Source organism: Roseofilum sp. SBFL (assembly GCF_017746885.1).
In the GTDB taxonomy this organism is placed as follows: domain Bacteria; phylum Cyanobacteriota; class Cyanobacteriia; order Cyanobacteriales; family Desertifilaceae; genus Roseofilum.
This window is the reverse complement of the sequence record NZ_JAGHZH010000160.1, coordinates 1-57,671: the sequence shown is the minus strand read 5'-3', so window position 1 is coordinate 57,671 and position 57,671 is coordinate 1. Positions and strand designations below refer to the sequence as shown.

General features: G+C 43.9%; 45 protein-coding genes (1 of these 45 running past the window's edge). 21 read left to right on the top strand and 24 right to left on the bottom strand.

The window, feature by feature from the left end:
• From J7545_RS17175 to J7545_RS17145, 7 genes are all read left to right on the top strand, one after another.
• A protein-coding gene (locus tag J7545_RS17175; protein WP_318719912.1) for a hypothetical protein crosses the window boundary here: on the top strand, positions 1–1,077 show its 3' portion. It extends 48 nt beyond the left edge of the window; 1,077 of the gene's 1,125 nt are visible here — the last part of the coding sequence; its start codon lies beyond the left edge, outside the window; the stop codon is at positions 1,075–1,077.
• 78 nt (positions 1,078–1,155) lie between these two features.
• Positions 1,156–1,398 (top strand): hypothetical protein, encoded by a 243-nt coding sequence (locus J7545_RS17170; protein ID WP_318700250.1) that lies wholly within the window; start codon positions 1,156–1,158, stop codon positions 1,396–1,398.
• 212 nt (positions 1,399–1,610) lie between these two features.
• Positions 1,611–3,518 carry an EAL domain-containing protein gene (locus tag J7545_RS17165; protein ID WP_318700251.1) on the top strand — a complete coding sequence of 636 codons (1,908 nt, stop codon included), beginning with the start codon at positions 1,611–1,613 and terminating at the stop codon, positions 3,516–3,518.
• On the top strand, positions 3,500–5,086 hold the full coding sequence (locus tag J7545_RS17160; protein WP_318719911.1) for an AMP-binding protein: 1,587 nt from the start codon (positions 3,500–3,502) through the stop codon (positions 5,084–5,086). Before J7545_RS17165 ends, J7545_RS17160 begins: the two co-directional genes overlap by 19 nt.
• A gap of 74 nt (positions 5,087–5,160) precedes the next feature.
• A complete protein-coding gene (locus J7545_RS17155; protein WP_318700253.1) occupies positions 5,161–6,333 on the top strand; it encodes a class I SAM-dependent methyltransferase in 1,173 nt (390 codons plus the stop codon).
• Between the two features lie 302 nt (positions 6,334–6,635).
• Positions 6,636–7,163 carry a hypothetical protein gene (locus J7545_RS17150; protein ID WP_318700254.1) on the top strand — a complete coding sequence of 176 codons (528 nt, stop codon included), beginning with the start codon at positions 6,636–6,638 and terminating at the stop codon, positions 7,161–7,163.
• A gap of 9 nt (positions 7,164–7,172) precedes the next feature.
• Positions 7,173–7,724: a Uma2 family endonuclease gene (locus tag J7545_RS17145; protein WP_318700255.1), complete on the top strand. Its 552-nt coding sequence runs from the start codon at positions 7,173–7,175 to the stop codon at positions 7,722–7,724.
• A gap of 197 nt (positions 7,725–7,921) precedes the next feature.
• On the opposite strand, the gene J7545_RS17140 is transcribed toward J7545_RS17145, so the two are convergent.
• A complete protein-coding gene (locus J7545_RS17140) occupies positions 7,922–8,215 on the bottom strand; it encodes a hypothetical protein (protein ID WP_318700256.1) in 294 nt (97 codons plus the stop codon).
• A 195-nt stretch (positions 8,216–8,410) separates the two neighbouring features.
• Here J7545_RS17140 and J7545_RS17135 point away from each other — a divergent pair, with 195 nt between their 5' ends.
• A complete protein-coding gene (locus J7545_RS17135; protein WP_318700257.1) occupies positions 8,411–8,986 on the top strand; it encodes a Uma2 family endonuclease in 576 nt (191 codons plus the stop codon).
• The gene (locus J7545_RS17130) at positions 8,980–13,983 is read left to right on the top strand and encodes a tetratricopeptide repeat protein (RefSeq protein WP_318719910.1); all 5,004 of its coding nucleotides are present in this window, start codon (positions 8,980–8,982) and stop codon (positions 13,981–13,983) included. The genes J7545_RS17135 and J7545_RS17130 overlap by 7 nt, the downstream gene beginning before the upstream one ends.
• Positions 13,984–14,033: 50 nt before the next feature.
• Here the strand turns inward: J7545_RS17130 and mog are convergent, their stop codons facing one another.
• The 4 genes from mog to ychF form a co-directional block, all read right to left on the bottom strand.
• Positions 14,034–14,564 (bottom strand): molybdopterin adenylyltransferase, encoded by a 531-nt coding sequence (gene mog, locus J7545_RS17125; protein ID WP_318700259.1) that lies wholly within the window; start codon positions 14,562–14,564, stop codon positions 14,034–14,036.
• A 65-nt stretch (positions 14,565–14,629) separates the two neighbouring features.
• Positions 14,630–15,064: a SufE family protein gene (locus tag J7545_RS17120; RefSeq protein WP_318700260.1), complete on the bottom strand. Its 435-nt coding sequence runs from the start codon at positions 15,062–15,064 to the stop codon at positions 14,630–14,632.
• Positions 15,065–15,293: 229 nt separating this feature from the next.
• Entirely contained in the window at positions 15,294–15,722 is a 429-nt protein-coding gene (locus J7545_RS17115; RefSeq protein ID WP_318719909.1) for a hypothetical protein, read from the bottom strand.
• 101 nt (positions 15,723–15,823) lie between these two features.
• On the bottom strand, positions 15,824–16,915 hold the full coding sequence (gene ychF / locus J7545_RS17110; RefSeq protein WP_318700262.1) for a redox-regulated ATPase YchF: 1,092 nt from the start codon (positions 16,913–16,915) through the stop codon (positions 15,824–15,826).
• 96 nt (positions 16,916–17,011) lie between these two features.
• Here ychF and J7545_RS17105 point away from each other — a divergent pair, with 96 nt between their 5' ends.
• Positions 17,012–18,496, top strand: coding sequence for an aminotransferase class I/II-fold pyridoxal phosphate-dependent enzyme (locus tag J7545_RS17105; RefSeq protein ID WP_318700263.1), 1,485 nt, complete (start codon positions 17,012–17,014; stop codon positions 18,494–18,496).
• Positions 18,497–18,564: 68 nt separating this feature from the next.
• The gene (gene cbiT / locus J7545_RS17100) at positions 18,565–19,161 is read left to right on the top strand and encodes a precorrin-6Y C5,15-methyltransferase subunit CbiT (RefSeq protein ID WP_318700264.1); all 597 of its coding nucleotides are present in this window, start codon (positions 18,565–18,567) and stop codon (positions 19,159–19,161) included.
• Between the two features lie 92 nt (positions 19,162–19,253).
• On the opposite strand, the gene J7545_RS17095 is transcribed toward cbiT, so the two are convergent.
• The 3 genes from J7545_RS17095 to J7545_RS17085 are packed head-to-tail and all read right to left on the bottom strand — an operon-like array spanning position 19,254 to position 22,187.
• Complete coding sequence (locus J7545_RS17095) at positions 19,254–20,204, bottom strand: NAD-dependent epimerase/dehydratase family protein (RefSeq protein WP_318700265.1); 951 nt, start codon at positions 20,202–20,204, stop codon at positions 19,254–19,256.
• Between the two features lie 49 nt (positions 20,205–20,253).
• Entirely contained in the window at positions 20,254–21,171 is a 918-nt protein-coding gene (locus J7545_RS17090) for an Npun_R2821/Npun_R2822 family protein (RefSeq protein ID WP_318700266.1), read from the bottom strand.
• A 2-nt stretch (positions 21,172–21,173) separates the two neighbouring features.
• Positions 21,174–22,187 (bottom strand): Npun_R2821/Npun_R2822 family protein, encoded by a 1,014-nt coding sequence (locus J7545_RS17085; RefSeq protein ID WP_318700267.1) that lies wholly within the window; start codon positions 22,185–22,187, stop codon positions 21,174–21,176.
• Positions 22,188–22,455: 268 nt separating this feature from the next.
• On the opposite strand from J7545_RS17085, the gene J7545_RS17080 reads away from it, so the two are divergent.
• Positions 22,456–22,971, top strand: coding sequence for a hypothetical protein (locus J7545_RS17080; protein ID WP_318700268.1), 516 nt, complete (start codon positions 22,456–22,458; stop codon positions 22,969–22,971).
• Positions 22,911–23,951, top strand: coding sequence for a hypothetical protein (locus J7545_RS17075; protein ID WP_318700269.1), 1,041 nt, complete (start codon positions 22,911–22,913; stop codon positions 23,949–23,951). Before J7545_RS17080 ends, J7545_RS17075 begins: the two co-directional genes overlap by 61 nt.
• 17 nt (positions 23,952–23,968) lie before the next feature.
• Here J7545_RS17075 and J7545_RS17070 read toward each other — a convergent pair whose 3' ends face one another.
• Genes J7545_RS17070 through J7545_RS17060 form a run of 3 tightly spaced genes read right to left on the bottom strand, consistent with a single transcriptional unit; the run spans position 23,969 to position 26,999 of the window.
• Positions 23,969–24,961 (bottom strand): glycosyltransferase, encoded by a 993-nt coding sequence (locus J7545_RS17070; protein ID WP_318700270.1) that lies wholly within the window; start codon positions 24,959–24,961, stop codon positions 23,969–23,971.
• 13 nt (positions 24,962–24,974) lie between these two features.
• The gene (locus J7545_RS17065) at positions 24,975–25,886 is read right to left on the bottom strand and encodes a sulfotransferase (RefSeq protein ID WP_318700271.1); all 912 of its coding nucleotides are present in this window, start codon (positions 25,884–25,886) and stop codon (positions 24,975–24,977) included.
• Between the two features lie 18 nt (positions 25,887–25,904).
• Positions 25,905–26,999 carry a hypothetical protein gene (locus tag J7545_RS17060; protein WP_318700272.1) on the bottom strand — a complete coding sequence of 365 codons (1,095 nt, stop codon included), beginning with the start codon at positions 26,997–26,999 and terminating at the stop codon, positions 25,905–25,907.
• A 187-nt stretch (positions 27,000–27,186) separates the two neighbouring features.
• Here J7545_RS17060 and J7545_RS17055 point away from each other — a divergent pair, with 187 nt between their 5' ends.
• Both J7545_RS17055 and J7545_RS17050 read left to right on the top strand, forming a co-directional pair.
• Positions 27,187–28,305: a hypothetical protein gene (locus J7545_RS17055; protein WP_318700273.1), complete on the top strand. Its 1,119-nt coding sequence runs from the start codon at positions 27,187–27,189 to the stop codon at positions 28,303–28,305.
• 26 nt (positions 28,306–28,331) lie between these two features.
• Positions 28,332–29,612 carry a glycosyltransferase gene (locus J7545_RS17050; protein WP_318700274.1) on the top strand — a complete coding sequence of 427 codons (1,281 nt, stop codon included), beginning with the start codon at positions 28,332–28,334 and terminating at the stop codon, positions 29,610–29,612.
• A 51-nt stretch (positions 29,613–29,663) separates the two neighbouring features.
• Here the strand turns inward: J7545_RS17050 and J7545_RS17045 are convergent, their stop codons facing one another.
• The 3 genes from J7545_RS17045 to J7545_RS17035 form a co-directional block, all read right to left on the bottom strand.
• Positions 29,664–31,676 carry an ABC transporter ATP-binding protein gene (locus J7545_RS17045; protein ID WP_318700275.1) on the bottom strand — a complete coding sequence of 671 codons (2,013 nt, stop codon included), beginning with the start codon at positions 31,674–31,676 and terminating at the stop codon, positions 29,664–29,666.
• Between the two features lie 27 nt (positions 31,677–31,703).
• Complete coding sequence (locus J7545_RS17040) at positions 31,704–32,909, bottom strand: glycosyltransferase family 4 protein (RefSeq protein WP_318719914.1); 1,206 nt, start codon at positions 32,907–32,909, stop codon at positions 31,704–31,706.
• 64 nt (positions 32,910–32,973) lie between these two features.
• Positions 32,974–33,183 (bottom strand): hypothetical protein, encoded by a 210-nt coding sequence (locus J7545_RS17035; RefSeq protein WP_318700277.1) that lies wholly within the window; start codon positions 33,181–33,183, stop codon positions 32,974–32,976.
• Positions 33,184–33,352: 169 nt separating this feature from the next.
• On the opposite strand from J7545_RS17035, the gene gloB reads away from it, so the two are divergent.
• The 4 genes from gloB to J7545_RS17015 all read left to right on the top strand — a co-directional run bounded on the left by gloB (position 33,353) and on the right by J7545_RS17015 (position 39,985).
• Positions 33,353–34,126 (top strand): hydroxyacylglutathione hydrolase, encoded by a 774-nt coding sequence (gene gloB, locus J7545_RS17030; protein WP_318700278.1) that lies wholly within the window; start codon positions 33,353–33,355, stop codon positions 34,124–34,126.
• A gap of 107 nt (positions 34,127–34,233) precedes the next feature.
• Positions 34,234–34,692, top strand: a complete 459-nt coding sequence (gene rplI, locus J7545_RS17025; RefSeq protein WP_318700279.1) for a 50S ribosomal protein L9 — start codon at positions 34,234–34,236, stop codon at positions 34,690–34,692.
• A gap of 793 nt (positions 34,693–35,485) precedes the next feature.
• Positions 35,486–38,923, top strand: coding sequence for an ExeM/NucH family extracellular endonuclease (locus tag J7545_RS17020; protein WP_318719908.1), 3,438 nt, complete (start codon positions 35,486–35,488; stop codon positions 38,921–38,923).
• Positions 38,924–39,172: 249 nt separating this feature from the next.
• The gene (locus tag J7545_RS17015; RefSeq protein ID WP_318719907.1) at positions 39,173–39,985 is read left to right on the top strand and encodes a phytoene/squalene synthase family protein; all 813 of its coding nucleotides are present in this window, start codon (positions 39,173–39,175) and stop codon (positions 39,983–39,985) included.
• 72 nt (positions 39,986–40,057) lie between these two features.
• On the opposite strand, the gene J7545_RS17010 is transcribed toward J7545_RS17015, so the two are convergent.
• The 8 genes from J7545_RS17010 to J7545_RS16975 all read right to left on the bottom strand — a co-directional run bounded on the left by J7545_RS17010 (position 40,058) and on the right by J7545_RS16975 (position 50,247).
• Positions 40,058–40,693 (bottom strand): transglutaminase family protein, encoded by a 636-nt coding sequence (locus J7545_RS17010; RefSeq protein ID WP_318719906.1) that lies wholly within the window; start codon positions 40,691–40,693, stop codon positions 40,058–40,060.
• 44 nt (positions 40,694–40,737) lie between these two features.
• Positions 40,738–41,835: a hypothetical protein gene (locus tag J7545_RS17005; protein WP_318719905.1), complete on the bottom strand. Its 1,098-nt coding sequence runs from the start codon at positions 41,833–41,835 to the stop codon at positions 40,738–40,740.
• Positions 41,836–41,947: 112 nt separating this feature from the next.
• Complete coding sequence (locus J7545_RS17000; protein WP_318700369.1) at positions 41,948–42,655, bottom strand: DUF4336 domain-containing protein; 708 nt, start codon at positions 42,653–42,655, stop codon at positions 41,948–41,950.
• Positions 42,656–42,665: 10 nt separating this feature from the next.
• A complete protein-coding gene (locus tag J7545_RS16995) occupies positions 42,666–43,082 on the bottom strand; it encodes a hypothetical protein (RefSeq protein ID WP_318700370.1) in 417 nt (138 codons plus the stop codon).
• A gap of 145 nt (positions 43,083–43,227) precedes the next feature.
• Positions 43,228–46,494, bottom strand: a complete 3,267-nt coding sequence (locus J7545_RS16990) for a SpoIIE family protein phosphatase (protein WP_318719904.1) — start codon at positions 46,492–46,494, stop codon at positions 43,228–43,230.
• A 190-nt stretch (positions 46,495–46,684) separates the two neighbouring features.
• Entirely contained in the window at positions 46,685–47,254 is a 570-nt protein-coding gene (locus J7545_RS16985) for a TerD family protein (RefSeq protein WP_271941109.1), read from the bottom strand.
• 24 nt (positions 47,255–47,278) lie between these two features.
• Positions 47,279–47,983 (bottom strand): N-acetylmannosamine-6-phosphate 2-epimerase, encoded by a 705-nt coding sequence (locus J7545_RS16980; RefSeq protein ID WP_318700372.1) that lies wholly within the window; start codon positions 47,981–47,983, stop codon positions 47,279–47,281.
• Positions 47,983–50,247, bottom strand: a complete 2,265-nt coding sequence (locus J7545_RS16975; RefSeq protein WP_318700373.1) for an ATP-binding protein — start codon at positions 50,245–50,247, stop codon at positions 47,983–47,985. The genes J7545_RS16980 and J7545_RS16975 overlap by 1 nt, the downstream gene beginning before the upstream one ends.
• A gap of 224 nt (positions 50,248–50,471) precedes the next feature.
• On the opposite strand from J7545_RS16975, the gene cobN reads away from it, so the two are divergent.
• Positions 50,472–54,593, top strand: a complete 4,122-nt coding sequence (gene cobN, locus J7545_RS16970; protein WP_318719903.1) for a cobaltochelatase subunit CobN — start codon at positions 50,472–50,474, stop codon at positions 54,591–54,593.
• Between the two features lie 20 nt (positions 54,594–54,613).
• On the opposite strand, the gene J7545_RS16965 is transcribed toward cobN, so the two are convergent.
• Together J7545_RS16965 and J7545_RS16960 are read right to left on the bottom strand one after the other, a co-directional pair.
• Positions 54,614–55,489, bottom strand: a complete 876-nt coding sequence (locus J7545_RS16965) for a glycosyltransferase (RefSeq protein ID WP_318719901.1) — start codon at positions 55,487–55,489, stop codon at positions 54,614–54,616.
• A gap of 382 nt (positions 55,490–55,871) precedes the next feature.
• Positions 55,872–57,392 (bottom strand): cyclic nucleotide-binding domain-containing protein, encoded by a 1,521-nt coding sequence (locus J7545_RS16960; protein WP_318719900.1) that lies wholly within the window; start codon positions 57,390–57,392, stop codon positions 55,872–55,874.
• 199 nt (positions 57,393–57,591) lie between these two features.
• Between J7545_RS16960 and J7545_RS24160 the strand changes: the two genes are divergently transcribed.
• Positions 57,592–57,671 (top strand): IS630 transposase-related protein (locus J7545_RS24160; protein WP_413039293.1); only part of this gene is annotated, 80 nt, incomplete at its 3' end.

Sequence of the window (57,671 nt, the reverse complement as noted above, 5' to 3'; positions counted from 1 at the left end):
TTTTGTCAAAATTTAGGAGATCCGAAAGTCTATTATCCCCAAGTGGCGGCGGCTACGGGTGGGGTGGCGGCTAGTATTTTGGCTTGGCATATTCTACAGCAACAGGGCGATCGCTCCGGCAACTGGATCAGAATCAATGGCCAAGACCTCACGGCTCAAACAGGCTTAAGTGAGGCAGAACAGCAACTTGCTCGCCAACAGTTAGCCCAAAAAGGATTACTCGAAGAGCGTCTTGTACCGGGTAGAGGGGATGTAGTTGATATGCGCCTCAATCTGGAACAGCTAGAAATGGCTCTTCAGCCTGGAGAAATGCGTGCTTCTTCGCCTCCTGCTGACCCCTATTTTCCGGCAAAACGCCAGCCGATCGCAGTTAGCGTCACTCCCCATTACCAATTTACCGGCCCTTGGACTTCTCAAGAACAATTTGAAGCCTTTCAGTCCCAACTTCTGGAGTATGCCAAACAAAAAGGCTTAGATAATCCATCGGGATGGATGTTTAAGATTGTCGATGGACTCACCAAAGGCATGATTTCACCCTTTTGGGAGGAGTTTATCAGCGATCGCCCCTTGGGGTCGAGTCAGCAAGTCAAACGGGATTGGGAAATTGAGGCGGGAGTGCCTTATCCTGCCTTTGAAGAAGAACGAATTCAATATTATGTGCAGAAGGGAGAACCCCTAGAAGTCGCTGTTTCTAGAGCGCGAGCTGACTTAAGAAAACCGGTATTGGCTCAAGATTTATGGGCAGGATTTCTGCGAAAGTGCGATCGCCTCGCCGATCGAGCGCTGAAAGCCAAACAACAAGGCTTAACCACGCCCTATCTACCTCCTTCGTTTACTCAACGACCCGAAATTACCAAAGAACAGGTAATGGAGAAATTATTACAAGTTTCTGCCCCGAGCGCCTTGCCTGAATCTGAACCTTCTGGCGATCGAGACGCTCCCCCCTCCCTAGAGCAATTGCAAAAAGCCTATCAAAGTCCCCTGGGGCGCAGTTGGGTTAAACAGCAACTCCAGCAACATCCCGAATGGGGATATGAGATTATTGATAATCAAGTGCAACCCTCGTTGCCCTTTTAGAGGAATAGGAGGAGATGGGTAGATTACCCATTCCCCATTCCCCATTCCCCATTCCCTATTCCCCATTCCCCATTCCCCATGGAACCGTTACATCAAATCGATTCTCTACTTCCAGGAAGACCTCAGATCGGCCCTGAGCAGCGTCAAAAACAGGCTCAAGAGCGTCGAGAGCTGGAAAAACAAGAAGGATATCAAAAGCTGCTTGACTTGTGCGCGATCGCCGAACCAGAAGCCGCTCAACGACTGGCAGCCGCTCATCCTCAATGGGGATATAAGATTATCAATGGTTGGGTGCATAACCAGGCTGAGGACATAAAATAGTCGCTTCAGGAGAATCCAGTGTGTTTTACAATAGGGGAAACCTGAACTTAAGTTGACTTTTCTCAGATACTCCCTTCAAGAGAGATAAAATTACTCTTGGATAACTGTGGCGATCGCTGGCTCCATAATCTAGCCTTCACTCGTACAACCGCTCCTGAATGTTGTTCTCGTCTTTTTTCGTGTCTAGATCATATCCATCTGCCAATGAACGAATGGATCAGATTCAATTATCTTTGCCCCTCGGAAATATCTTACTGGTCGATCGCCAATCCCAAGGATTTGAGGATTTAGCTCACCGATTCAGTCAAGAAGGATATACGCTGCGCCATATTCCTAATCCTCTGATGGCGCTAATGATTGCCCGATCCACTCAGCCAGATTTGATTATTCTTAAAGTGAGCGAGATTCAATCGGAAGATCGCGATCTTTGTTTAAACCTGAAACAAAATATCAAAACCTGTGAAATTCCGGTCGTTTTAATTGCCGATCATCGGCTAACGATTCAATCAGAAACATTGGTCTCTATGGGGATTTTTGATTGTATTTTTAGTGGCTATAATGAACCGGAAACGATTATTCGATTAAAAACCCAGCTTAAAATCCAGAGCTTAAGCAAAAAGATTAAACAACAACAAGCTTGTTTGCAGCAAGAAATCCGCGATCGCCAAGCTGCCCAAGTCCAAGTTGAACAACTCAACCTGGAACTAGAACGACGGGTACAAGAGCGGACAGCACGACTAGAGGAAGCCAATCAAGAACTGAAAAAAGAAATTATTGAACGTCACAAAGTTCAGAAACGCCTCCATCATCAAGCCTATTATAGTAACTTGACGGGATTGCCGAATCGGACATTATTTTTAGAGCGGTTAGAAGATGCCGTCAGCCGGCAAAACCATCAACCTGATTATCGATTTGCTGTCTTGTTTATTGATGGCGATCGCTTTAAAGTCATCAATGACTCTTTAGGTCACGCGATCGGGGATCAATTGATTGTTGCCATGGCTCGTCGATTGGAAAACTTAACCCGTCTGATCGATACGTTAGCCCATTTAGGCGGTGATGAGTTTGCGATCTTACTCGAAGAAATTCGTAACTTAGAAGAAGTAACTGGAATTGCCAAACAAATTCATCAAGAATTTCTCGCTCCCTTCGATGTCGATCAACATACAGTATATTTAAATATTAGTACTGGGATTACCTTCTATATGGGAGAAGAACGCCCTCCTCAAGAGATTCTCCGAGATGCAGAAACGGCGATGTACCGGGCAAAAGCGTCAAGGCAAGGGAGCTATAAGATTTTTGACTCAGCTATGCACGCTAATGCCGTATCCTTGCTACGCCTAGAAATGGATTTACGACAAGCTCTAAAACGCAATGAATTTTATTTACAATATCAACCCATTGTTTCCTTGAAAACGGGAAAAATATCGGGGTTTGAAGCCCTGGTGCGTTGGCAACATCCGGAACGGGGATTTATTCCACCCAATGAGTTCATTCCGGCAGCAGAAGAAACGGGCTTAATTGTGCCCATCGGTCGTTGGATTTTAAAGGAGGCTTGTCAACAACTAAGGATTTGGCAAGAGCGGTATCTCAACTATTTTCCGATTGCCATCAGCATTAATTTGTCAACCAAGCAATTCTTACAGGCGGACTTAATTGAGCAACTCGATAAAGTCTTGCAAGGGGTGGAAATTGATGGAAACTTAATCAAACTGGAAATCACGGAAAGTGTGATTATGGAAAACGATCAATCAGAGATGCTAATCGAAAAGTTTCAAGACCGCCAAATTCGCGTGTGTTTAGATGATTTTGGCACGGGTTATTCTTCTCTAAGCTATCTTCAGCGCTTAAAAGTGGATACCTTGAAAATTGACCGCTCGTTTATTCGCGACTTAGATGAAAATGAAGATAATCTGAAAATTGTCGAAGCGATTATTACCCTAGCTCATCAATTAGGTATGGATGTAACGGCTGAAGGAGTGGAAACCATAGAGCAAATTAAACAGTTACAAGTTCTAGGCTGTGAAATGGCTCAAGGGTACTTTTTTGCCAAACCCTTGGATCACGATCGCGCTGCACAGCTTATTGTTAACCCTCCCCAATGGTTACAGGAGGAGTAATGGTGAATATTACCTATCGTCTTCAAGAACAGTGTAGTCAGTCTGGGAATTGTCCGGCCATTATTGCCCAGAAACAGTCGATTTCTTTTTCTGAATTGGATATAGCTTCAAGTCGTGCGGCGGCTTATTTGCAAGAGTTGGGGTTAAAAGCAGGGGAGCGCCTTCTCGTATTCTTGCCCATGTCTATCGATCTCTACATTGCTTTACTGGCGCTGTTCAAACTGGGCATGATTGCCATGTTTCTCGATCCTAGCGCTGGTCAAACTCATCTGGAACAATGTTGTGAGATAGCCCCCCCTCAAGGACTGTTGGCAACGCCAAAAGCCAGTTTGCTGCTGTTAAAATCTCCAGCTCTACGGCGGATACCTCTGAAATTGGTTCCCAATATTTTTCTTCCGGGGCTTAAAAATTGGCAGCGTTGGCGGAGTTATCCTCCTTCACCAACTGTGTATCCAGCGACGGCTGAAACGGCTGCCTTGTTAACGTTTACCAGTGGTAGCACGGGGAAACCGAAAGCGGCTTTGCGTACCCATAGTTTTCTGCTCACCCAGCATCAAGTGTTAGCGCATCATCTGCATCATCAACGCGGAGCGATCGATTTGACAACCCTGCCGATCTTTATTTTGGCGAATCTGGCTTCTGGAGTGACTAGCCTTATTCCTGCGGGAGACTTAAGAAAACCGGGATTGGTTAATCCTGCTCCCATTTTGCGGCAAATTCAAACCCATCAACCCATCAGTACGGCTGCTTCTCCAGCATTTCTGGAGCGTTTGGTGAGTTATGGCGAACAGCACGAGATTGGGTTGGAAAGCTTCCAGCGTATTTTTACAGGGGGCGCTCCGGTTTTTCCTCAATTGTGCGATCGCCTGCAAAAATGTGCCAAAAGTGCCCGAGTTATTCCCATGTATGGCTCCACGGAAGCCGAACCCATCGCCCATACTTCGACTTCGCTCAGTAACCGGACTTCGACTCCTTGCTCTCTTGGTGGACTATACGCAGGTTATCCTATACCGGAAATCAACCTAAAAATTATCCCCGACTCCTGGGGAACACCCATTGCGCCCCTGACTCCTGAAGCCTTTGCTGAGTATACCTTACCGCCCCTAACCGCCGGGGAAATTGTGGTCAGTGGAGACCATGTTTTACCCGGTTATGTCAACGGTGTTGGGGATTTAGAAACCAAATTTCGCGTTGGGGATACCCCTTGGCATCGTACTGGAGATGCGGGTTATTTGGACACTGAGGGGAATTTATGGCTGCTCGGCCGCACCCGTGCCAAGATTGAGGACGATAAAGGGATACTCTATCCTTTAAGTGTAGAGGCGATCGCCCATCAATTCCCGGCGATCCAACGCGCTGCCCTAGTTAAGTATCACAACCAACGCTGGCTAATTTTAGAATTAAATCCCCTACACCCGGCTGATGAACATCAATTCTCCCAGCTCAAATCAGCCCTGGAATTTGCCCAAATTGATGAAATCAAAATTGTATCTAAAATCCCCGTTGATGCCCGTCACAACGCCAAAATCAACTATCCTGCCTTAGAAAAAATACTCGATCAACTCTAGGCAAAACCTGGGCAATTAAGAATCTTACGCTAAAATCAAGCCACTCTGATTCACGAATGCGGAACTCAACAGCCATGATGACTTCAGAATATCAACATCCTGTTTTACCGAAAGCAACCCATGATGAAAGGGCGCGTCAAGAATTTGTCATGAGCTTCAAAGGCTATTTGCAGCACAAGATCTTTCCTAGCATCAAAACCCTGTACGAGCAAGAAATAGAGCCAGAATTAACCGCCCAGAATACCCCCAATCCTCAGCCTTGGGAAATTCGTCGCCTCATGAAAAAACAACCACGCTATCAGTGGATGGGTGCCTTAAAACGGCTGAATCAGGAAATGCTTTGGCAGTCGGTGAGTATGAGTGTTGAGCGACAACTGTCAGAATTGATTGAGCGGTCTAAACCCAAACATCCCTCCTTGGGTTCTTTGACCCTAGACCCCAACTTTACCATACCTTCCCATCAAACCCAGGTGGATATTCACTGTATGCCTGGGGGATATCATACAGAAGACCAAGACGATGATGTTACCGCAGGCGCTATTTATGACCATGGCGTTTATCTTTATGGGTTAGGATGGTTGGGTTCCTTGAATGATGACTTAGGACAGAGCCTCATTCATCACTATCTGAAAGACGAATATCCCCAGTTTCAACCCCAGAATATTCTTGATTTAGGCTGTTCGGTTGGTCACAGTACCCTACCCTATGTGGAGGCTTATCCAGAAGCAGAAGTACATGGGGTAGATCTGAGCGCTCCCTTATTGCGGTATGGTCATGGTCGAGCAGAAGCTTTAAACCGCAGGGTTCATTTCCATCAACAAAATGCGGAGTCTATGACGTTTGCGGATGGTTCCTTTGATTTAATCGTCAGTCACATTTTATTCCACGAAATCCCGGTTTCGGCCATTCGACGCGTGTTGAAAGAGTGCGATCGCCTCCTGCGTCCCGGTGGTATGATGGTTCACCTAGAATCTCCTCCCTATTCCTATCTCACTCCCTATCAAGCTTTCTTATTTGATTGGGAAACAGCGAATAACAATGAACCCTATTGGAGCGCGATGAAAATTCAGGATCTGGCAGCGTTGACTACTGAAGCTGGGTTTAAACCGGATTGCATTACCCAAAAGTTTATCCCCAGTTGGTTGAGAACTCAACACTTAACAGTCAATAAAGGAGCATTAGCCAGCCGAGGGACTTGGTTTATCTTGGCAGTAACTAAAGATAATGGAGGTATGCAAGAACTATAGCTCTATGAAATCTGAAAAGAGGCGCTGGTATAGTTGCACTAAGACGATTATAATAGACCAGTAAAAAACTTGATCGCCAGTATTTTTTTTTAAAATTTAATAAAGGATATTAAATTTTAGTGGATCGTCAAAACATGAATAAGCGCACTCAAAATAAGAGAGAAAGAGAAGCAAGAGAGGAAAGAGAAAGAAAAGAAAGAGTGGGAAGAGAAATAAGGAAAGATCCAGTTTGTCATACTTTTGTTTTTGAAATAACAGAAGGTGATGGCGAGACGAAATTATCTTGGAAAATCGATTATCTCATGCTTCTCAAATTTAATGCTACAGATATAGAAATAGACCATGCGATCGCGCAAATTAAGGGACTAATTTCCCAATACCCAGACTACCAAATATTAGATGACTTAATCATTCTTTTTGAGGATATAAATTGGCGAACTCATTTAGTCGCTTGTGTAATTCTTCTACTGCTGGATGATGTTGAACTCTATTTAGAGTTACTGTGGTCTCGAATCAAACACGGCAGTTGGGTTGCACCGCAACTTGTTGCCACAGCCCTATTAATCGATCGCGACTTCACGGCAAAAGCCGAGCGCTTGTTAGAAGATAGTAGAACTTCTGATAAATCGGCGATCTCGATCGCGGCAATTTTTGATAAACTCTACCCCCACCAAAAATTATCGCCCATCCAATTAAAAACAATTAGCCATGCTGAAGAACGTACGGCTCGGGTGGAAGGGATACCTCTTGTGAGTAATAGAATTACTACTGGTTGGCTATCTAGAGTGTGTTCTATCATGGAGATCGGCAATCCTTTGATTAAAGATTAAAGTGATTTTATGACCCTTACCACCTATAAATGGACAATCGATCGCTATCACCATGCCATCCGCGCAGGTGTATTCAACGATAAACCGCTAGAACTCATACGCGGAGAACTTATTGTTATGCCACCAGAAGGAGAAACCCACGCTTACTACAACAGCGAAGTTGGAGATTATCTGCGCAGTTTGTTAGGCAACCGTGCCAAAGTTCGCGAAGCACACCCCATCACCCTTAATAATAATTCCGAACCTATTCCAGATCTTGCGATCGTTAAACCTCTGGGACGAGTCTACTTAGAACACCATCCCTATCCGAGGGATATTTTCTGGATTATTGAATTTGCTAACACTACCCTAACTCAAGACCTAACGACGAAAAAACAAATCTACGCTGAATCGGGAATACCAGAATACTGGGTTGTGAATCTCCAAAAGAATCAACTTCACGTCTATACCGATCTTCAAAAGGGAATCTATGCCACGGAAACTATTTTAACAACAGGGACGCGATCGCCGATTGCGTGTGCGGATGTGGAGATTGAAGTACAACGGTTGATTAACACATAGCGCTCTATCTGCACTATATCCTATTGGCCCATTCCTGAGATGATCGATCGCATTAAATACTCTCCCATACCCCTGCTTTGACAAAGAGAGATAAATGCTTTACGTTACTTGTCGCAACGAGTACCTCATGGCCATAATTTTCTAACGAAAGGGCTTGAGCTGCTAGAATGCAGAATCTAAGATAATAACTTCAGCCATTAAATGGATGTTCTTTGTAGAGATTCAATGAGTTTTAAGGATTCTTTTTGTTCGCATTCGTCATCCAACTCAGACCAAGAGGCAAACATCTCTTGTAATCTTTGCTGTTTGAGTTGTTTGTCTTGACGATTGCCACTATTAAGACGAACCATCGCATCATTCCAATTCTGCACGGGATTGGTTTGAACAGTCTGTTGACGAAGGCAACGAACCAGTTCTAGCAAACCGGGGATATCTTCTTCTGGAATTTGCTCAATTTCTTGAAGTAGAGCGAGTTTTTGATGGTTGGACATCTTTGATGGGTTATTCATAGTTTTGGAGGATAGTGGCGATCGCACTCTAGCTTCACTATATCCTATTAGCCCATTCTCGAACTGGACTGCGATCGCTCTGCTGTATCGAACGACTAGCCAGCGCACGATCGAGCTAAAATTGAATTACCATGGCTTCAGACAGACGGGTGAGGATGTCAATAAGGAGATCAAACCATGACCACATTCATTTTAAACAATCCAGAAAGCGCCTCAATTACCGAGGAACAATTTTATCAACTTTGTGCTGCCAACCGCGACTTAAAATTAGAACGAACGGCTCGAGGAGACTTAGTTATTATGCCACCGACAGGAGGAGAAACAGGAAGACGGAATTCCGATATTAATGTTGAACTCAATTTATGGAACCGACAAAGCCAATTAGGAATAGTCTTTGATTCTTCCACTTGCTTTCACCTTGCAGACGGTAGCGATCGCTCTCCCGATGCCTCTTGGATACCTTTAGCTCAATGGGAAGCCTTAAGCGCAGAGCAGAAAGACAAGTTCCCGCCCTTGTGTCCCGATTTTGTCATCGAGCTGCGATCGCCTAGCGATTCCTTAACACTGCTACAAAATAAAATGCTCGAATATATGGATAATGGTACTCGGTTAGGTTGGCTGATTAACCCGAAAAACTGTCAAGTTGAAATTTATCGTCAGGGACAAGAAAAAGAAACATTAGACAATCCAACGACCTTATCCGGAGAAGATGTTTTGCCCGGTTTCAGTTTAAATTTTAACTTGATTTGGTAAATTCTTATTTTCTGCCCATTTATGCAAGAGATCTATGGTTTGCGGACAAACGGGTAACTACCATGAATCGTCTTTGCTTTGCCTTCTGGTTAACAGTGCTGGTGACAACTGAATCGGTGGCGATCGCCCCGAAACCTAACCCAGAATCTATTCTCACCCAGAATTGTTGTCTCGTTTTGGCTCAAGACTTGGTGGAGAAAGGCGATCGCTTAAGAGGGCAGCAAACCTTGACGGCTCAATTGCCGGCGATCGCCCAGTGGGAAGAACTCCGTTACCGATGGCACAGGGCGGGGAATTCCGAGCAGGAAGCGGCAGCTTTAATTAAACTTGGCTTGATTTACCAATATTGGGGAGCCACTACCCCAGCGCGGGAGCGTTACCGTGATGCTTTAGCTTTGGCTCAACAGCTTGGCGATAGGCGAAGCCCCGCCAGAGGCGAACGCCTCCAAGAAGCCTTTATTTTAGGTCAACTAGGGAGACTTCACCACACGGATGCCGATCGATGGCAGAAAGAATGGCAATTTGCGAGCGATCGCGGTTTTACATCAGTTACCTCTCGTCACTCGGAAACTTTAAACCAACACCGTGCCAGGGACTCGGATCAAGCTACCCAATTCTTTCATCAAGCCTTAGCCATTTATGAAGCGTTCAATCAATCGCCTCAAACCGCAACCTTTGCCTCGCGACAGGGGGAAGCACAGTTGCTCAACTGGCTGGCAGAATCGAAAACCGATACCAGCGAACGATACGAATTGTTCCAGCAAGCGTTGACTATTTATGAAGAGATTGGCGATCGCCAAGGCGAAGCGGTTGTTCTGAGCAATTTAACTCAATTGCGCTTATTTGAATGGTTTGACGAGCAAGCTGGATTGGACGTATTCGATCGCTCTCGAGCCATTTATCAAGACATTGGTGCATTGTCTTCAGAAGATAGCCATTGGGCAAAACAACAGGACGTTCGGCTCTTAAATATAATGGTTCGCTATTGGTGGGAGGAGAATCAAGCCAGAGCGTTAGAGTTTCACCAGCAAGCTTTGAGTCTGGCTCGTGAGATAGACGATTTCGATGGCGAAGCCTTAACCTTGGAAATTTTAGGCGATCGCTATCTTGCCTCCGATAATCTGCAACAGGGATTAGCGTTTTATCAACAAGCCTTAGCCATTTACGAAAATCTGGGAAATGGGGTTAAGCAAGGGGAAATGTTGAATCATGTAGGGAATATCTATAGCGATCTGGGAGAACCTGCTAAAGCACTAGAATACTATTCCCAAGAACTCGATCTATTAGCAGGAATGAGTCATTTTTATACTCAACTTGGGGATACAAAGAGAGCATTAGATTTCCAATATCGCCAACCCATTGTTTTGGGTAAGTTAGGTCAAATTTACGATCGCTTAGAAGAACCAGCCGCCGCCTTGGAGCAGTATAACAAAGCACGAGAAGTGTATCAAGCGGTCAATGACTTGCAAGGGGAAGCAACCTTTCTGTTAGCGATCGCCGAACGCTACGGCGATCGAGAACATCAGGACAAAATACTAACCTTCTTAAATCAAGCCGTTCAAGTGTATCAGCAAGCTGGTAATGGAGAAGGAGAAGCCCAGATTTTAGATAAAATTGCCACCATCCATTTATATCGATTTGGAGAGTTGGAGCGGGGATTAGAAATCCTCGATCGCGTGTTAAACATTTATCAAACTATCGGCGATCGCTCCGGGGAAGCTAGAACCCGTTACCGCATTACATCGGTCTACAAAAAAGATTTACAAGACCCCGAAAAAGCCTTAGAGTTTTATCATCAAAGAGTCTCGATAGACCGTGAATTGGGGGATAGTATCAGTGAAGTATTTCATTGGAGAACGATCGCCAAAATTGACTACGAACTCGGTAATCATGACACAGCACGAGAGGGGTTCGATCGAGCGGCAACAGTTTATAAAGAAGAAGGAAATTTAGAGCGAGAAGCGAGAACATTAATTGAGATTGGGGACGACTATAGCCAATTAGGAGAACAGGAACTCGCGTTAGAGTTTTACCAGCAAGCAACCCCCGTTTATCAACAATTTGGAGACTATAAAAAAGAAGCTGCCAATCTGAGGCAAATTGCTGAACTCTATTACGGATTAGACAATATAGACCAAGCTATCCTTTTATTTTCCCAAGCCAGGCAAGTTTATCAAGACAATCGCGATCGTTCTGGAGAAGCATGGGCGCTGTACCGAACGGGAATAACATACACGACTCTGGGGGATTTGGAAAATGCTTTAGCCTCTTATAACCAAGCCTTGAAACTTTACGAACAAGAACCCGATGCATCTTTCCGAGAAGAACGAACCCTGGATATATTCCTGCGAATGAGTCGAATTTATGCGTATTCGGAACAACCAGAGAAAGCAATAAAGTTTTGTTCTCGATCCGTCAGTTCTGCTCAAGAATTTCTTGGTTCTAAACAGATGAAACAGGCCGAAACTCTTCGAGAGATTGGGAAAACTTGCTATCAGATTGGGAATCCACAGAAGGCATTAGAAGCATTTAATGCATATCGACAACACTATCAAAAAATCGGCAAAGATGAAGCAGTAACTGGCTTAATGCGCGTGGGACAAGATTATGCAGAACTCGGAGATATTGAACAGGCGTTATATTTTTTTAAGCAAGCTAGAAAAGTCTATCAAGATCGTAATCTTTCGGAAGGAGAAGTCAACACCTTAACTTGGATCGCTAACATCTATTTTCGTTCGGGAGACTATCCGGAAGCCTTTGAGTTTTACAGCGAAGCCTTACGTTTGACTCAAACCATTAACAATCGTCAAAAAGAAGCCGAGATTCTATCAAAACTCGGAGACATTTATGTAGAGTTAGGAGAACGAGAAAAAGCGCTCGCCTCCTATGAGCAAGCGTTGCAAATTTACCGCAACCTGGGAAATGGCAGGAGAGAAGGAGAAACCTTGGAGGATTTAGGGACAGTTTACGAGCAATTGAAAGAGAGAGAAAAAGCGCTGGAGTTTTATGAAGACTCTCTAACTCTTTTTGACGAAAGGGGTTTGCGATGGAAACTAGGTGCGAGTCTGCGAAAAATCGGTCAACTTCACTTTGAATTGGGGAATTTAGAACCAGCTTTGAGGTTCTTTAACCAGTCATTAATTGTTGCTGATAGACGATATGATTTCCTTTATGTTGAATTAGGCAAGGTTCATGCTCAGTTAGGCAATTTAGAGCAAGCCTGGGATGCGTTCAACACTGCTCTGAAATTAGATCCCGTTCCGGAAACTAAGGCAGATAGCCTCTTGGGAATGGCACGAATAGAACGCCAGCGCGGAAACCTTAACATGGCTTTGAATCGCATTGAAGCGGCGATCGCCCTCATCGAAGAAGTACGCGCTCGAAAAAATTCCCCGGAAGAACGACAAACCTTTTTTGCTGCTAAACAGCTCTATTACGAGTTCTACATCGACCTATTAATGGAGTTGCATCAACAACATCCAACTAAAGGTTATGATGCGCAAGCGCTGAATATTAACGAACGCTCTCGCGCTAGAAGCCTCCTAGAACTCCTTGCGGAAGCAAATACCGATATTCGCAAAGGAGTCGATCCGGATTTAGTGCTTCAGGAACGCCGCTTACAGCAACAATTAGATGCCCTCGATCGCCGGGAAGTTGCCCTGTATCAGGCAGAATTTACTCAAGAACAAGTCGTTAACCTCAAACAAGAACGGCAATATCTCTTGAATCAATACAAGGCTCTACAAAGGAAAATCCGAGAAGTAAGTCCGAGCTATGCCGCCCTGACTCAACCTGAACCTGTGACTTTAGAAGAGATTCAGCAAAATATTCTCGATCGCGATACCTTAGTCCTACAATATGCTTTAGGTGAAGAACGTAGTTTTCTCTGGGCAATTACCCAAGAGAGTTTAACCTCTTATATTCTTCCGTCTCGCCAAGACATTGAGCAAAAAGCTAGAGAGTTTCGTAACGATATCGTCCATCCTCGCTCTCGCCATCAACCCCAAAGGGCGATCGCCTCTGGTGAAGCATTAAATTCCCTCATTCTCCAACCTCTCAGAGAACACAGCGATAAAAAACGTCTGGCGATCGTTGCTGATGGAGCCTTACACTACATTCCCTTTAGCGCTCTCCCCAATCCCCATGCTAGAGAAAACAGCTTGAGTTCGTTAGTCGAAGCTTATGAACTCGTCCATCTTCCTTCCCTATCTACCCTAGCCATTTTGCGTCAAGATTTTTCCCAACGCCAAAGCGCACCTCAAGCATTGGCGATCATTGCCGATCCAGTGTTTAGTCGAGATGACGAACGGTTAGAGAATCATCCTTCTTCCTCAACATCTAATTCTGTGTCCTTACTTCCCCGTGCCACCACAGATATAGGCGTTCAACTCCAACGACTGCCCGGTACTCGGCAAGAAGCTGAGGCGATCGCCTCCCTTATCCCGGAATCCCAACGGATTCAAGCCTTTGACTTTGAAGCCAACTACGCTTTTGCCACCCATACTCCATTAAACCAGTATCGTGCCGTCCATTTCGCCACCCACGGCATTCTCAACAGCGTCAATCCCGAACTGTCGGGGTTAGTGCTATCCTTAATCGACGAACAAGGCAATCCCAGCAATGGATTTCTGCGCCTCCACGACATTTACAACTTAGATTTATCTGCTGATTTGGTGGTTCTCAGTGCTTGCCAAACGGGACTAGGGAAAGAAATTCAAGGAGAAGGCTTAATCGGATTAACCCGAGGGTTTATGTATGCGGGTACACCTAGGGTACTCGTCAGTTTATGGAATGTTGATGATGCCGCCACCGCAGAAATGATGGCTCGTTTTTATCGCCTGATGTGGCAAGAACAATTATCGCCCACAAAAGCCTTGCAAGAGGCACAACTGGAGATGCAAACCGAGACTCAATGGAGAGCGCCGTTTTATTGGGCAGGGTTTACTCTGCAAGGAGAATGGGAGGAAATTAATGACCAGCTTCATAATTTGAATTAATCCCCATTTATCCGCGTATATATAGTGAATTCGATTAACAATGAGACAGTTTACTTTTTCTTGGGTCGAAAGACTTGAATCACGTCCGAATTACACTCTAGATAGGGTGCGCCAATTAAGTCTAAACAGTAGGGAATGGCGGGAAATACAGCATCTAAACATTCGCGAATGGATTTCGGTTTACCGGGAAGATTAACAATTAAAGCGCTGCCGCGAATGCCTGCGGTTTGTCGCGATAAAATAGCTGTGGGAACATATTGCAGGGATACGGAACGCATGAGTTCCCCAAAGCCTGGTAGCATTTTGTTGCAGACTTCTTCCGTGGCTTCCGGGGTTACGTCCCTGGGAGCGGGTCCGGTGCCTCCAGTGGTGACAACGAGGGAGCAGTGGCGATCGTCAATGAGGGAAATAAGGGTGGTTTTAATGGTGTCATAGTCGTCTGGGATGACCTCATAGACGGATTCCCAGGGACTGGTGAGATATGCTTCGAGTCGGTCGATAATGGCTTTTCCAGAGAGGTCTTCATAGACTCCTGCGCTGGCTCGGTCTGAGGCGGTTACAATTCCAATACGGGTATTCATAGGGCATAAGGAATAGGGAAACGAGGGTAGAGCGTGCTACCCAAACTAACAGTGTTGTGGAGGGTTTAGTTGTTCATAGAAGCGACGATCGCCTTTTTTTTCATCGTCTCAAAGATATTGTAAAACCCATTAGCCCGAGACGGCGTTAAGTTTACACATAATCCCGTCTCTTGGATGAAGTCTCCAGAGAGAGTGGCGACTTCTTCAGGGCTTAATCCATCTAATCCTCTGACGAGTAATGCCACTAAGCCTTTGGTCAACTGGGCATCAGAATCGGCTTGATAGTGTAGTTTCCCGTCTTCTAGGGTCGCCGTGACATAGACTTGGGAGACACAACCCGGGACTTTATTTTCTTCGACTTTATCTGTGTCTGGAAAGGGAGGTAATTTCTTGGCGTAGTCAATGAGTTGCTCGATGCGACGCTTTGGATCTTGAGAGCGTTGGAAGCGTTTGACAATTTTATCTAAGTTAGGGGGTAGGGTTTGAGTTGTTTCGGTCATAGTGCGATCGCCACCAATATCATTAATCCATTGTCGTCACCCTGGATTTTAATGGATCGATCTGCTTAACCTACCCAGACTTAAGATATTTTTCCTGTTAGTTAAATTCTTCAAGAAAAAGGAAAAGCGCCTGGGAGTCTGGCCATGTTTCGACCCCAAGCGCGTTTTCCTTTCACTTTACTCCTCACCACCAACCACAGTCTATCACATTTCGATCATCTGTCAAGGGTTAAGAAGATTTTTCTAATAAATCAGCCCGAACACAGCCCACTTCAAAGGCCGCATACCAGTGGCCGGCGGTTTCATAAAAGTGGCTAATCTCCACACTTTTACCGCTATAGGGCAGAACAATCCGATCGCCTGCTTTGCGTCCTCCATATTCGGGTACGGGTTCTGGTTGTTCCATTTTTGGCAATCGGGGAGCATCCTGAACTTTACGGGGTTTAGGGACTTTAGAGGCTCGTTCGGGTTTCGCCTCGGGTTTCACCTCAGGTGTCGCCTCGGGTTTCGCTGAGGGCGTAGTTTGAGGTCTTCGAGGTCTTTGAACAATTTCCGGGGGTTTGGGCCGTTGAACTTTAGGGGGAGTTAAGGAGAGTTCTGGCTTGGGTTCCGGTTTAGACTCGGGGGGCTGGCGATCGCTAGAATTGGATTTTGTCATCTTTAAAAACAGGGAACATGCAAAACAAGCATACATTCGATCTATCTTAGAAGATTTGTTCAACCCCCCTGAGCTAATTTCCGCACGCCTCACTCCCCACTTTAAACATTAAACCGGAATAACATCACATCCCCTTCTTGCACCACATACTCTTTACCCTCGCTGCGTACCAGCCCTTTTTCCTTGGCTGCATTCATAGAACCATTACTGACTAAATCCTGGTACGCAATAGTTTCAGCCCGAATAAATCCCCGCTCAAAATCGGAATGAATTACGCCCGCAGCTTGGGGAGCACTCATCCCTGCTTGAATAGTCCAAGCGCGGGTTTCCTTGGGCCCAGTGGTTAAATAGGTACGTAATCCCAACAGGGTATAGGTGGCACGAATCAACGATTGTAGACCCCCCTCCTCTACGCCCAAACTGGCCAGAAAATCGTCCCGGTCTTCTGGAGGCAGTTCAATTAACTCTGACTCCACCTGGGCGGAAATGGTCACTACTTGGGCCGTTTCTTGGGCCGCCATTTGTTTGACCACCTCTACCCATTCATTACCTTCGGCTAAATCATCTTCAGATACATTCGCTGCATAAATAATCGGTTTAGCCGTTAACAGACCCAAACCTTGAATGCTGTCGAGTTCTTCCTCATTCAAAGACGCTAAACGGGCAGATTTTCCTTCATTCAAGACAGGAAGTAGTTTTTCCAGGGCACTCACTTCGACCAGACCGTCCTTATTACCTCTGGCTTGCTTACGAGCACGGTCTAATCGCCGTTCAACTTGACTCAAGTCAGCTAGGGCCAACTCTAGATTAATCACCTCAATATCCCGACTCGGATCGACAGAACCGGAAACATGAATGATATCATCATTTTCAAAGCATCGAACCACATGCACAATGGCATCTACTTCTCGAATATTGGCTAAAAACTGGTTACCCAGGCCTTCACCTTGACTGGCTCCTTGGACTAAACCAGCAATATCAACAAATTCAATCCGCGTGGGAACGATTTGTTCCGATTGGGAAATTTTAGCCAATACGGACAGGCGTTCGTCAGGGACGGCAACCACCCCAACATTGGGTTCAATTGTACAAAATGGAAAATTAGCCGCTTGTGCTTTAGCATTGGCGACTAAGGCGTTAAATAACGTTGATTTGCCCACATTGGGCAGTCCAACAATTCCAGCTCTGAGCATTAGTGGAGTTTGTTAATGAAGTTTCAGGTTGTTAAGTTGATTTAAGTGTGTACCGATCGCCAACTGGGTTGATTGAAAGTTATAGGATTTACCAAAGTGTCTCAAGCCAAAACCCCCATTTTAGATGCGCTTCGCCACTATGTGACCCACCCTCACGCTCCGTTTTATACTCCTGGCCATAAGCGGGGAGTTGGTATTTCTCGCCCTTTGGCTGATTTATTTGGGAGTTTGGTCTTTCAAGCGGATTTATCGGAATTGCCGGATCTGGATAATTTATATGCTCCAGATGGGGCAATCCGAGAAGCCCAAGATTTGGCAGCTCAAGCGTTTGGTGCCGATCGAACCTGGTTTTTGGTCAATGGTTCGACAGTCGGTGTAATGGCTGCGATTTTGGCAACTTGCACCAGTGGCGAGAAGATCATTTTACCCCGAAATATTCATAGTTCGGCAATTTCTGGATTAATTCTCTCTGGAGCGATGCCGATTTTTGTTAATCCGGAGTACGATCCGGATTGGGATATGGTCAATAGTGTTACGCCGATGTCGATCCAGAAGGCATTGACCCAACATCCCGATGCGAAGGCAGTGATGATGGTTTATCCAACGTATCAGGGGGTTTGTGGAGATGTGGAGGCGATCGCTCAGTTATGCCATGACTCTCATATTCCCTTGATTGTAGATGAAGCCCATGGCCCCCATTTTCACTTCCATCCAGATTTACCTCCTTCGGCCCTATCTTGTGGCGCGGATGTAGCGATTCAATCGAGTCATAAGGTTTTAGGAGCGATGACACAAGCCTCAATGCTTCATCTGAAAGGGGCGCGGATTGAGCCGGAAGCCATTCGGCGATCGCTCCAACTGCTCCAATCAACCAGCCCCAGTTATTTACTGCTCGCCTCTTTAGATGCTGCTCGTCAGCAGATGGCTCTCCAAGGAGAGAGCTTGATTTCCCAAACCTTACAGTTAGCAGAACGGGCACAACAAAGCCTAAAAACCATTCCTCAATTAAAAGTTTTAGAGACCAAAATCAGCAAGGGGTTTCTTGCTTTAGATCCCACTCGCTTAAGTATTAAAGTCACTTCTTGCGGCTTAACCGGCTATCAAGCCGATCGACTTTTACACGATCGCCACGGGGTTATTGCTGAATTACCCTCTGCCCAGTCTTTAACCTTTATTATTAGTCTGGGCAACACTCAGGCTGATATCGATCAATTAGTCCAAGGATTAGCTCAAATCTGCCCAACCCAAGGGACTCATGAGTGTTCCTCCGATCCCACCGTACTACAACGATGGCAAGAAGAATGTTTATTTGTCCATCCATCTTCATTTTTAATTAGTCCTGCCCTTTCTCCTCGTCAAGCCTTTTTCTCTCAAACAGAAACCTTACCTTTAGAACAAACAGATGAGCGTATTTGTGCAGAAATCATTTGTCCCTATCCTCCCGGCATTCCCGCAATCATGCCGGGTGAAATGATTAATATGTCAGCCTTGGATTATCTACAACAAGTCCTATCCCTAGGAGGGACGATCTCCGGGTGTAGCGATCCCACCCTGAAAACTTTAAAAGTTGTTAGGCAATAGTAAAGAGGGGAGAATCCAGTACGATAAAATTTGCTCTAGCTTTCTCTCTGATGGTAGGATCACCCTTTATGTCCCTTTGGCCCTTTGTTTCTCCTGGTATCCCCGACGATCTATTTGAGAGGTTACCTGGTATTCCCTTGAGTAAACGGGAGATCCGATTATTATTGATTTCTGCTCTGCGATTGCGTAAGGATTCAATTTTGTGGGACATTGGTGCAGGAACCGGTACAATTCCCGTGGAAACGGGGCTATTGTGCCCTGAAGGACAGATTTTTGCCGTCGAGCGAGATGACGAGGTAGCCAGCTTAATTCGTCGAAACTGCGATCGCTTTGATGTTAATAATGTAGAAATTATTGAAGGGAATGCCCCCGAATGTTTAGAAAATATTCCTCTGCGCCCCCATCGAGTTTGTATGGAAGGCGGACGCTCAGTTAAACAGATTTTAGAAGCCGTCTGGAATTTGTTACTCCCAGAAGGACGGATTGTGGCAACCGCCGGATCGTTAGAAAGTTTATACGCTTTATCCGAAGGGTTTGCCCAGCTACAAGTGAGACATATAGAAGTCGTTCAATCTGGGGTTAATCGTTTGGAAAAACGGGGCATGTATCAAGTTTTTGCCGCCGTCGATCCCGTATTTATTATTAGTGGAGAAAAACTTGGTTAATGGATATCAGAAAAATGCCAACCAACAGGATTTCCTAAATTCATAAACCTCATTTTATGAGAAGACAAGGGGCTAGGGGCCCCTTACCTCGATCAACTATAAAGTTCCTTCACCCATTCCCACTCCTGAGTTAAGCCTTCTTCTAAAGATACTTGGGGCTGGTATTCCAGCAATGTCTTGGCTTTGGAAACATCAGCGCTGGTATGACGAGCATCGCCCATGGCGCGATCGATGTGGTTTCTACGGATAGGTTGACCAACAATTTTTTCCATCGTATCCAGGACATCCATCAATACGACCCGACTCCCTCCACCAATATTAAAAATCTCTCCAACTGCATCAGGAGCGGTTGCAGCCCCTATATTCGCAGCTACAGCATCTTGAATAAAGGTGAAATCCCTCGTTTGTTGACCATCCCCATAGACATCAATCGCCCGGTCTTCCAACACCGCTTTGTAAAATTTATGGAACGCCATATCCGGCCGTTGACGGGGACCATATACCGTAAAATACCGTAGAGCCGTAAACGGAACCTGAAAATTTTGGTGATATAAGACACATAATCGTTCCGCCGCCAATTTTGTGATCCCATAGGGAGAAACCGGTTGGGGAGGAATGAGTTCTGAAGTCGGAAAGGTTTCCGCGTTTCCATACACTGATGAGGTCGAAGCATAAACAAACCGCTTCAACGTCGTGGAATTTTTCGCTGCTTCCAGCATAATCTGAGTCGCATTGATATTCCGTTCCGTATAGGAGCGAAACCCTTGCCCCCAACTCGCACGCACTCCTGCTTGCGCTGCTTGGTGATAAACTACTTCTACATCAGTGAATAAGGAATTCCAATCTAAGGTTTGAATATCTCCTTCTATAAGGGTAAACTGAGGATGGTTTTGAAAACGACTAACATTCCGGCGTTTCAGTGTTGGGTCATAATAATCGTTAAATTGATCGACACCAATGACTTCTTGAGCTTGATTGAGTAAGGTTTCGGCTAAGGTGGAACCAATAAAACCGGCTACGCCAGTTACAATTACTTTAGTCATTACCCAGATAATTTCTCGTTTTTATTCCTGCACAATTATAGGAGATGAACTAACCGAGGATAGTTTTCTTAATATTTCTCAGTTTCTGTTTCCATTGCAGTTCAGTTTTAGGGGCTGGAGGGTCAGCCGGAGGATTGGGATCTCCGAGGTAGCGGTAATGTTTCCAAATATTCCAATAGGGACAACCGGGTTCAATTCGTATACCTGCCCAGTGGATATATTGTAAGGATTGGTTCGTTTTCGGGTCAATTAAGGTATTCCCCTGTTGCTGAAAATGGGGACTTCCTGCCCAACTTCCTGGAGCTTTTCCGGGTCTGCGAACGACATTGAACCGACGGTTAATTTGCTTCAGGATAGTGTAGTTAATAATGGGTTGATCGGAGGTTTTTTGACTAAAGTCGAAGTATTCTGGATGTTGGGCGCATTCTGTAAAGGCTTCATAGAGATCGGTTTCGGTTAGCAGGTTCTTTTTAGAAGCCCAAAATCCACAGTTAAAGATGTCTTGTAAATCGTTTGGGGTAAACACTCCGTCTTCAATTACTTTGTTGGTAAATACATTGGCGATTCCCCCTGCATGTTGATAGTCGCAGCACAGAAAGTCGTATTCGTCAAGATAGTTGAGGTTGTCAATAATCTTTTCAAAAACGACGATATCGGTATCAATATAGAGAAATTGATCGAATTCCCCAAACCAACAGGCTTGTTTGCGAAATTGGTTTGGACGGGAGAAAAAGCCTTCACCAAAGGTATCATAGAGCTTTTGAGAGAGCCGTTCAATGAAGTCTAAATCTCCGTACAGAGATACTCCATAGTCGCTTTTGAGTCTTTCGGCAAGGGTCTGATGGTTGTCGTCGTAGGGTATCAAGACGATGGGGGTATCTTTGTCGTAATATCGGATACTATTGAGGAGGGCGATCGCCTGCTCGGTAAATTTATCGTTCGCTGTAATATAAATTCCGCGATTCATGATTATTTCCTAGATGTCTTAATCCCTAATTTACGAAAGACTTTATCCATAAATGCCGGAGGTGGGTTATAAGGTTGAGGTTTCCCGACAAATTCAGGTCGATTTTCGGGTTCGTGCAGATAGCGATAGTGTAAGAATAGTTCTCGATAGGGAAAGTCGAAGTTTTCCCCAGCACACAGACGAGTAAATACCTTGGAAGAAAGTCCAATATAGTGGAGGTACGTTAACTGCATCCCTTTATCATAGAGCAAATGATCTCGTTCCTCAAAGTGAGGAGAAGTTACGGAACATCCCGTAGTCTGTTCTTTCGGGAGGTGTAGGGAAAAGTTGTAAATGTCCAAACCCGATCGCATGGTCATATAATTCAGAACAGATTGATTAGGGGCTGATGGGTATAAAATTTCAGCTTCTCCAGCTTGCAGGTGAGCAACCAGCTCATTTCTTTGCTCAACGGATAACAATCCTCGTTTAGACCCATAAAATCCAGCACAGAAAATCTCTTGACGAATTCGTTCTTGGGGGAAGATTTCAAATAGTTTGGAACTCTCTAAATTATAAATATGAGAGGGGTCTTTATACTGGAAATCATAGACAACGAAATCATGATGATTAAGTTCCTCAAAGACGAAATCTAGGGAGTTGAGAACCAATACATCCGCATCAAAGTAGATAAATTTTTCAAACGGACTATTTGGGTCAAACGCACAGTACCGACGGTTCATTCCGATACGACGAACTCCCTGAATTCCCTGATCTTTCCACTGTTGCAGTACATTAGGATGTGCTTTCCAGACCTCGTAGGAAAATTCTTCCCAAGGAGCAAAGATCTCTGGATCGTTGAGTAATTCTACATTTTTTCTTCGACTAATTTCTGCTTTGACGCGATCCAGGCGATCGTCATAAGCAATCACACAGACGGGTGTATCAGCACCAACATTGACTTCTATACTGTTCAGCAGTGCAACCAGTTGATCGTAAACCACATCATTAGCAGATGTATAGATTCCATGAGTCATAGGATTGAATACACAAGGACATACTAGAGATCGGGCTACCAAAACATTAAGTCTGTCTGGTTTCTTTTGTTTATTGTTACTCATCGAAGATAGTTTTGACAACTATTAACTAGAGTCATTTTGAAAGATCTTAATGAGGGGTCACTTCTTGACAATGCTCTGAGTTTATGACACCATTTAATATGGGAATGTCATAGACCAATTCATGAAGAAGAAAGTTATCTTCATAATGGGCATTGGTTGCTCCTGAGCAACCCTAGTAGAACTAATGCTTGGCAGCCATCCTAAAGCTTTCTTATTAGGTGAAATTAGTAAATTGCCTGAAATTGTAGGAAAAACGCAACAAAACTGGGCTTGGACTCCACCAGGTAGCACATTTTGGCAAGATAAATTCACCGAGACCGAATTAAGGCAGTTAGCATCTGGATTGTCGGATCACCGGTTACACAAGTATATTCCTTTGAAAATTGAGAGATCGGTTAGAGAATGGCTAGGTAACGATAGCATATTAAATCCCTACACAATACTCTTTTCCAAAATAGAAGCTGAAATTCTCACGGATTCTAGTAAAACAGTTCATTGGATATCGAATAAACTTAAAGCGAGAGAGTTTAGACAGGGGGAAATTGACGCTTATTTACTGTATAATGTTCGTGATGGTCGAGCCGTTGTTAATTCTTATTTACGACTTAAAAGAAATACCCTAGAAGAAATAAGTCACAGATGGGTGAACCTATTAAAGGAATACCACGAGTTCTACAATCAATTTCCAGAGGAGAGGTAGCTGGATATATGATTAAAGTTCTATTAGTTCGAGACTATAAGTCCTCCTGTAATGTGCCCTATTTAGTGTATTGTACATACTGGCTAAAAAGGCTATTCCTGATTGATTTTACAGAAATCAGTCTTCATGATTATGTGACTTTTAATCAAGATTCATATGATATTGTCATATACTCGCCTCCTCCTGGTGAAAATGCAAGAAAATTTTTGCGAAACCTTTCAGTTATTAATAGAACAGATGAAAAGTTTTTAAATTCTAAAAAAAGCAAAGTATTATTTGACACCCACGATCATGGCAATTATGATGGTTTTCCTAGATTTGAATCTCTTGCTCCAGAAATTGTTACCTCATTACCCAGAATTAAGAATGCTCCCCATAAAGAGTATTTACAAAAATACAATGTGGTTTGGACTACTACTTATCCCATAGGACTGAATCCTCGTTCTCCAGCCTATAATTATTTTGGTAGCTTTGCCATATCTCAGAAAAAAGTTGAGCGCAGTATTGATATCTCCTGTAGAGTAAGGATTACCCCCAATAAAAAATCTTATCGACAACAAATGAGAGAGGCAACTCTCAATATTATTAAGACCTATCAGGGAAGTAATTCAATAGATACAGAATACAAAGAAAAAGATCCCAACTATAAAAACTATCTGTCTCGTGTTTTGGTTTCTGTTTGTCCACCAGGACATGGACCCGGAACATTTAGACATCTAGAGAGTTTAAATGCTCAAACTTTAATGCTATCTCATGATTCGATTGATGCGATCAAACTATTACCTAATTCTGATTTAGTTGAAGGAGAGGATTATATTTCATTTAATTTTGATAATTTGACCAATAAGCTAGATATGCTTCTAGCAAATCGAGAGAAGGTCGCTTGGATAGCCAAAAATGGGCAGAAAAAATTTACTCAGGGGTATTCTGTATGGACTTCTACTTGGAAACTGTATCAACTTTTGTCTCAGCTTGCTTAAAAAAAATTCGATTGGGACTAGGAGGTAAGAGATTTTAACCGTCTCTTAATCGCTTCTGCTTTAATCAACCAATAGTGTTGTTGCATGTACATCCATTTCAATAGATCGGCTGATTCTAGCCAACGTTGATAGGCAGGAGTCGCAATATCTGTGAGGAAGGTTTTCCAAGAGGAGAGGATGGTTTCAATGCTGGTTGCTTGAGCGCGATCTCGCCCATTGGCGATCATCTCCTGCCGCAACTTTGGATTGTCTTTCAAAGTTTGAATGGCGGCGATCGCCTCCTCTAGAGATTTAACCTCAATATAGTCCAGATCGCTGCGTCGTTCTGCTTGAAACGCTGATTCAGCTCCCAAAATAACGGGAACCTCTGCACGCCAAGAGTTGTAGAGTTTAGTTGCCGGTTTCCACAGATAGCTTTCGGTTGCTTCAAAGGTACGGACTGCAATTACAGCATCTACATCACTGTAATCATGCCATCGCTCTTTGGGTACAATAGTCCATTCTAACCCCATCTCTGCAAGGGTTTGAGACCAGGAGGGATCTTTTAATTCTGGAGCCAGGTTATAACTGATGCCAAAATAAGCGATGTTTTCAAAGCGATCGCCGCGATCGCGATCGCGAGCAATCATTCCAGGTTGAGACCAAAGCGGAATATAATGGCTATTCTTAACAACTTGAGTTTCCCTTGGATTTTGGACAATATGCATGTGAGCATAAGGATGAACTGCTTGATCGGCTTTCATACAGACCATCAAGACTTTGGGGATTGGTCTCAATTCATACTTAAACGAATCCCGATGAGCTAACACAATACCTTCATCTGGAATCGATCCTACTAAGCTACAAGGAAAGCCATCGGACTTAAGATGTAAATAAGTTTGCAAAGTCCAACAGTAAATTCCACGACCAAACCCTTCCCAATAACTCTTAGCATTATTTGGCATATCTTCTAGCCAGTCTGCTTGAGGAAGGTAAAAATAGATGGGAGGTAAGTTATCATAATTGCTCATGTTCGCTAACTCCTCAACCCTCCAACCACTTCGATAAATCTCGTCCAATCAAATCTTGAAGCTTCAGAATATCCTCCCGATACTCTTCTGTCAGTTCCTTGCGTAGCTTGGGAGATAATTTAGGCTTCCCTAAGTTTTGCTGTTTCAGTCTATCAGCAATACTTTTACGAAACTTCATCGGTAACAGGGTTTTTACCACGGCTTTAACAGGATTTGGTCGATTCAGCAGAGTATTCACTGTCTGATTTTTGGGAACACGAGTAGGGTTATGTTTCTTGCTCACATTAGGGGAAAAGTTATCCTCTACTTCTAAAAATTGAAAAACCTCTTTCATCAGTCCAGTTGGATTTTCAATCAAATCGTCATAGAGATACACTCGAATCTGCTTCGCATCGAAAGTATCAAAGTATTGCTTTAACTGAACATAGTAAAATCCCCGGCGTTTATGATGCCATTGAAAGCTCCAATTTTTGGCAATCCTATCCTCTTCTTCTTTCAGAGTTTTAGCAAAATCTGGAACCGGTTCTCTTCCATTACTCAAAGAAAATAAAAAATGTGAAAACGCCCGTTCTGCTGGCTGTCGGAGAATTGCAATCAACTTGGCATCAGGAATATAATGATGAATTCTTTGAGCTGCTTTTTCACTGTAAATATATGACGTAGATGCTTCTCCTATCGCTTTCTCATTAGTTACCTCTGCAAACAATTCCTGATAGCTTTGCAAATCAGTAATGGCATTCGTCATCACATGAGTGCCATTGGGGCCAATACGATTAACCTCTTCTCCTTCTAGAGTAAAAAAATCAGGTTCTTTTTGATCTCTAGACGCTGGCATATAGACTTGTGGATGCTGCTTAAGGTAGTAATATAAAGAAGATGTTCCTGATTTAGCCGCGCCAATCAATAAAAAGTTAGGTAGGGTCATAGTTTTATCTCTAAATTTCTATTGTTCATTTAACCAGAGTTGGGCCACCTGTTCCCAAGTCTCATTTTTAACGAGATGGGAAAACCGTTCGCGGATCTCTTGCAATTTTGAGGGATTTCGCATCAGCTCTATAATTTTCCAAGCTACTGCTTCTTGGGTTTCTTTCGTATAAGGATTACCTGATACTTTAACACAATATTCTTTATCTTTCAGTCCAGCATAATCCGTCGTTACGGGGACAGCACCCACTAGGGCAGATTCTCGCACTGTATTACAATCAAGCTCTTCAAAAGTACATCCATAATAATTAATATTAGAAGTAGCTTTCTCGGCCATAAGCTGTTCGCGACCTATCTTTCCCTGTTCAATTACGCCCGGTTGTTGCATCAAGGTTTCCATTTTCTGTTTCCAATCTTCTTTGATTTGTCTCGGCCAACCGTAGTAAATATGAAGTTTGGCTTCAGGAATTTCTTGGTGAATCAAGGGCCAGCCGAATTCTAACATTCTTTCTAGACCTCGGATATAATTGGATGCGTAGATAATTTTATAGGGATCTTTAGTCTGTCCACAAAATTTAAGGAAGGAGGGATCGAATCCATTGGGGATAATCGCAATTTGGCGATCTGGAATTTCTGGTAATAAGGATCGATGGAAGAAATTTTTACAGAACACCTTATCATAGCCTTTTAGTTTTTCATAGGTCACTTCTTCTGGCAATAGAACAGAACCTAAATCGAGCCAAACCCTTTTTGCTTTGATCGGAAATTTAATTCGCCAGGCAAACTGCCACATGATTAACGTATCAAAAGAATCGCAAGGATTAAACTGGGTGTGGTGATAATACTGGACTCCATCATACAATCCTTGTTGAGATCCACAATTATTATAGACAGTAACAGAATAACCTAATTTAATCCATTCACGAGATAAATAGACAATGCGGGCATCTGCACCTCCTAATCCAGTTTTTAGACTTTCTGGAGACCATTCATAATCAGTATCTCCCGTATAGTATACAATAGACTTATCTGGCCATATTTTAGATTTTAAGCCCTGGTTTATAAGTTTTATTTGTGACTTTACCTTCCCAAGTGTTTTTTGATAGATGTTCATGAAACCCATACTTGAATACATCCGTTATGATATAGTTGTAACATTACCAAGTTTTGGTTAGACTCTCCGAAATGATTGACTGTTTTACTCGTTCCTTAATTATCCATGATCATCATAGACCACCTGTTTAGACTAGAGACAGAAAATAAAGAAATCTTCACTATCTCCATGACATAAAGTACGGCCAATGAAAAAAATCAAAGCATGGGTTAAGCAAAAACTCCCTAATCTTCAGACTCTTTATAAGAAGATAACGGCTAAAACATGGTCTCCTCATTCAATCGTTTATTATACCGGGAACCACCATGAAGGATTAACTCCAAATAGCTTGAAAACTGGTGCAAGTGGTTCTCATGCGGCTGTTATTTATCTGGCCAGAGAATGGGTGAAGTTAGGATATCAAGTCACGGTGTATAGCAATTGTGGCGATCAAGAGGGACTTTATGATGGAGTAGAATATGTCAACTATTATAAATTCAATTGGTGCGATCGCTTTGATACCGTGATTATTTGGAGACATTCTACCTTACTCCAGCATCCCATTAATGCCAAGAACCTTTGGTTAGATTGGCATGATACTCTAGGCCCGGCTAAAGCCTTTACAACAGAACGATTAGAACCTTTTGATAAAATATTTTCTAAGAGTCATTATCAACGCCAACTATTGCCCCAGTTTAATGATGATAAATTTGTCGTCATCAACAATGGAGTGAGTGAAGATATTAGCCCATTATACAATACACCTAAAACCCCCTACAAATTAATCTATGGCTCGCGCTACTATCGAGGATTAGAGTATATGCTAACTTACGGGTGGCCGATTATTAAACAAGAAATTCCTGAAGCAGAACTTCACTTATTCTATGGGTTTACAAAGCGAGATAATCACCCTAAACACTCTGAGTGGAGAAAAAAAATGATCGATCTGATGAATCAGCCTGGTGTGTTTGATCGCGGTCGTGTTTCTCAAGATAAGATTCTAGAGGAAAAAGCAAAATCATTGATTCATTATTATGGTTGTACCTATCCAGAAATTGATTGTATTTCTGTGCGTGAATCAGCAATGGTTGGTTGTATTCCAGTCATGACTGATTTAGCCGCTTTAGGTGAAAAATCTTATGGTATAAAGGTTTCTGGAGATCCAGAATCTCAGGAAACGCAAGAAGCAGTAGCCTATAAAGTAATTGAGTTAATGCGGGAAGACCCGGAAAAATTGCAGTTAATTCGCGAACAATTTCAGCAGTTAGCTCAAGAAGAGACCTGGGCAAAAGTTGCACCTATTTGGTTAAAAAATCAGTATAATTAAGTTTAATATTGGATTTTTTTGTAGATATGGCTTACTCAACTAAGATGAAACTAATTATCCCCATTGAATATTATCGATCGGGTGGTGTCGAGCGAGTAATTATCTCTCTTATTGAAGAATTTTCTAAGAAAATAGAAAAAGTTATTATAGTTTTACCTAAAAAAGATATTCATTATTTTCAGAAAATACTACCCTCTTCTGAGATCATAGTTTACGAATCTTTTGTCCCGCCAAAGAATATACTTTTATCTTTTTTAAGAATTTTAATTTCAGGATCAAAGATATTTAAAATCAAACAACTGGAGAAAAAAATAAAGAAAGTTAGAAACAAGCAGTCCAAGCATAATGCACTCAATGGATTAATTGAAAAGTATCAAGCGACCCATTGTTTATATGTTTTAACCAATCGATTAACGCCACCTAACCTCAAAATCCCTTTGGGAATGATCGCTCATGATGTATTTTGGCGGTTTGCCCCCATGACCTATCCAGAAGATTATGTGAGAGAGTACGATCAAAGTTTGTTAGCATGGCTGAAAAAATCCGATCTAGTTTTTACGGTTTCTGAAAAGACAAAGACTGATATAATATCAACTTTTCCTGGTTTTTCATCCAAAATTAAACCCATTTCTAATGCTGGGGTCGCCATTCGTAAGATGGAAAGTGATAGAGAGACAACTGTTAACTCTAGCGATCGAATTACATTTTACTTTCCTTCTTCATTTGGAATTTATAAGGATCACTTAACGTTACTGAGAAGCGGGATAAAAGTTGCTCAGAAAAAACTTCAGTTCCAGGTTGTACTTACCGGTAAGGAAACAGATGCTTTAGTCAATGGGCGTTTAAGCCTGTCCCAGCAAAGTAGTACTCAAGAATATTCTAATTATTTAAATCAATGCCATCAAGTCTATTCAGACAATAGAGATTTAATTGAGCAGTATTTTAACGGTTTGGGTTATGGAGAATATGAACAGGTAGAATATTGGTATCAGCATTGCTCTTGTGTGATTATACCGTCACAATATGAGGGTTTTGGTCTGGCTCTCTCGGAAGCAATTTCAAGAGGTTTACCGGTTATTGCTTCAGATTTAGAGGTATTTCAAGAGCAAGTTAGATTGTATCAGTGTTTTGATCAAGTTGAGTTTTTCCCTCCAGGAGATGCAGAGGCTTTAGCTGCGTGTATGGAAAGATTTGTTCATCATCCTAAGAGTAAGTTGAATCCAGAAAAAACACAAGAAAAACTATCTCTTTGGACTTGGAAGGATGCAGCACAACAGTACATTAGTTTGTTAGAGTCTGTTGTTTAGCCTCCAAACCAAGGGAATGATTTTTTGTGTTCTTGTTAGTGCTGTTTTAATTTAACGTAGCTTATTTTCAAATACTTCAAAGGTTCTGAGCAAGTTGATGGCTGAACGATAGGCTTCTTCGGTCAATTCTAATTGTTCCTCTGGAGTATCGACAATCTCATCGGCTAATAATCGTAAAGAACCAATCATCGAATTGAGTTGAGTTCTAGCTTCGTAAGATGCTTTTGATAGGGTTTGATAGTCAATCCTTTTCTGTCCAGTAGTTTCTGATGCTTCTGTTTCTGAAAATTGCATGGAATGCAGACGATGATATAACCCTTTTTTTTCTAATAATTCCTGATGAGTCCCGACTTCCATCACTTGACCTTTATCTAAAACAGCAATTTGATCGGTGTTCTGAATGGTGGAGAGACGGTGAGCAATGACTAATGTAGTCCGATCGCGGCTCAGATGGTCGATCGCCTCTTGGACAATACGCTCAGACACCGTATCGAGCGCACTCGTTGCTTCATCTAGGATTAAGATATCCGGATCTTGTAGCAGCGCTCTGGCGATCGCCAACCGTTGGCGTTGTCCTCCAGAAAGCATCACACCGCGATCGCCCACCTCCGTTTCCCATTGTTTCGGCAATTGCATAATAAAATCATAAGCATTCGCCTGTTTCGCCGCCGTTACCATCTCATCCTCCGTAGCATCTGGACGAGCATAAATAATATTATTTCTCACTGTATCATTAAACAGAAACGTTGTTTGACTAACAATCCCCATAGATTTTCGCAAACTACGCAGCTCAAACTCACGAATATCACGGCCATCGATCAAAATAGAACCTTCCGTCGGATCGTAAAATCTGGGCAACAAATCTGCAAATGTTGATTTTCCTGCTCCTGACGAACCCACCAACGCCAAACTCTTCCCTCTAGGCAAGACTAAATCAGCTTTCTTAATGACCAAATGATTATGACCGGGATAAGCAAATGATATCTCTTTGAAATGAATTTTATCCTGAAACCCATTAAACGGAACAATTCCTTGAGTCATAATCGGCTTATTATCACGCCGCCAGATATCATAGGCAAAATCCACACTCGCTGACGCTTTAGCCAGAGTATTTCGGACACCATTAATCGAATTGACCACCGGCATCATCCGAAATAAAACAAACAAATACGTGAGTAGAATCGCTGACAAATTTTCCAATTGACTGGAGAAAAACGCACGGCCGACCAGTAGAATAGAAATCACTGTAAATATATTCGTAATTTCGCTTAAGGGCTTAATTAGGGCACTATTACTTTGCGCTAAGAAGTTAAATTTTTCCAGCTTAAGCATCATCCTCTTAATTAAACCAAACTCTTGCTGCTCATTTCCAACTGACTTAACTAATCGAATTCCACCTAAAACTTCCAACACCTTAATCGAGTACATCCTTTGCTGATTAGATACTTCTTTTCCCAACTGCTTAGAACGTTTGACCACACCTTGGTTAACCACGGCAACCATAACGATCATTAGAGTTGAAATAACGGTCAATTGCCAGGACAAAGAAACGAGGAAAGACAAGAAAAAAAACGAGGTGATTAGGTAGATGGTCAAATCCACATATGAATTAATTGCGGTTGTTGTTTGTGTTGTATCTCCCCCTAAACGTTTCGTGATATCACCCAACTTATTCTTACTATAAAAATCAATATCTGTTTCTAGAAGAGTTGACATAATATCAATCTTCATACAATTGGTCATTCTTCGCTTGAATGCGGCTGCCACAATAGCACGCAAATAATTCACCCCTTCCTTCAATATAATTGTCAATATAATGGCTGCTAACATTACCCCCAATCGGTACTGTTCAGGAATACCTTCAAAGGGGGCAAAGATAAATTTCAGCGCAGGAGGCGCTCCTTTAAGTTCAACTTCCTGTCCGACAATCTGAAGAACAACTGGAATAATCAGGGCAGTATTGACCCCATTAAAAATGGCTCCAGAGAATCCTAGGATAATGTTGCTGATTAAGGGGATCGGATATTTTTTTAAATACTTAAATACAAACTCTCTAGACGACATACTGTACCTCTTGACCTGATCTCAATGTTATATAGTTTTATGTTTACGAAGATTGTCAATAAGATTTTTTAATTCTTTTGACATAGCTTCAATATTATAGTTTTCCATACATCTTTTGCGGCTTTTTTGGCCTTGTTCATTGGCTAAATCTAGATCCTTGAAAATAGAGTCAATCCGATCGGCAATTTGATCGGGAGACTCTGGATCGACTAAATAACCAGTTCCTCCTAAAATTTCTGGTAAATCCCCCACATTAGAGGCTAAAACTGGCTTGGACATAGCCATCGCATCGGTCAATTTTAGCGGGAATTGGGCTAAGGCTGCCGGTGTATTCCGTTGGGGAACGACTACTACATGGGCCGCAGACACCACCTCTGGCATTTTCTCGTAAGGCAGTTTGGGAATCTGAATAATCCACCGTCCCCATTTCTCTTGCAAATGGCGATCGTAATCATCATAAGGACTACCCCCAATAATAACAACTCTCAAATCCGGTTGATCGAGTTTATCTAAAGCCAGTAAAACATCTTCAATGCCTTTGTAGGGTCTTGGCGCTCCGGGAAACATTAGCACTCGATAGTCTGAAAGTCCGTAGCGCTCTCTGGAAACTTCGGGATTATAATTCTGGGGATTAAACAAGGTTGTATCTTTACCATTGGGGACATAAACTCCACCAAAACGCTCCTGCAAAAATCGGGTATGAACCGTTACTGCATCAGCTAGAGAAACTTGATTTTCCATCCATTTTAGATAGAGGGGATGATCGGGCATTCTCAGCGCTCCCTGTGGCTTGAGAATATCGCGGCCAAACTGTTTTAAGCTGGGACGATAGCGCCATTGGTCTCCCCCGTGCCAACTTAATTCCCAATCATCAATATCTACAATTACGGAGCAACGACGTTGCATTCTTTTGAGTAAGGCTAAACCAAAACTGGTAGGTTTTGGTCTTAGGGCATACAGAATATCTCCTTGAATGGCTTTGAGTAAGGTTTGGGCAGAGCGGAAAAAACCTGGATAGTTGACACCAGGTACACAAACGATGGGATACTTGGACTCAGAGGTATTTGGCGGTTCACCGAAACTAAAGCCCAGAATTTCTACGTTATGCCCCAATTCAGTTAATGCTTGGGCCAATAAAAAGGTGCGGACAGCTCCTCCCCAACGACCGGCACCTGCTTGCGAAAGATCGCTGACGAGTATAGAAATTTTTAAGGCATTAGATGTAGTCTCCATCACAGGCGATCGCCCCAATAGATCGGAATCAATACAGTTATCTTTGGTATCATTTTTTTCTCTCTCAAGAATCCACTAATTTCAACCGTCCAGTTTGTAGAGCATCCAATATCCGGTTAATCTCCTGTTTCATCTCCTGATTCAGTTTCATATTCGAGATCAGGGCAGAACTGATAATCAAGTATTCTTTCGGTGTCAGTTGACCTCTCTCAAGAATGCCTTTAACCACTTGATGGGTGACCAAGTTCGGTTGGTTAGATGGAGAACGGGACATAAAGGGTTTGTCTAGTTGGCGATCGCGTGATAACGTTTTAGGCTACTCATGGGGGAGGGTCGTCTTGATGGCTTTTCTAGTGGATCAAAACTTTACCTCACATCTTACCCTTACAATAGGAGAGAAGAGGAAAATTCTGAAGTTCATTTAAGTATACCCTCAAGATCCTATGCAAGTTTACCGACTTCCTGCTCTTTCCGATAACTATATCTTTGTTTTACACGATCGCCACCTCAACCAAGCTGCTGTCGTCGATCCCGCCCAACCGCAGCCCGTCTTAGAGTGCCTAGCGCCGCTCGGTGCAGACCTAATCGCCATCCTTAACACCCATCATCATAGCGATCATATAGGAGGCAATCAACAGTTAATGGAGAGATTTCCCCAACTGCAAGTTTATGGGGGGGCTGTAGACCGGGGGAGAATTCCAGGACAACACTTTTTTCTTGAAGACGGCGATCGCCTCACCATTTTAGGCCAAGAGGCACAAATCTTCTTTGTCCCCGGTCATACCAAAGCGCATATTGCCTACTACTTCCCTCCAACAGATACCCGTGAACCCGGAAATCTGTTCTGTGGAGACACCCTATTTGCCGGTGGATGTGGTCGCCTCTTCGAGGGAACCCCAGCCCAGATGGTTAATTCTCTGAGTAAATTAAGAAATCTTCCCGATAATACCCAAATTTGGTGCGCCCACGAATACACCCTCAGCAACCTCAAATTTGCCCTAACGGTAGATGGAGATAACCCCAAATTACAAGAGAGATTTGCCAGCGTCAAGGAAGCGAGACAAAACAACCAACCCACCGTCCCCTCCTTCTTGGGTCTGGAAAAACTCACCAACCCCTTCCTGCGTTGGGATAAACCCAGTTTACAAGCGGCTGCTGACAGCACCGATCCCGTGCAAACCTTTAGTCGCATTCGCGGTAAAAAAGACCTGTTTTAGAGCTTTGAACAATCAAGGATCAGTACAGGAATTGCGATCGCCCCCAAAGTCGGATATAATCAAAGACTTTGATCCAACTTAACTCACTAGAGAACAGCCAACTCATCATGAGCAAAAGAGTACAAATCGTATTAAACAAAGATGTAAGCAAACTCGGCAAATCCGGGGATGTGGTAGATGTTGCCCGTGGTTATGCCCGTAACTATCTCATTCCCCACGGTATAGCCCTGCGTGCCACCCCAGGTATCCTCAAACAAGTCGAAATTCGTAAAGAAAAAGAACGTCAACGGCTACTCGAAGAAAAACGTCAGGCTGAAGCCCGAAAAACTGCCCTGGAAACCATCGGTCGCTTCACTATTCGCAAACAAGTCGGCGAAGGAGAAGCTATTTTTGGAACAGTTACTGACCGAGAAGTCGCTGAAGTTATCCTGGAAACGACTGCCCAAGAAGTAGACCGTCGTGGCATTACCCTACCGGAAATCAGCAGACTCGGATTCTATAGTGCCGAAATTAAACTGCACCCTGAAGTAACCGCAACTGTTGAAATCCAAGTTGCTGCCCTTTAGGGATGGGGAGATAGGGGGATAGGGAGACCTTTAAAGTAGACTTATTCTATTCTCCACCTCCCCACATCTCTCTATTCCCGTTACAGTCGAGCAAGAAGTCGCCTTCTTGCCCTCTGCTCCAAAACCGTGCGTGCGATGAAAGTCGCACACGGCTCCTGAATAATCAAGCTGTTGTCATCAGCAGAAACTCTGGATTTTCCTTGTCTGGTCGGTTTTGGCGACTACATCCATACCTCACTTATGAGTGGGTTCATAGCATAATATCGCTACTGACTCCCCAGACTTCTTGATTATCCGTCTCTTGTGGGCATATCCTTGAAAGGATCGCATCTACATGATGATTGAGCTGTCAAGGTTCTGCTATTTTTTCTGGGTTGATAGCGATCTTCAATCAACCCATAGGTAGTTAACCTTGCCACTAATCCCCTAAACTAACGAGTTAGTCTAGTTTCTAGCGAACGAATCGTACTATTCCCTATTCCCCATTCCCTAGCGCAAAGCGCTGTATAACTCCTCAAGTTAAAAGTAAAGTGACAGAAAAGGGATATTCTTTACCTAAAGTTTATCTCGTCTTCAGCAACACTTGACCAGAGCTTTATGAAATATAAACGATCGCACCGTACTGTAAAAAGCTGTGTGGCTTCCTCCTAGTCTTGGGTACTGACGCAAGTTAAGAGAAAAACAATTAAGAAGTCAAGCTGGGATTAATCGCCTTCGGAACTTCTCCAGAGTGCGATCCCTATTCGTTTACCCATCTACTCAATCACAGCAAACTAAGCACAGCAAAAAAACAATGGCACTCAATCCAGGGGACATCGCATTTGTCCAATACAACGCCGATAACCCAGACAACTTCGCCTTCGTTGCTCTCGTCGATATTGCTGACAGCGAATCTATCCTCTTCACCGATAACGGTTGGCAAGCGAGCAATACTTTTCGTGCTAATGAAAACACGATTACCTGGACTCCCCCCGCTGGCGGCATCACTGCCGGAACGGTGGTAACCATTACTGGAACCACAGCATCTTCTGGGACAGTCTCTGGAACCGCACCTGCACTAAGCGCTAGTGGAGACCAGATCCTCGCCTATCAGGGAGCATCTACCTTTATCGCCGCTCTGAATAACGAAGGGGCAGGAGTATGGCAAGCTGATGCCACCAATAGTAATACCTCAGCATTACCTCAAGGACTCACCAACGGCACCAATGCCATCGCCTTGACTGAAATCGATAATGCCCGGTATGTAGGCACGACATCCGGGACTCAGGCTGACTTACTCGCCGCTATCAATAATTCTGCCAACTGGACGGGCAGTCAGAGCGCTGCTCAAACCTTCTCCGGAAGCTTTACTGTTAGTGGCTCACCATCTCCGACTCCAACTCCTTCTACTACTCTGATTCACGACATCCAGGGAAGCCGCGCTGCTAGTGCCCTTGATGGCAATACCGTAACTATTGAAGGTATTGTTGTTGGCGACTTCCAAGACGGAACTGGAGTCGGAACCAATGGGGATCTCAATGGCTTTTTTGTCCAAGAAGAAGATGCCGATGCGGACGGAAATGCCGCCACCTCAGAAGGAATTTTTGTCTTTGATGGTTTCAGTCCTGCGGTTAATGTCCAGGTGGGCGATAAAGTGCAAGTGACTGGAGAAGTTGAGGAATTCTTTGGTCTCACGGAGCTAACTAGCGTTAGCAATGTTACGGTTGTTTCTTCTGGAAATGCTCTGCCTACCGCGACGGATATCTCCCTTCCCGTTGCCGCAACGGTAACCAATAGCGATGGCGAACTGATCCCGGATCTTGAACCATACGAAGGGATGTTAGTCCGCTTTACCGATACCTTGAGTGTAACGGAAATGTTTCAGCTCGATCGCTTCGGAGAGCTGAGAGTGTCCCAAGGGGGACGCTTAAAACAATTCACCCAAAATAACAGTCCTGATGTAGCAGGATTTACCGCTCATCAGCAAGATATTGCCCGGCGCAATATTGTTATTGATGACGGTCAAACGGTCCAGAATCCTGACCCTATTATCTTTCCTGATGGTAGTCTCTCCACTGCTGATGGCTTCCGCATGGGAGATACCGTAACTAATTTGACTGGAGTTGTGAGCTATAGTCGAGGCAGTGGTGGTTCTGGTGACGAAAACTATCGCATTCACCTCACGGTTGCACCGACGTTCGTATCGACCAACGCCCGACCGGTAACGCCTGATGCTGTTGGCGGTAGCCTAAAAGTTGCTGGTTTCAATGTTCTCAATTACTTCACTACCCTAGATGAAGGCAGCAACACCACTGCTAATGGTAATAACCCTCGTGGCGCAGATAATGCCACAGAGTTTACGCGGCAAACGGAAAAACTGGTTACGGCTTTAAGCACTTTAGATGCTGATATTGTTGGGTTAGTGGAGGTGGAAAATGACTTCCTGGCAGGAAGTAGTGGTAATGCTATCGAAAATCTGGTGAATGAGTTAAATACCTCGGTTGGTGCTGGAACTTATAATTGGGTGAATCCGGGCACTCAGTTTGTGGGGGATGATGCGATCGCGGTAGGATTCATTTATAAACCCAGTGCAGTTTCTCTCTCTGGTAGTAGCAATATCTTAAATACAGCCGCTTTCCTCGACCCGAACAATTCTGGACAGAACCGCAACCGTGCCGCTTTAGCCCAAACTTTCACTGAAACCGCTTCTGGGGAAAGCTTTACCGCCGTTGTCAATCACTTCAAGTCTAAGGGCAGTTCTGGTCTGACGGATACCAGTAATCCAGATTTTGACCAATTGGATGGTCAAGGCTTCTGGTCTGATACCCGTGCTGATGCGGCTACTGCTCTGGCCAATTGGCTGAACACTGACCCCACCAATAGTGGCGATAGTGATTTCTTGATTTTGGGCGATCTCAATGCCTATGCTCAAGAAGATGCGATTACTAATCTGAAAAATGCAGGATATACAGATTTAGCGCAACAGTTTATTGGCTCTGATGCCTATTCGTTTGTCTTCGACGGACAAACGGGAACCCTAGACTATGCTTTGGCAAACTCCAGCTTGCTCCCGCAAGTGACGGGAACGACGGAGTGGCATGTGAATGCAGATGAACCGGATGCGATTGACTACAATACTGACTTTGGTCGGAATACTGGCATTTTTGATGGGTCAGTTCCCTTCCGTAACTCCGATCACGACCCTGTAATTGTTGGTCTCAATCTAGGAGCGTCTGCACCAACGCCAACGCCGACTCCTACGCCGACTCCCACCCCAACGCCGACTCCCACCCCAACGCCAACCCCGACTCCTGGGAATGGAACGGTTGAAATTAGTCTGAATGCGGAACAGGTTGCTGCTGTAGTGGCAGCTTTGGATAATCCTCCTCCTTTCCCCTCGCCCAATTTAACCAGCGTAACTATCACGGGAATCAATACGTTTGATCTTCTTCCTGGAAGCAACCAGAATGAGACGTTCAATGCTGGAGGCGGCCCGGATGTCGTCGTTGCTGGTGGTGGAGACGATAATATCAATGGAGAGGCTGGAGCCGATCTGTTAATGGGTAATCAAGGTCGTGATATTGCCAGTGGTGATTCTGGGAATGATGTAATTTTTGGCGGTCAAGGTGACGATGCTGCCAGTGGTGGTGATGGCGACGATCTGATAAGTGGCGATCGCGGTAACGACCTGTTGCAAGGAAATGGGGGTAATGACCAACTCTTTGGCGGTAGCGGTAATGACAACATCAATGGAGGGCCGGGTAACGACTTGGCCTATGGCGGACGAGGTGACGATCAAATACGGGGCGGTCAAAATGACGATATCCTTATCGGTAATTTAGGTAATGATGGTCTACGTGGAGATGCCGGTAACGATCGGTTATTGGGCAATCAAGGCGCGGATTACTTAGATGGCGGTGTGGGTAACGATACTCTGCGTGGAGGTCGAGACAGCGATACTCTCCTCGGTGGTACTGGCGATGATCTCCTCTATGGAGATATCGGTAATGATAGTCTCGTCAGTGGAGTCGGGAGTGATGTCTTTGTGCTACAGAATGGTCGTGGAACCGATCGCATCGCTGATTTTGGCACAGGCGATCGGATTGGGTTAGCTGGAGGGTTAACCGTCCAACAGTTACAAATTACCCAAACTGGAGCCAATGTTACTCTTTCATTTGGAAATCAAATCCTAGCAGTGGTGGAACAAACCAATGTGAGTGCCTTAACTCCCGACCTATTCCTGAGCGTATAATCCATAGTAGAAGAACTCAATCGAGTGGGGGTAATCTCCTCCACTTTGATTGTTGTATAGCAGAGAAGAAAGGAGTTAAGAATCGTGACTTACTGCTTGCTGGCGATCGCCCTCCGGTTTGCCCATCAGTTAACCGGTACTCCCGATCCTCTGCTCTCCCCATTTACCCTAAAACCGATCTAAAAAACTTGCTTGTCTGCTCTTGATGAATTATAAGCTAGTAACAAGCAAATGTGAGGAGTTGAATGGATGAGCGCCCTTAAAAGTGCCTTAGAGATTTTGGAAGAAACGAGTCGGACATTTTATATTCCGATTATCCGTCTTCCTCCTAATCTACAAGAAGCAGTGGCTTCTGCCTATTTATGTATGCGTGCCATTGATGAGGTTGAGGATCATCCAACTCTGGACAATGAGGTAAAAAGCCAGATTTTGCGTCAGATGAGTTGGGGATTACAGTCTGGGGTCAATAATGGCACATTGGCACAAGCTCGCTTGAATTGGGGCAGGTATGAGTCCGAGATTCCAGAGGTGAGTTTGCGATTATATGAGTGGGCAACCTTAGCACCCCAAGATATTTCTCCCCGCATTTGGGATGCTACCGCAGCGATGGCGAACCGGATGGCTTCTTGGGCTGAGTGTAACTGGAATGTCCTGACTGAGCGGGATTTAGACTGTTATACCTTTAGTGTCGCTGGGGCTGTGGGCTTGATGCTTTCGGATCTGTGGGCATGGTATGATGGCACGCAGACGAATCGGACTGAGGCGATCGCCTTTGGACGAGGGTTGCAAGCCGTGAATATTCTCCGCAATCACCACGAGGATCTCCACCGTGGAGTAGATTTTTTTCCCCAAGATTGGACCATTTCTCAGATGCAAGCCTATGCCCGTCGTAATTTAGAGTTAGCCAATCAGTATACGGAAGCTTTGCCTCCTGGACCAGCATTGGAGTTTTGTAAGATTCCTCTGGCTCTAGCTCATGCAACCTTAGACGTATTGCAAGCAGGAGAAGAAAAGCTCTCTCGGACTGCGGTGTTGACCTTGATTCAACAGATGACCAGTTAGTAGAATAGAGGGATGGAGAGCTTGGCGATTCTCCTATCTCCCTCTCCTCCCATGGCAACGTCAAGCGCTATGTTATAGCGAGTATTGAGTCGATTGGTACTGCTTAAGATTCTCTTGATCTGAATCAGGAAGCATTCCTATCGAAAGATCGGGAAGATTCTCCAGCATTGAATCCCAGGTTCTGTATGACTGTAGAGCTTCTACAACAACAGGCAGTGGATCGGGGAGAATGACCTGAAAATCGGCTTCTTCAGGTAACTGAATCTTAAATGCTAAACATTCCTGGGGAGGAGAAAATTGAGCATTGACTCCTTCCTTGTTCCCTCTAGCATCGACCCGATACCAACCGATTTCTGGCAAGTAAATAGCATTGAAACCATGTAAGCTGTAGGGTGCGCCGCGATCGTCAATACTCAATCGTTGATAACAAAAGCCTGCCGGGATTTGATTGGCTCGAAGAAGCGCAGCGAGTAAATGGCTCTTAGCGTAGCAATATCCTGTTTTGTATCTCAGAACATCAGACGCACGACAAGTCACAGGATTCATTTGATAATCAACACTGTGAAAGATTTCATCTCGCACCCACTCGAAACAAACTTGAGCTTTTTCTAATACGGTTGTACATTCCAACGTGATTTTTGTAGCGCAGTCCATAACTTCTGGATTTTGCCAGTCGATCGCGTCAGTTGCTTGCAAAAATTCTTCCATAGTATTTACAACTCCTAAAAAAATAGATATAAATTGAGATTGTCTTAGAGAACTTCGCCACTGAGAAATCGAATTAACTTATCTTGTTGTGGTTTTTCTTTAATGCCAATGTATGTAAGTGAAGATTCAATCTCACAACGTATATTAAATCCTGATTCCCATGCTTCATTATTATCAGCGATCGCCCGCAAAAGAAATTGCTGACTGTTCGTAAGATCGCTGACTGCTGTTCCTGGTTTCATCGCACCCTCTGGAAAGACAAGTTCAAACAATAAATTACAGTTATTATAGTAGTATAGGAAAGCCCATCGATAGGTTAAAGTCGGCATCAATTGTTCTAGAACACGATTGCCCAATCGATCAAAAAAGTTGACAAACAATCCACGTCCATCTGCATACCATGAGTCAAAATGATTGCTTAACTGCAATAATAGATTAGGACGATCGCCAAGCTCTATAAATTGTTCTAACAGTTCCTGTGATGGATTTTCTCCAGCTACATACATGAGTGAGATTGCAGCAGCCAGTTTGACTATTTCTGCGTCATCAGATTGTAATATTTCTTCGCAAAACGCCTTATCTAGAGGAGTTTCTCGATCTAATATCGCTAGTAGCAAGAGAAGTGATGCTCTGATGTTCGGCTCAGGTTCTCGTTTCAGGCGATCGTAAAATTGTGTGCATATCTTGGTAGATTGGGGTTTACAAGCTGCGAGAATATCGGCAGCAATTATTCTCATCTTTGGTAGGTCGTGTTCGAGCAAGCCAATATAAAAATCCAAAGCTTTATAAATGGGTTGGCGAACAGAATTAACCCATCGTAGATAGCTCCAATCGTATTCTTCGGAGTTATCGATATAATCACAATCTGATAAATTATGGGATGTAGCAATCGAAGCAATACAACAAAGAATTCTATAAAGGACTTCTGTATCTGTCTCTTTATAAATTTGTCTAATAAAAAATGGAATAACAAAATTGACTTGGTAATGTAGATCTCCCTGATGATACATGCGGTAAAAAACTTTATCTATCGCTTGTTCTCGAACGTTAGGATTGTCTGATGAAAAATTCCGGATTTCTTGCACGATCTCATGGCCGACTTCAGATTCTAATTCTTCTAATTCAATGTCTGGGATATCCATTACTGCTCCTTTGATTCAACCAAATCCTGAACAAATTATACCATGTTCAATGAAACGAGACCGTTTTCTCTGCGCGATCGCGGTTAGACAACTCACAAGAACCCATCATATTTTATAACCACCTTAAAAATTGCTCATAGCCTTCCTTGAATTTTTCTTTGCCATCTCGCTCAACAATACTGCCATGAGCCACAATAACTCGCTCAAAATCCCATTGTAAAACTTTTTTCACCGATTCTCTAACTTGTTCCAATTCCTTTGTGGCAATGCGCTCTAGTAAGGATGGACTTAATTGTTTATATCCGCCAATAATTCTAGCTGCAAATTGCGTGAGGAGTGGAAAACTCTCGTCAAAGTGAAAGGCTGTATCTGTCAAAATTAGAGTGCGACTGGATGAATGAAAAAAGACACATTCATTGAGTTCATCAACTCCGTTTAAGCCAAAAACCCTAAAGCCATTGAAAAAGACGAACTCTAATCCAGGGAATAACTCACCTCTATCTCCCTGAATAGTCCGATCTATGGGCAATTCTGGTTTTTTCAGGGTTAAACCCGGTGCAGCCCAAAAGGTCGCTTGGGGATAAAGAGATTTGAAATGAGCTGCAAATAAATAGTGATACAGATTGGGAGCAATAATATGTTTAATAACTCCAAGTTCGCCAAGCTGATTGACGAGTGTCTTACGGGTTTGAATGGGAGAAATCACGACTAATTCTCGATTGGGCAATCCAATCACTGTCATTTTTGTTCCGACACTGAGTCCAAGATATCGTCGGGGTTGTTGGGCAACCCAAATATCTGTGTCAATTTCTTTTAGCATTTAGACAACTCTATTTCTTCAACCATAGCAACAGGGCAAATATCCCCAAGAGCAAGGCTTCAGTTCCCAATAGTCCGTTCAAGGTTTGGGCATCTTCAGGCTGGAGGATAAACTGCGATCGCCAGATCGTATACGGTAAGAATTGTAGTACAAGAATCCCACAAAATACGAGCCACACTGACCAGCCTAAACCTCGCCAGAGGGCGATCGCCGCTACGATATCAAAACTTAACAGAGCCACATCCATGCCACGCCAGAGTAGGGGAGTCGATAACCAAGGAGTTCCTGTCAACCCAGCCATATTGCCCATGTGAACGATTGCGCCATAGAGCAGAACTAACGCCAAAAACTTGGCATAGCGGGCTGTCCAAGGATAGCTTAGGGCAGCATTATGGGGGATATCAGGGATGATCTCTACTTTTTTCATTATTTTAATGTATGAAATTTAATATATAGCGCAAAGCGCTGCTATGAGGGACATTATTGAATCCTTAAAGCCATATACCACAACCCTATTCCCTATTCCCTATTACCTATTCCCTAGCGCAAAGCGCTATAAATTAATTTACCCATTACCCTTCTGAGAGCGCTATTGCTTTGCGTTTGAGGATGATGAGAGTGATATCATCATAAATCTTTTGTGTGCCAATGTAGTGCTTGAGGTCAGCGATAATAGCGGTTTTAATCTCATCGGCGCTCTGATGGCGATCGCTCTTAATCATAGTACAGAGGCGATCGATTCCATAATGTACCTTATCGAGATTTTCCGCTTCCGTAATTCCATCCGTATACAATACAGCCACATCTCCAGGATTTAGAGCTAATTCCAGTTGATGAAAGAACGTCCCCACATTCCGATCTAACCCAATAGGAAAGCCTAAATCCAGAGTATCAATACATTCTACTTCACCCATTGAGCGCACTATAATTAACGATTCATGTTGTCCACTCAACCTTAAAACGCCCTCATTGTATTCTAGAAGTGACAACGTTAAGTGTTTATCAGAGTTCATGCGCTCGATATTCTCTAAAATAGTCCGATTTAAAATCGTAAAGAAATCCTTTATATCGGCAAACTGGCTATAACTCAAACACCGAATTGCCGTTTGTACCATAATCGCTAAAACACCGCTTTCGAGTCCATGTCCCGTCACATCACCAATACTGACAATGATGCCTTTATCTTGTAAGAAAACATCATAATAATCTCCTCCGACTTCATCGGCTGTTTCCATAAAACCGGCAATTTCCAAATCTTCAATAACAGGGAGAGATTCCGTGTTAGGCAACAGGATTTTTTGCAGGCGACTGGTAATTTCCACTTCTGTGGCTAACCGCAAGTTTTCCAACTTTAGAGATTTCAGATTTAAATGCATTTTGACTCGCGCCAAAAATCCATCCTTAGATACGGGTTTAGTCAAATAGTCATTTGCCCCCAACTCTAAGCCCATCACTAAATCAGTCACTTGATTGTTTGTACTTAACAAAATAATCGGTAACTCTGTGGGACTTTGAGTGAGGCGAACTTGGCGAGTAACTTCGTATCCAGTCATTCGAGGCATCATAACATCAACAATCATTAAATCTGGGATTAATCCTTGGGCTAAAAGATCTAAAGCCTCTTCGCCACTTTGAGCTGAAATAATTCCATAATCTCCTGAATTTAGATAGCTCGTATAAAATTGAAGATCGGTCAGTTCGTCATCAACGATCAAAATTTTGTGCTTTTCATTCTGACAATCTGTGGGCTGCCAGATTTGTGCCATTGAGGAAACATGAGTGAGGTCGGATATTCTTTCTTCTTGAGACGTTGACTCCTTAGAATTCACGTTATCAGTAATAGGTAAAGTGAAAATAAAACTAGAGCCTAATCCTAGGGTAGAGACGACGTGCAACTCTCCCCCATGTAATTCAATTAAACGCTTCGTTAACGCTAAACCTAATCCTAGACCACCATACATCTGCGCGATCTGCTCATTTTCTTGTTCAAAAGGCTTGAATATCCGATCGATTTTATCTTCAGAAATTCCAATCCCACTATCTTGGACTGTAATCTCTAAATAATCATCAACGCGAGTAGCGATTAAGATTATACATCCAAAATCAGTAAATTTGATTGCATTATTAATGAGTTCATAAAAAATTTGCTCCAGTCGTTTTTCATCAGCGCAGACTAGGGGGATATCGGAGGGGATTTGGTTCTTGATTTTAATATTTTTAGTCCCAATCAAGGGATAGCATTGGGTTAAAGTAACCTCGGCGATCGCTCGTAACTCAACTGCCTTACAGTTGAGCGTCAATTCATCATAGTTCAGCCTTGATAAATCCAAAATATTATTGACTAAATTGACGAGTCTACGACCACTAGAAACAATCAAAGATAAATTAAACTGAGTGTGTTCGCATAATTTTACAGATGTGGTCTCTAAGATCGATTCGGCTAAACCAATTATTCCATTTAAGGGAGTTCTGAGTTCATAGGATGTATTAGCTAAAAATTCATCTTTGAGCCGATCGATCCGTTCTAATTCTTGATTCTTGGTCTCCAAATCAGAAAATGAAAGTTGAATTTGATCGGCCATTCGATTAAATGAATCAGCCAATTCTCGCAACTCATCAAATCGCCGCAAAGTTACCCGGTTATACCATTCTCCTTGAGCCACAGCTTTAGCGGATTCACTGAGTTTTTTAATCGGATTAATTACACGCTGTGCAGTGATACTGCCGATTAAACTAGCGACTAATAATGCGCTTAAACAGAGGATCAGTGTATGAGATAGATTGGTATAAATGGGGCCCATAAAGTCTGATATGGGAATCACCACAATCACTAACCAATCCAAACCGTGATTATCGGTTAATGGGGCAGTATGAACTAAGTGATTTTGAGAATGACGATCAAAAAGTAACTGTTTTTGACTGGAGAGGTTTTCCCAATTGTCAAATCGATGGAGAAGATACTGACTGGTGTCTTTAATCAGAGGATTCGTACTGTGAATTGCCTGCACTCTTTTGGGTTTATCTTGGTCAAATTGATACAGAAGTTCGTCCGTTGAAGAGGAAACAACGGCTCCCGATTGATCGACAATAAATGCGATTCCCGATGGACTCACTTTTAAACTTTTGAGTAATTCATTAATATAGGTTAATGATATTTCTGCGCCTAATACGCCTAGAATTTCACCGGTGGATCGTGCCACAGGGGTAACGGGTTTAGCATAGAGAAAATATTCCCCTGTGTTGAGATAGGGGTAGGACGAAATAGAAATCTCACTCCAAGTGGGATTTCGTTTCTCAACGGCCGTTTTATACCAATTTTTGAGCCGAGCATCATAGGGTTGGGTGCTTAAAAGTTCTTGGCGATCGCACATCCGATCTAAGCGATAGGTTTTTCGCTCTGGAATACTCCCTTCCCGCACTTTAACCACGGTTTCCCCATTGGGTAGTTGCTGAACGGCTAAGACTTCGCCAGTGGGACGACCAAAGAGTAAATAGTCTACCCCATTATCTTGTTTGACTAACCGTTGAAAATAGCATTGCAGTTGCTCAAAATCTTCGATATCAATTTGATCGGTGTCAATGGCTCCTTGAATTGTTTGATACACAGAATGGGGTTGAGCCAATTCCATCGCCAAAACTTGGGCAATGCGATCGCTCGTTTCTCGTCCCAATTGCTTGACCAAAACATCGACGGCTTCTTTTCCGCTGCGGAAAGATAATCCTGTAATCACGACTGTCACTACTCCCAATTGCAGAATGAAGGGAACCGTTAGTAGCGTCCGCAGGGAAAGATGATAAACCAGCGGCTTGATTAAACGACCACAGAATTTCCAGACCATAGGGGAAGGACAATAGAGATCCTTTACCCACCATATCACCCTGGTATGGGAAGATGGGGGATGGGAGGATGAGGGAACACGGAGTGAAGAAGCCAGCCATTTTTGATTGTGGCGAAGGTCTTGATCGATAAGTAAATCGATAAGTAATAAGTAAGGGCAGGTTTCAAACCTGCCCCTAGCCCTTTTCTAATTAACTATAGCGGTCTAAAAGAGCTTGTAATCCGCCTCCATAGCCCGCACCTACGGCATTCATCCGCCACTCTCCATCTTTGCGATACAACTCTGTAATAATCATCGCCGTTTCAATGGAATAATCTTCATCTAAGTCATAGCGTATCGCTTCTTCCTTCGTCTTCACATTGACCAAGCGAACATAAGCATTACTCACCTGGCCAAAATTTTGTTTGCGTTGTTCTGCTTCATAAATGGTCACGGTAAAGACCAATTTCATGACCTCTGGGGCAATTTTTCGCAAGTCAATAATAATAACTTCATCATCTCCTTCACCCGCACCCGTGCGGTTATCCCCCATATATTCTACTGCCCCATCTAAACTTTTTTTGTTATTGTAAAAGATTAGATGTTTGTCGGAAACCAACTTTTCATTTTCCCCTAAGAGAAAAACTGAGGCATCGAGGTCAAAATCCACACCCGTATCGGTGGCTTTAATATCCCATCCTAAGCCAATAAAAGCCGCTTCAATCCCTGGGGATGCTTTTTCCAGAGAAACCTTTTGTCCTTTCGCTAGAGAAATGGCCATAATTATTCAAGTCAATTGACGACTTTATTCAGGATATCTCACGGATTTAGCCGTAGACAAAATTTGTTGATAAGATTTAACCTTCTGATCAATTCCTGTAATATCTGTCCCCACTACGACGGCGATCGCCCCTAAATCTAGCGCTTTCTGTGCCATTTCTGGGGAACTGATGCCCCCTTCACAAACCATGGGACAACTGAAGTTTTGCACCAGTTGCTCTAAGAGATCGTAACCTGGGGGGGTGAGGTGACGGGTTTCGGGGGTATATCCGTAGAGAGTCGTTGCCAGAAGATCGGCTCCGGCATCAAAAGCAACGTTTGCCGACTCGAGTGTATCGACATCTGCGAACACGGGTTTATTTAACTGCTGATGAATTTGAGCAATCAGGGCGTGTAGCGTTTCATTTCCTGGGCGAGGTCGGTTCGTCGCATCTATAGCAATCCAATCTGCACCCGCTTGCGCCAGTTCTACGGCTTGGGAAAACTGGGGTGTAATATACACTTCAGAATCGGGGAATTGGCGCTTCCATAGCCCAATAATCGGCGCATCTGTCTGTTCTCGGACTGCTCGGATATGGGCTGGGGTATCAATACGAACTGCGGTGGCTCCTTGATTGAGGGCAGCTTTAGCCATAGCGGCGATCGCCGAAGGGTCATGGAGAGGTGAGGAGACTGGCGCTTGGCAAGAGACAATTAATCCGTGTAGGGGTAATCTATTGAGTGGCTGCATTACTTTGGCATGAGGATTCGGCTAAGGGTTTGCAGAAGTTCTTCGAGTTGTAAGGGTTTATTCAGATACACATCGGGTTCGGTAAGGGGATCTTGAGATAACTCTTGTTGTTCAGAGGAATCGGCGATCGCTACCACCTTAATTTTATAGGTCGTTGTCGAATTTCGCAAAATCGTAATTAACTCTTGAACACTCATATCGGGCAATTGAGTTTCTGTAATAATTGCCAAAGGACGCAACACTTCAATTTGTTGGGTGACCGTTGAGCCATCTAATAACCAAATCGCTTGATATCCTGCTGCTGTGAGTAAATCACAAATTTCCCAAGCCATTTGTTCATTGTCTTGAATTAAAACCAAACGTCCTAGAGGGATAGTAGTTGCCCAGGGATTTAATGGCGTATGTCCAGAAGACTTTAAGCTCACTGTACCTTGGGGTTGAGAGGGCAAACTCACCGTAAATATCGACCCAACACCCAAAGTTGAATCCACTTCAATCAGTCCTCCATGAAGTTCTACCAATTGGCGAGTGAGCGCTAATCCTAATCCCATACCCGGATATTGACGTTCATAGGCAGTTTCCAATTGCTGGAACTTTTCAAACAAGAAAGAAAAAGCATTTTTTTTAATCCCAATCCCTGTATCTTCGACTTGGAAAATAGCCCGATCTTCTTCTCGCCAAATTGTTAATATAACTTCTCCTCCTTCTGGCGTAAATTTAAGGGCATTGTTCATTAAATTGAGTAGAATTTGCTGAACTCTGTACTGATCGGCAAAAAATGTATCTTCACCCTCCAATCCATCGATGTTAATGACCAAATTTATCTCCTTTTCTTCAGCCAAACTTTTGAGGGACTTCTTGCAGTTACGAGCTAAGTTTATTAATGAAAACTTGCGAATGTTGAGAACTGTTTTCCCAGCTTCTAATTGAGACAAATCCAGTAAATTATTAATCGATTCTAATAAATTTCTGCCACTATCCTGAATTTTTTGCAAATAGACTCTTTGTTTCTCTATGCTTAATTTATGTCCATCACTATCCGGGGAAAACGCCAATCTCAACAACGTCGCAGACATCCCAATAATATAGGTTAAGGGGGTTCGCAGTTCATGACTGATAGCTGCCAAAAACTCACTTTTAATCCGATTTTGAATCTGACTTTTCAAGAGATCGGACTGTAGATCGGATAAGGATTTCTCAGACTCTTCACTAACGGATTCAGAGTCTACACTAATTAGACTGATATCTTTTTGAGTTTGGGATCGATCGATCGCGATCGCCAAATAATCTGCCAAGCGCTTCAGAGTATGTTTTTCCCATTCCAACCAGCGTCGAGGATAGTGGCACTGATGGGCAATCATTAATCCCCAAATTTGTTTACGCACCAAAATAGGAATCACCAACTTAGCGCGGACATGATAATGGCGTAATAAATCTAATAAACAAGGCGAATCTCGATAACTAATCTCCACATCTGAAATCACGGCCATCCATCCTTGCTTATATTTTTCCCTTCCTTGACATCCATGGGCAAAACACGACTTTTCTTCCGTTAAATGAAGAACTGGAGTGATGGAGTTCCCCCCCTTGGCTTCATAGGTGATGTATCCCCAATTTTGAGGGAACGGAATAGAACTCTCCTCTGTGTTGGGAAAGACATCAAATTGATAAATTAAAAGTCGATCGACTTGTAATAAACTACGCCATTCCTCCATAGCCGTAGATAAAATCGTCGGTAACTCAACCCCCTGTTGCATTTGGGCAATAATTTGATAAAAAAGTCTCTCTTGCCTGGCTGGATGCATAAAAGTACCGGCAAAACCCTCTTGGCATCCAGATTCAGACTCTTCAATGCGGCTTAAAATTTGCAGCATCAACTCCCCTTGTAAATAAGCGGAATTAACTTGAGGCGTGCGAATCACTTTCTTTAAAGCTTTAGTGGCTAAGGAAGGATTGGATAGTTCCCGTACCAATTGTTTAAGAAAGACAGCAATCGGTTGAGTATCAAAAGTCAACTCGACTTGAAGGTAAGGCAATTCATGCACAGAGGATTGACCCAAGGGTGTACCAATTAACAGCACCCTCAATGCTGGAGACACTAAAACTAAAAACTGCGATCGCCCATAATTCCAAGAAGACTCCGTTTGCTCTAAAATCTTCTCAGTGATACAGATCGCAGCCTCTCCCAAAGTATCGGCCTTACCCTGTAACAAGACATAAAGCTGCTTAAAGGTCTTGTAATCTAAAATTCGATGAGGTAGCATTACTATTGCTTGACAGGAGGGTTCTCAGGATACATGAAGATACGGCAGATAACAGAGGAATATGGGACTCCACAAGTAATGAATCTTACTCCTGTCTCTTGCTCAGAGGGCTTGCCATTCTCCGGTTTACTTATCGTATTCTGTTTTTGATCCCCACCCCCCTGAAACGTTGGGAAACTTTTATGTTTTGACTCTTTAGCGTAATAGTAGGTTTAGACTCAATAATGCATCGAATCGCCGCAACTCCCGGAGGATGGAACCCCCAAGACGAAGGGGTGGTTATCCTCGAACAAACTTCAGCCCCGATTGTTATTCTCACCGCAGCAGATACAGATATTCAAACTTTAGCCGCAACGGTTCCCCATCTTCCTGCCCAGTTTCCTCAGATTCGGGTCGCCAGTCTCTTACACTTGGTACAGCAACTGTCGATTGATGACTATGCCGAACGAGTATTGCAGCACGCCCAGGTGATTCTGGTTCGTCTGTTGGGTGGAAGGGCATATTGGTCTTATGGTTTGGAAGTGGTGAAAGAATTAGGCCAAAATCAGGGCATTGCTTTGGTGGTGATGCCTGGAGATGATTCCCCCGATGTGGAGCTAATGAGCCATTCCACGGTGTCTTTGGAACAGGTTAATCGATTATGGCGCTATTGGAATGAAGGGGGAGTGGAAAATATTCGTAATGGATTATTGTTTTTAGCCAGTTCTGTAGGGAGAGATTTCGTAGGGACGGGTTCACCAATATCTCGGTGGAAAAAGGAGAAGATGGGTGAACCCGCCCCTACATCTTGGTGCGAAAATCAGACGATTACTGAACCTAAGCCCATTCCTAAAGTGGGTGTATTGCCGCTAAACCAGGAGTTAGGGCAAAATTGGCCAAAAGTGGGGATTCTCTTCTATCGTGCCCATTATTGTGCCGGAAATACGGTTCCGATCGCCGCCCTATGTCATGCTTTGATAGATCGCCAGTTAATGCCAGTACCGGTTTTTGTCTCTTCTTTGCGCGATCGCCAATGTCAAGAGGAAATTCTACAGCTTTTCCAACCCCCAGACAACAAACCCATCCAAGTTCTGCTCAATACTACCAGCTTCGCGATCCATTCCCTACAAAGTAAGGACTCAACCCCTTCATTTTTCTCCACCCTCAATGTTCCCACCCTACAAGCGATCCTCAGTAGCTCCACCGTCGAGCAATGGCAAGACGGCAACCGAGGACTCCTACCCAGAGATGTGGCGATGAATATTGCCCTACCAGAAGTAGATGGGAGAATCATCACCCGCGCCATTTCTTTCAAAGCCGCACAAACCTATAATCAGCAACTGCAAACCGATGTCGTGCAATATGAACCCGTTGCCAACCGGATTAACTTTGTCGCTGACTTAGCTGCCAATTGGGTGAAACTGCGGCAAAAACCTGCCCAAGATCGCAAAATTGCTGTTATTCTCGCCAATTATCCCACCCGTGACGGACGGCTAGCTAATGGTGTCGGCTTAGATACTCCCGCCAGTTGTGTGGAAATTCTGGCAGCTCTGAAAACCGCAGGATACGAGTTACAGGATATTCCAGAAACGCCAGAAGATCTCATAAGTCGCTTAACCGCAGGGGTGACGAATGACTGGGAAGGGAATGAGATCCGGTTGGGTAGTGGAATGGGGGAATGGGGGAATGGGGGAATGGGGTTATCTCTGTCTAGAGATGATTATCAACAGAGGTTTGAGCAATTACCGGTTGAAGTGCAAAAGGGAATTAATAACCGATGGCATTCTGTAGGGGCAGGTTCACGAAAATCTCAGTGGGAAGACAATAGCGTTGGTGAACCTGCCCTGCCGGAACGTTGGGTTACGCAACCGACTCCTCCGACTTTGTACCGAGATCTGGGGGCGGGTTTACAAAAATCTGGGTTGGGAGAGCAAAATATTGGTAAACCCGCCCCTACAGAATCGGGGTGTACAGGGTTTGCCATTGCCGGTTTAAATTTGGGGAATGTGTTTGTCGGTATCCAACCGTCGCGGGGATACGATCTAGACCCCAGCTTAAATTACCATGCGCCCGATTTAGAACCCACTCCCCATTATCTAGCCTTTTATCAGTGGATTAAAGAGATCTTTGAAGCAGATGCAGTCATTCATGTGGGCAAACATGGGAACTTAGAATGGTTACCCGGTAAGAGTTTAGCCTTATCTGAATCTTGTTATCCGGAAGTGGCATTCGGGGCAATGCCACACTTTTACCCGTTTATTGTCAACGATCCGGGGGAAGGATCGCAAGCCAAACGGCGATCGCAAGCCGTTATCCTAGACCATCTTACCCCGCCCCTGACTCGTGCCGAACTCTACGGCTCCCTGCAACAACTCGAAACCCTAGTTGATGAATATTACGAAGCCGATAGTTTAGACCCTTCCAGACTACCCATTATCCAATCTCGAATCACAGAACTTATCCGTCAAGAACATCTCGACCAAGATTTAGGCTTAACTCCAGAGGACTTAACTGAGGTAACCTCCCAACTCTCCACCCGCATTGATGGCTATCTGTGCGAACTCAAAGAAGCCCAAATTCGCGATGGTCTGCATATTTTCGGCCAATGCCCCCAAGGGCGACAACTGCGGGATTTAATCATTGCCATTTCCCGCTCCCGTCCCCAGGGAATTACTCGTGCTTTAGCGGAAGACTTGAGTTTAGAGTTTGACCCCCTCACCACAGATCCCACCACCCAGTTAGACCCTCCGGCGATCATTGAAGATCGGGCTTATCACCAAGTGGGCGATGTGGTGGAGCAATTGGAAACACTAGCCGCAACATTAGTCGATCAATTGTTGTTCGGAGACGCAAAGTCCGTAGGGGCGGGTTTACCCAGATCTGGGTGGGAAGACAAAAATGCTCGTGAACCCGCCCTTACATCTGGGTGGGAAAACGGGATGGTTGATGTTTCATATCGCGCCGCGAAACCTGCCACTACGGAACCAGCCCATTCCCTATTCCCCATTACCCAACAAGAACTAACCTGGATCGCCCAAACCCTGCATCCTCAATTGCAAGCCACGAGCCAAGAAATTACCAACCTGTTGCGCGGACTAGAAGGCTACTATGTTTCCAGCGGGCCGTCGGGCGCTCCGACGCGGGGACGGGCGGAAGTGCTGCCCACCGGTCGGAATTTTTACTCGGTTGATATTCGGGCGATTCCCACAGAAACGGCTTGGGGAATGGCGCGAAAAGCAGCCGAGGCATTAATTGAACGTTATACCCAGGAAAATGGGGAGTATCCAAAAACCTTGGGGTTGTCGATGTGGGGGACTTCAGCCATGCGGACGGGAGGAGAAGATTTGGCTGAGGCTTTATGGTTGTTAGGGGTACAACCGGTTTGGGATGGACCATCTCGTCGCGTGGTCGATTTTGAAGTGGTTCCCGTGTCGGTGTTGGGAAGGCCGAGGGTAGATGTTACATTGAGAATTTCGGGATTTTTCCGGGATGGTTTCCCGAATTTGATCGATCTGTTTAATCGGGTGGTGGAGAAGGTTGCGGGGTTGGATGAACCGGAAGAGGACAATCCTTTAGCGGCGACGGTAAGAGAGGAAACCCAGAAATGGCAAGAGTTAGGGTTAAGTGAAGAGCAGGCGTGGGGGCGATCGCACTATCGCATGTTTGGCTCAAAACCGGGTGCGTATGGTGCAGGGTTACAGGGGTTAATTGAGTCCCAAAATTGGCGCACGGATGAGGATTTAGCCCGCGCTTATCTCAATTGGAGCAGTTACGCCTACACGGGGCAAGGAGAAAGTCAGTCTGCACCGGAAGTATTTGCCCAACGCTTACAAGATTTACAGGTGGTTCTTCACAATCAAGATAACCGCGAACACGATCTGTTAGATTCGGATGATTATTATCAGTTTCAAGGCGGGTTAACGGCGGCAGTACGGTCATTAACCGGGAAAAATCCCACGGTTTATTTTGGCGATCATGCTGTTATGAATCACCCGAAAATTCGCACGCTGCAAGAGGAAATTAACCGGGTTTATCGATCGCGAGTCGTCAATCCGAAGTGGATTGCCGGTGTCATGCGTCATGGGTATAAAGGAGCATTTGAAATGGCGGCAACAGTAGATTATTTGTTTGCCTATGATGCGACTACCCATTGTGTTGCCGATCGTATCTATGACGGCGTAAGCGAAGCCTATCTACTCGACCCTAAGGTACAGGAGTTTGTGGAAAAGCACAATCCTTGGGCGCTCCGAGATATGGCAGAACGGTTATTAGAAGCCCATCAGCGCGGACTGTGGACAAGTGCAAGTGCGGAACGGGTAGATGAGTTGAGGGCGATCGTCCATCAAGCCGAAGCGAGTATTGAGTAGAACAGGCGATCGCTACTGGTTTAATCCCAATATCCCCACATTAAAGCGCCATATTGAAGAGTGGACAAGAACCAATTCAAACCATTTTTTTCTGCTGGTGTAAATGGTCGTGGCTTCAAGTCCACCTCATGCTTCAATCCCACCAACTGATTCCCTTTTCCATATCGCTTAAATCGGCGAATAAAAGAGAATAAACCTTGACCAAAATCATGATAAACTAATGAAGACAAAGCATAGGAGAGTTGACCCACTTCCGAAAGGCGAAACCCCAAATCAATATCCTCACCTGCTGCAATTTGAATCTGGTCATCAAATCCACCCACTGATTCTAAAGCAGGTTTCCAGATCAGAGTATTGGCAGTAATCACATAATGGGGACGCAGATCCCCAAATTGATCCTGGACTGAAGGTGGAATCAGAATTTTTTGAGAGCCATAATAAGCAGAAAGTTGATCTTGTTGCAAGGGTTGCACATTGCCGGCATAACCCACTGCACCATTGAGCATAGTTTGGTAACCTGTTAAAAAGCTGGCTGTAGGAATACAATCACTATCCGTGAATAAAATCCATTCTCCTTGAGCTTTTTGAATGCCTAAATTTCTCGCACTAGCTGGATCGAGCGCTTGACATTCAAAGCGTTTAATCGGTAGGCTGAAATGACCAAAATCTTCCCTAATAACAATGGGAATAGAAGAATTATTATCAACGATAAGTATCTCACGAGGATAGTTTTCTGGGAGATGGGAATCAAAAAAAGAGGTCAGAAACCGATCAATCCCTGGTTGATTATTTTTCACAGGGATAACCACAGAAACTCGATCGCAGGCTAAAGTTAAGGGAGCCTGAAGATTGAGTTTGCGCTCAGGAACAAAATGACTATAGATCAGTGAAGTCATGCTGGGTAATGGGAAAATTAAATACCAATGATTTGCTGGTATTGCACCCCGTAAACTGCCACGCAGCAGAATTTAGGAATAGATCTTGATTAAAGAATATTCCTAGAGATAATCTCTAGATTAAGTTGAGTGAATGCTAGAGTAGTTTAGGTTAGCAGGAGATGAGACTGTAAGAGTCGTCTAAAAGTTTCCTCATCCATGAACCTGGTTCACAACTGCGGCTAATTCTCAACGATCATTACAGCAGTTAATTGCCTCTGCTATGCCCTGGATCAATGGTGGTTTTTAAAGATAGCCAGAATAGCTCACTTGCTAGATTGAGTCTGTTGCTCACTCCCCCCACTCCTCTCCTCTATTGCCCACCACAGCGCCAAGTACTGTATCAAACACCAAATAAATTCTTGAGCCGTTTTCTCACCCAAACCACCGGATTTTTATCATCTTCTGAAGCATCTACTAGCCCCAATTCACGCAACTGCTTTTGGCGTTCAGAGAGTTCGTCTTGGTGTTTGGCAAACTCTTGGACAATGACCTCGGAAAGTTCTGGGTGTTCGCGCAACAAATTTTCAAAGCCCTTATGATTAATGGCAAATAAAATGGTCTCTTCAACGGCGCGAACCGAAGCGGTACGAGGAATGCCTAACATTAAAGAGAGTTCACCAAAAAAACTACCTGTCCTCAAATTGGTTAAATGCTTATTGATTTTTTCTACATAAACTTCAACTGTACCGGCTAAGACAATATAAAAACTATCCCCGGCATCCCCCTCTCGAAAAAGCACTTCAGATTCCCTTAAGCGCCTGCGACAGCCCACTTCAATAAGTTGCCTTAATTCGAGTTCGGTAAAATTCTTAAAGTAGGTAACTTGGGGAAGTAAATCCCGGAGTGCCAGCGGCTTAGAATCTTGAATTTCTGGATTTTTATTGGCTTCTAAAAATTCCTGAACTTCTGATTTTCTACGTCCGACTGGATAGAGAACTTCTGGATTTCTCAGCCATAAATCTTGCTGAGGAAAGGGGATGGTAATATTGTATTGTCTTAAGTGATATTCGATTAAAAAATTGAGGGAACTGGTGATATGAGGTTCTAAATCAATACGGGAGACCCAAACCCAGAGTTCAAAATCTAAAGAACTGGCTCCAAAACCAATAAAAATGACCTTGGGTGGAGGTTCTGAGCTAACCGAAGGCTCCATATATGCAGCTTTGAGTAGGGCTTCAGTTACCAGAACTGGATCGCTGCCATATTCGACACCAACAGGAATGTGAATCCGGTTTGTGGGGGATTCATAATCCCAATTGAGAATCATATTTTCTACAAGATGGCTATTCGGAACAATCACCGAACCGCCACGCCGGGTGCGAATTAAAGTAGAGCGCAGAGAAATTTCTTTGACATAGCCATCCATGCCATCAAATTGGACAAAATCGCCGATGCGCAGTTTGCGTTCAACCAATAGGGTAAGTCCACTGGTAAAGTTTTTCGTAATACTTTGCAGACCTAAACCAATACCAACGCCTAAACCACCAGCCAGTACGGTTAAAGAGGCAATATCAAAACCATTGGTTTGTAAAATAACTAGAAAACCAATGGTGGAAAAGCTGTAACCAACAATAGTGGCGATCGCCTGGCGGTTCCCTTCATCAATTTTGAGCTTTTGGAGCAGACGATATTTGAGGAAGTTTTTGAGTAGTCTGGCAAAGACGAGGACAATGACTAAGGAAAAGAGAATATTGATAATGGCAATAATGGTGATCTTTTCATTGCCAATGGTGAGAATGGAGGTATTTGAAATATGATCGATCAGATTAACTATCGTTTGCCAAAGTCTGGCGATCGTGCTACTCATGTCGGCCCAGTATGAGGTGTATATTACCGATACATCGGGTATCGCGCTGGTCATTGGTAATCAGAGGTGAAAAATCTCTGAGGAAAGAAGTTTCAGTGTTTGGCGATCGCCGAAATTAACTCCGATATCAGCGCGTATTGCTATGTATCGACATTCGTTCTGTTCTATCATATTTCTGGGGTTACCGGGCTTATATAGTCATTCCAATTAAAAACCCGCAGTATAATAAGAGGAAATCTAAGGGAGTTGAAGGATGGCATACAGTATAGATTTACGCTCACGAGTCGTGGAATTTGTTAAAAAAGGGGGCAGCAAGGCTGAAGCGGCCCGCAG

Coding starts and splice junctions, on each gene's coding strand:
- J7545_RS17170 (WP_318700250.1), top strand. CDS start 1,156: ATGGAACCGTTACATCAAATCGATTCTCTACTTCCAGGAAGACCTCAG.
- J7545_RS17165 (WP_318700251.1), top strand. CDS start 1,611: ATGGATCAGATTCAATTATCTTTGCCCCTCGGAAATATCTTACTGGTC.
- J7545_RS17160 (WP_318719911.1), top strand. CDS start 3,500: ATGGTTACAGGAGGAGTAATGGTGAATATTACCTATCGTCTTCAAGAA.
- J7545_RS17155 (WP_318700253.1), top strand. CDS start 5,161: ATGATGACTTCAGAATATCAACATCCTGTTTTACCGAAAGCAACCCAT.
- J7545_RS17150 (WP_318700254.1), top strand. CDS start 6,636: ATGCTTCTCAAATTTAATGCTACAGATATAGAAATAGACCATGCGATC.
- J7545_RS17145 (WP_318700255.1), top strand. CDS start 7,173: ATGACCCTTACCACCTATAAATGGACAATCGATCGCTATCACCATGCC.
- J7545_RS17140 (WP_318700256.1), bottom strand. CDS start 8,215: ATGTCCAACCATCAAAAACTCGCTCTACTTCAAGAAATTGAGCAAATT.
- J7545_RS17135 (WP_318700257.1), top strand. CDS start 8,411: ATGACCACATTCATTTTAAACAATCCAGAAAGCGCCTCAATTACCGAG.
- mog (WP_318700259.1), bottom strand. CDS start 14,564: ATGAATACCCGTATTGGAATTGTAACCGCCTCAGACCGAGCCAGCGCA.
- J7545_RS17120 (WP_318700260.1), bottom strand. CDS start 15,064: ATGACCGAAACAACTCAAACCCTACCCCCTAACTTAGATAAAATTGTC.
- J7545_RS17115 (WP_318719909.1), bottom strand. CDS start 15,722: ATGACAAAATCCAATTCTAGCGATCGCCAGCCCCCCGAGTCTAAACCG.
- ychF (WP_318700262.1), bottom strand. CDS start 16,915: ATGCTCAGAGCTGGAATTGTTGGACTGCCCAATGTGGGCAAATCAACG.
- cbiT (WP_318700264.1), top strand. CDS start 18,565: ATGTCCCTTTGGCCCTTTGTTTCTCCTGGTATCCCCGACGATCTATTT.
- J7545_RS17095 (WP_318700265.1), bottom strand. CDS start 20,204: ATGACTAAAGTAATTGTAACTGGCGTAGCCGGTTTTATTGGTTCCACC.
- J7545_RS17090 (WP_318700266.1), bottom strand. CDS start 21,171: ATGAATCGCGGAATTTATATTACAGCGAACGATAAATTTACCGAGCAG.
- J7545_RS17085 (WP_318700267.1), bottom strand. CDS start 22,187: ATGACTCATGGAATCTATACATCTGCTAATGATGTGGTTTACGATCAA.
- J7545_RS17080 (WP_318700268.1), top strand. CDS start 22,456: ATGCTTGGCAGCCATCCTAAAGCTTTCTTATTAGGTGAAATTAGTAAA.
- J7545_RS17075 (WP_318700269.1), top strand. CDS start 22,911: ATGGGTGAACCTATTAAAGGAATACCACGAGTTCTACAATCAATTTCC.
- J7545_RS17070 (WP_318700270.1), bottom strand. CDS start 24,961: ATGAGCAATTATGATAACTTACCTCCCATCTATTTTTACCTTCCTCAA.
- J7545_RS17065 (WP_318700271.1), bottom strand. CDS start 25,886: ATGACCCTACCTAACTTTTTATTGATTGGCGCGGCTAAATCAGGAACA.
- J7545_RS17060 (WP_318700272.1), bottom strand. CDS start 26,999: ATGAACATCTATCAAAAAACACTTGGGAAGGTAAAGTCACAAATAAAA.
- J7545_RS17055 (WP_318700273.1), top strand. CDS start 27,187: ATGAAAAAAATCAAAGCATGGGTTAAGCAAAAACTCCCTAATCTTCAG.
- J7545_RS17050 (WP_318700274.1), top strand. CDS start 28,332: ATGGCTTACTCAACTAAGATGAAACTAATTATCCCCATTGAATATTAT.
- J7545_RS17045 (WP_318700275.1), bottom strand. CDS start 31,676: ATGTCGTCTAGAGAGTTTGTATTTAAGTATTTAAAAAAATATCCGATC.
- J7545_RS17040 (WP_318719914.1), bottom strand. CDS start 32,909: ATGGAGACTACATCTAATGCCTTAAAAATTTCTATACTCGTCAGCGAT.
- J7545_RS17035 (WP_318700277.1), bottom strand. CDS start 33,183: ATGTCCCGTTCTCCATCTAACCAACCGAACTTGGTCACCCATCAAGTG.
- gloB (WP_318700278.1), top strand. CDS start 33,353: ATGCAAGTTTACCGACTTCCTGCTCTTTCCGATAACTATATCTTTGTT.
- rplI (WP_318700279.1), top strand. CDS start 34,234: ATGAGCAAAAGAGTACAAATCGTATTAAACAAAGATGTAAGCAAACTC.
- J7545_RS17020 (WP_318719908.1), top strand. CDS start 35,486: ATGGCACTCAATCCAGGGGACATCGCATTTGTCCAATACAACGCCGAT.
- J7545_RS17015 (WP_318719907.1), top strand. CDS start 39,173: ATGAGCGCCCTTAAAAGTGCCTTAGAGATTTTGGAAGAAACGAGTCGG.
- J7545_RS17010 (WP_318719906.1), bottom strand. CDS start 40,693: ATGGAAGAATTTTTGCAAGCAACTGACGCGATCGACTGGCAAAATCCA.
- J7545_RS17005 (WP_318719905.1), bottom strand. CDS start 41,835: ATGGATATCCCAGACATTGAATTAGAAGAATTAGAATCTGAAGTCGGC.
- J7545_RS17000 (WP_318700369.1), bottom strand. CDS start 42,655: ATGCTAAAAGAAATTGACACAGATATTTGGGTTGCCCAACAACCCCGA.
- J7545_RS16995 (WP_318700370.1), bottom strand. CDS start 43,082: ATGAAAAAAGTAGAGATCATCCCTGATATCCCCCATAATGCTGCCCTA.
- J7545_RS16990 (WP_318719904.1), bottom strand. CDS start 46,494: ATGGTCTGGAAATTCTGTGGTCGTTTAATCAAGCCGCTGGTTTATCAT.
- J7545_RS16985 (WP_271941109.1), bottom strand. CDS start 47,254: ATGGCCATTTCTCTAGCGAAAGGACAAAAGGTTTCTCTGGAAAAAGCA.
- J7545_RS16980 (WP_318700372.1), bottom strand. CDS start 47,983: ATGCAGCCACTCAATAGATTACCCCTACACGGATTAATTGTCTCTTGC.
- J7545_RS16975 (WP_318700373.1), bottom strand. CDS start 50,247: ATGCTACCTCATCGAATTTTAGATTACAAGACCTTTAAGCAGCTTTAT.
- cobN (WP_318719903.1), top strand. CDS start 50,472: ATGCATCGAATCGCCGCAACTCCCGGAGGATGGAACCCCCAAGACGAA.
- J7545_RS16965 (WP_318719901.1), bottom strand. CDS start 55,489: ATGACTTCACTGATCTATAGTCATTTTGTTCCTGAGCGCAAACTCAAT.
- J7545_RS16960 (WP_318719900.1), bottom strand. CDS start 57,392: ATGACCAGCGCGATACCCGATGTATCGGTAATATACACCTCATACTGG.